The organism is Rhizobium leguminosarum bv. trifolii WSM2297, assembly GCF_000271845.1.
In genome coordinates this window covers 406,823-463,806 of the sequence record NZ_JH719392.1, presented here as the reverse complement: position 1 = coordinate 463,806, position 56,984 = coordinate 406,823, and the positions used below count along the sequence as shown (strand labels likewise).

The window sequence follows — 56,984 nt, the reverse complement described above, 5'->3', positions numbered from 1 at the left end:
ATCGATCCGAACCAGCGCGTTGCTCGTTCCAATGATATGTTCTGCTTCAGCTTTTCTTCCCCGGCGGCCAACGCTTGTTGAGCAACACCATTAAGACCCAAGAGTGCGCCCAAGGCCAGCCCTCCGTCAAGCAAACGAAACGAAGGGTTCCAATCGTCTTGGAGGCCTCGTTTGAAGAAACCGCGTTGACGCCGGTAATTTCCAACTAACCGTCTGAACTGCCTATAGATTTACCCTTGCGAATGAATTGTTCTGCGATCTTGAGAACTATCGTCCGCTGCCCCATAATTGGTCAGTTCTTTCAAGGCGATAGAATAGACGGGATGGCGCGGCCATATCGGCCGGCCGCACGGGGACGCGCCCATGGCGTTGCTTGGCGATCTGGATTAAGCTTGTCCGAGATTTTGGGCTTGGGGCCCCTGTCGATCCGGAGCGAGAACGATGGAAACGATGAGCAGCATTTTGATACTTGGATTGGTCCTCATTCCACTGATGATGTTCTTTCCGACCGCGGTCGAGATGATGGCGACATTGTTCGGCATGAGCACGGTTCTCGTCGGGATGCCGCTCTGATGAAGGCCGTTTCAGACGACGCCGCCGAACAGGCGACCTTCCAGGTCCTGACCCGGGCGCTGGACAAGCTCTTGGGCCCGATCCGCTTCCTTCTCGAGGATCCGAGCGTTTCGGAAATCCTGATCAACGGTACGTCCGACATCTTCGTCGAAAGGCGAGGCAAGCTCGAACGCGCCGATACGCGTTTTGCCAGCCGCGAGGACCTGGAATCGGCCGCGCGCAGCATCGCGCAATTCTCAGGCAAACGGCTGACGCCGGAGGAACCGAGCGTGGAGGCCCGGCTGCCCGATGGTTCGCGCGTGCAGATGATCCAGCCGCCGGCTGCCCGCACCGGGCTTTGCATCTCCATTCGCCGTTTCTTAAAAGAACATCGCAGCATCCGCGATCTCGTCACCCAGGGCAGCCTGACGGAGGAGTCGCTGTCGCTGCTGCAGGCGGCGGTCGGGCTGCAGAAGAACGTCATCATCTCTGGCGGCACCGGCACCGGCAAGACGACGATGCTGAACGCCCTGTCGGAAGCCTTTGCCGACCACGAACGGATCATCGTCATCGAAGACACCTCCGAACTGCAGATCCGCAAGGAGCACGTGGTCTATCTCGAAGTGACCAAGCCCGACCGCTTCGGCCGCGGCGGCGCCAGTATCCGCGACCTATTCCGCTCGTCGCTGCGCATGCGGCCCGACCGCATCATCGTCGGCGAGTGCCGCGGCGGCGAGGCGCTCGACATGATCCAGGCGATGACCTCAGGCCATAGCGGCAGCCTTTCGACGGTGCATGCCAATACGCCCTACGACGCCCTGCACCGGCTGGAAACGCTGGCGCTGATGTCGGATATCGACATGCCGCTTCGGCCGCTGCGCGCCCAGATCGCCTCGGCGGTTGACGTCGTCGTGCAGATCGCCCGTTTCAAACGCACCGGACGACGCCGGGTGATCGAGATTTCCGAGATCAAGGGCCTGAACAATGACGGCCAGTATATCGTCGAGAGCATCTACAAGCTTGAGGGCGACGGCCATTCCAATTCCGATGGCGCACTGCTCTGGACCGGCGTCGTGCCGAGCTTCGCTTCCGATGCGCTGGAAGAGATGTCAGGCGGGGAACAGCCAGAATGGGTGAAGGCCAGTCCCGCCTTGCCGGAAACGGCTTGAAACCTATTGGCCGACGCCCATTGGGAACTACCTAAAGGCCCGGAGGTCGAACTGAGCGTCTATAACCGCACGATCACAACCAATTCCCCAGCCTTGCCATTCGCGGTTTGGCGATCGAGATCCACGGCAGTGGGCTTCGTCCGAAGACACAGGCCATCTCCCGCGCCCCGTTGATATTCAGTGTTGCTGTCGGCCGTGAATGATGCAAGGGCTTCGGGCCAACGAAATGGGGGCCGTTCCGAACTGACGGCCGGATTTGCCGTTTTCCGGTAATGAGGGTAGGATCGGCGTAACAGGAGATCGAGATGCTGCTGCAGAAGCTTCAAGAGAATTACGAGGACCTGATGAAGATCGGTGTCGAGGCTCGTGAAGCTGGCCGGAAGATCGGCCTTGAGCCGAGCTGCGCAGACAGCACCGATCACGAAGAAGCTCCCTCCAAGGCTGAAGAGCCGAAAGTCGTCGTCCGCAAAGTGATGACGCGATAATCCATGCCGACATGCACTATTCTGGCTGGCCCGAACGGCTCTGGTAAGACGTCGGCCTTCGGGAAACTGAATCTCGAAGGCGAGTTCATCAATGCAGACGAGATCGCGAAGAAGCTACCGACTGGCGGCTCGAAGAGCATTGAACGACAGGCAGCCGAACTCGCCCTGGAGTTGATCGCAGAGAAGATCGCGCGGCAGGAATCCTTCGTCTTCGAGACGACGCTGAGCAGCCAGCAGTCTCTCAGGCTGATGAGGGAGGCCAAGGAGGCGGGCTTCAATGTCGATCTGTATTACGTCGCCCTGGATAGCGTCGAACGGAATATCGAGCGGGTGAAGTTCCGGGTCGCCCTTGGTGGTCACGACATCCCCGAGGATGCTATCCGGCGTCGATACAAAGGATCGCTCGAACATCTGGCGCAGGCCTTAGCGCTGGCCGATGAAGCGGTCATCGTCGACAATTCTCAGATCCGTCCACGCATAGTTTTCCAGATCCGGGGCGGCTACGTTCTCAACACGAGCCAAATACGCGGCAATCCTTTCCACGAATTGCTGAGCAACAAGGTGCAGAAGTCTTTGACCCTGCGCAGGTAAAGCAAAGGGTTACCTCCGGTAGACAGCCCTTTTTGTCGTTGAACGTTCCAGCTGATTTCGGTCAATCGTCGATCTGTGCCGGCACGGCCCTCACGCGCTATCCTTTTCGGCGCTCGCCGCCATATGGCTGAGTTCGTCCCACAGGCTTTCGGCGAAGCTTCTCAGGACGGTGAGCTCGAAGTCGTCATTGCCGGTGCGGGCGATCTGCACGGAGATGTGGCCGACCATCGTCATCGCGGAACTGCCTTCCGGAAAGACGGCAGGATCGAGATCGACGGCGGTGCCCTTTGAAAGCAGAAGCCGCGAGGAACGGCCTGAGATGCCGATGCGGACGCGGCCGTGGCTCTGGTCCATAACGAAGGCTTTTCCGGCGAGCGCTGCGGTCAGAGCGGCAAGCGTTGCGGGGGCAAGCGGTTCGTCGCCGGCGACGAACCATTGGCGGAAACCTGCCTTGCGGATCGAAGTTTTTGCGAGGCCGGCTTTTGCCAATTCGCCGGCAAGTGCGGTCGACTCGATCGTGCCGAGCACGTGCAGCAGATGGCCTTCGGGCAGGGCTTGAAGCCGGACGCAGGGTCCTGCCGTGCCGGGATGGGCCGCGCCGGCGAGAACTGGTCTATGCTGGGGAAGATCAGGCATGGAGCTTCTCGTTTTCAGGATCGATAAAGACGGGATGGCAGAGCAGCGCCTCGGTGAATTCATTGCGCAGGCCGTTCCAGACCGTCACCTTTTCACCGATGCGTTCCGGACCGCGCCGGACCAGCGCCAGGCCGATCGTATGGCCGAGCGTCGGCGAAAAGGCGCTTGAGGTGACGTAGCCCTGGTCGTTTTTGAGCGTTGCCGCATCGCCGTCGGCAAGGATATGCGAGCCGGTGCGGAAACCGCTTGCCGGATTGAGTGGCTTGACGCCGACGAGGCGGGCGCGCTCAGGGTCCTGCAGGCCTTCGCGGGCGAGCATCGCCTTGCCGATGAAATCCGGCTTGGTTGATGAAACCATGCGGCCGAAGCCGAGGTCGCCTGGCGTAACCGTGCCGTTGATCTCGGCATGGGTAACATGGCCCTTCTCGATGCGCATGACGCCGAGCGCTTCGGCGCCATAAGCGCAGATGCCGTGTTTCTCGCCCGCTGCCATAATGGCGTCGGCAACGCCTTCGCCGTAGCCGGCCGGCACGGCAAGTTCGTAGGCGAGTTCGCCGGAGAAGGAGATCCGGAAGAGCCGGCCTTCGAGGCGGCCTGCGAATAGCGACACCTTGCGGGCGCTCATGAAGGGGAAGGCGGCATCGGAAAGATCCTCGTCGACGATCTCGGAGAGAATGGCGCGCGACTTCGGCCCGGCCACGGCCATCTGCGCCCACTGATCGGTCGAGGAGGCGAAGCAGACGTCAAGCTCCGGCCAGAGCGTCTGGGCGCAGAATTCGAGATGGGTGAGCACGCCCGCGGCAAGCGCCGTCGTCGTCGTCATGAAGAAATGATCGTCGCTGAAGCGGCTGGTGGTGCCGTCATCATAGATGAAGCCGTCCTCGCGCAGCATGATGCCGTAACGCGCCTTGCCGACGGCAAGCTTGGCAAACCCATTGCAATAGATCCGGTCGAGGAAGGTCGCGGCATCCTTGCCGAAGATTTCGATCTTGCCGAGGGTCGAAACGTCGCAAAGGCCGGCATTTCTACGGATGTTCAGCACTTCGCGGTCGACGCTTTGGCGCCATGTCGTCTCGCCTGTGCGCGGGAACCAGGAGGAACGGTACCAGAGGCCGGTTTCGACGAAGACCGCGCCGTTCTTCTCCGCCCAGCCGTGCAGCGGCGATTTGCGCCCCGGCTGGAAATGTTTGCCGCGCGATCCCCCGGTCAAGGCGCCGAAGGAAACCGGCGTATAGAAGGGCCGGAAGGTCGTCGTTCCCACCTCGGCGGGCGAAACGCCGCGCGCTTCGGCCAGAATGCCGATGGCATTGACGTTGGAAAGCTTGCCCTGGTCGGTCGCCATGCCGCTCGTGGTATAACGCTTGGCGAGCTCGACATGGCCGTAGCCTTCGCGGACGGCGAGGCCGAGGTCCTTCAGATGCACATCGTTCTGATAGTCGACGAAAGCCTTGACCTTCGAGCCCTTGACCGACCAGAGCGGCTTTGTGCGCTGAGCCGTCTCGGTGGCCGATGCAAAGGCTGGTTCCGCCGCTGCGAACCCGATCGCCTGCAAGGCCGCGGCCGCCTTTGCGGCGCCATCGCCAAGGCAGGCTGTGGTTTCGCCAAGGCCGGCAGCCGAGCCGGCGACGGAAAGGCCTTGCTGGGCAGCCGGCGCCAGAAACGCCGAGGCTTCGTCCGACCATTGCGGCTTCGCGCCGCGATGGCAAGCAAGATGAATGATCGGGCTCCAGCCGCCGGACATGGCAAGCGCATCGGCTTCGATCCGACGGAAACCGCCGGTGGTTTCGACGCTGACGCCGCGCAGATGCTTGCCACCGAACGCGTCGATGACTCGGGCGCCCTTCAGCACTTCGGCGCGGCCTTGCCAATTCTCACTCGCATCCTTGCGGCTATCGACGATCGCCGTAACCGCGAGGCCGCCAGCTTCGAGATCGGCGGCGGTGCGATAACCGGTATCATTGGTGGTGAAGATCACCGTGCTTTGGCCAGGTGCCACTGCCTGCCGATTGAGATAGCTACGCATGGCGCCCGCCATCATCACACCGGGGATATCGTTGCCGCCGAAGACGAGCGGCCGCTCTTCGGCGCCGGTCGCCAGGATCGCCTGCCGGGCGACGATGCGCCACAACCGTTCGACCGGGCGTTCCGGATCGGGCGTCGCCACATGTTTCTGCACACGTTCGACGGCGCCGAAGACATTGTCGTCGTACCAGCCGAACACGGTCATGCGCGGCAGGCGGCGCACATTCGCCAATCCCTCCAGCTCGGCCAGCAGTTCGCCGAGAAGGGTGTTCGCGGGCTTGCCGTCGATGGCGCCGCAGGAAAGCAGGCTGCCGCCGAGTTCGGGGCCTTCATCGGCGAGGATGACGCGGGCGCCGGCGCGGCCGGCGGTCAGTGCTGCGGCCAGACCGGCAGGGCCGGCCCCGATCACCAGCAGATCGCAATGCGCCCAACATTTCTCGTAATGATCGGGATCAGCCTCGTAAGAGGCCCTGCCGAGACCTGCCGCCTTGCGGATCACCGGTTCATAGAGCTTTTCCCACAGCGCCGCCGGCCACATGAAGGTCTTGTAGTAGAAGCCGGCGCTGAGGAAAGGCGAAAGCAGCCCGTTGACCGCGCCGACATCGAAGCCGAGCGACGGCCAGCGGTTCTGGCTCTTGGCCGCCAGCCCCTCGTAAAGCTCGATCATCGTCGCGCGGGTGTTCGGTTCGGTGCGCCCGCCGCTGCCGGTCGTCACCAGTGCATTGGGTTCGGCGGCACCCGCCGTTAGAATGCCGCGCGGACGGTGATATTTGAAGCTGCGGCCGACGAGCTGGACGCCGTTGGCAAGCAGCGCCGAAGCGAGCGTATCGCCCGGATGGCCTTCCAGCGGCCTGCCGTCGAAGCTGAAGCCGAGGGTCTTGGCGCGGTCGATGCGGCCGCCGGAGGAAAGGCGAAAGCTCGTCATGCCGGTTCTCCGCCGAGCTTCGAAAGGGCGGCATCCCGGACGCCATGGACCACATGGGTGACGGTATCGCGTTCGACGATCAGCCAGCGGCGGCATCCGGAGGAATGGTGCCAGTATTCGCTGTGGCTGCCGCGCGGATTGTCGCGCAGATAGACATAGTCGTACCAGGCATTCTGCCCGGCATCCGGCGCGGGCCTGGCAAGACCGGCATCACCGCGGATCGAGAATTCTTCCTTCGGCCGCGAGCCGCAATGGGGACAGGAAATCAGGCTTGCCATCGTTAGATGTCCTCAGTGCAGATTGGGCTGGGCGCCGACGCCCTTTTCGTCGATCGGATAGCCGCGCGCGAAACGGTCGAGCCGGAAGGCGCGGGCCGTCTGATGCGGCGTGTTGCGGGCGATCAGATGGGCGTAGCAGAAGCCGGAGGCGGGTGTGGCCTTGAAGCCGCCGTAACACCAGCCGGCATTGAGATAGAGATTGTCGATATGGGTGCGGTCGATGATCGGCGAGCCGTCCATGCTCATGTCCATGACGCCGCCCCAGGAGCGGAGATAACGCACCCGCGACAGCGACGGGATCATCGCTAGCCCGGCTTCAGCGACATGTTCGACGGAGGCCAGATTGCCGCGTTGGGCATAGGAATTGTAGCCGTCGATATCGCCGCCGAAGACCAACCCGCCCTTATCCGACTGGGACACGTAGAAATGCCCGGCGCCGAACGTCACGACATTGTCAATGAAGGGCTTCAACCCTTCGGAGACGAAGGCCTGCAGCACATGGCTTTCGATCGGCAGGCGGAGGCCCGCCATATCGGCGACGACGGTGGAATTGCCGGCCGCCGCCAGCGCCAGCTTGCCGCAGCCGATGAAGCCCCTGCTGGTCTCGACCCCGGTAACCTCACCGTTTTCGGTGCGGATGCCGGTGACTTCGCATTGGGTGATGATGTCGACGCCGCGGCTGTCGGCGCCGCGGGCATAACCCCAGGCGACCGCATCGTGGCGCACCGTGCCGCCGCGTGGATGGAAGAGGCCGCCCATGATGGGAAAACGGGCATTGTCGAAATCGAGGAAGGGTAATTTTTTGCGCACCGCCTGCCGGTCGAGAAGCTCGGCATCGACGCCGTGCAACCGCATGGCGTTGCCCCGGCGCGTATAGGCGTCGCGCTGCGCATCGGAATGGAAGAGGTTGAGGACGCCGCGCTGCGAGACCATGGCATTGAAGTTGAAATCCTGCTCCAATCCCTCCCAGAGCTTCATCGACAGCTCATAAAAGGGATTATTGCCCGGCAGCAGATAGTTCGAGCGGATGATCGTCGTGTTCCGGCCGATATTGCCGGAGCCGAGATAACCCTTTTCGAGGACGGCGACATTGGTGATGCCGAATTCCTTGGCGAGATAATAGGCGGTGGCAAGACCGTGACCGCCGCCGCCGACGATGATGACGTCGTAATGCGGCTTCGGCGCCGGATCGCGCCAGGCAGGCGCCCAGGCCTTGTTGCCGCGAAGGCCGTTCAGGAAAATCGAAAGAGCGGAATAGCGCATGGGTCAACCCGAAATGAACCGGCCCATGATGCCAGAAAGAGAGGGAGGAACTTGCGCTATTGGGACATTAATGACTAGAAAAGAGACATGTCCTCGCTCGATAGCAGAAATGTCCAAGAGATCGGCTTCATCCTGATCCCAGGATTCGCGCTGATGTCCTATGCCTCGGCCACCGAGCCGCTCAGGGCGGCAAACCTTCTGGCCGGACGCGAGATCTATCGCCTATCGATCTTTTCACCCGACGGCACACCGGCGCTTTCCTCCTCCGGCGTGACCGTACCCGCCGACCCACTTCCCGCCAGGGGCTCCGGGCTCGGCACCGCCATCATCTGCGCCGGCGGTTCGCCGCGCGACTGGCGCTATCCCGGCGTGCTTGCCTGCCTCAGGCAATTATCGCGCGAAGGTGTGAGAATCGGCGGCATTTCGGGCGGTCCCTATCTGATGGCCGCCGCCGGCCTGCTGGATGGTCGCGACTTCACCATCCACTGGGAACATGCGGCCGCCCTTCTCGAAGCCTTCCCTGATCTTTCGCCTCGCCAGGCGCGCTTCATGATCGACGGCAACCGCATCACCTGCGGCGGCGGCATCGCGCCGCTCGACATGATGCATGTGCTGATTGCCGAGCGCATGGGGCCGGATTTCGCCCGCCGCGTCAGCGACTGGTATCTTCATACCGAGGTCAACGAGCCGGCGGCTCCGCAGCGCGCCTCGCTGGCCGAGCGCTACGGCGTCCATCATCCCGGCCTGCTCAGTGTTCTCGAACGGATGGAGGAGACGATCGAGATGCCGCTCGACCGCTCTGCCATGGCGCGCATCGCCGGCGTCACAGCCCGCCATCTCGACCGGCTGTTTTCTGCCCATCTCGGCACCACCTTCCTCGATCAATACCACAGGATCAGGCTGCAGCATGCCCATCGCCTCTTGAAGCAGAGCCCGCTTTCCGTCTCGGAGATCGCCGTTGCCACCGGCTTCTCCAGCCTCAGCCATTTTTCCCGGATGTTCCGTAGCGTCTACGGCGTCGCGCCGCGTGAGGCACGACGGGAATAAGTTTCTTCAGGGTTGAGGAAATTTCACTATGGCGATAGGGTTGCCTCTCGAATAACAGCGGGGGCGGCAGCATGAGACCCAAGCGTGAAGCGGCAAATCAACCGGAAGAGCCGCATGGCGGACGCCCTGCCTTTTCCCAGGATCCGCACGCCGTTCGGGAACCAAAGGAAAACAACCTCGAAATGGCGATCGGCCATGAGGTGCGCGCCTACCGCAAGAAACTCGGCATCACCGTCACCGATCTGGCGGCCGCAACCGGGATTTCGCTCGGCATGCTGTCGAAGATCGAAAACGGCAACATCTCGCCGTCGCTGACGACGCTGCAATCGCTGTCGCGGGCGCTCGGCGTGCCGATGACCGCCTTTTTTCGCCGTTATGAGGAACCGCGCAATGCCGTCTTTGTCAAGGCGGGGCAGGGTATCGAGCTCGAGCGGCGCGGAACGCGCGCCGGCCACCAATATAATCTGCTCGGCCATATCGACAACAATACCAGCGGCGTCATCGTCGAGCCCTATCTGATCACCCTGACGGCCGATTCCGATATTTTTCCGACGTTCCAGCACGAGGGCATGGAGTTTCTCTACATGCTCGAAGGCGAGGTGGTCTATCGCCACGGCGACCAGCTTTTCCAGATGCAGCCGGGCGACAGTCTGTTCTTTGATGCCGATGCGCCGCATGGTCCGGAGCAGCTGGTGAAACTGCCGAGCAAATACCTGTCGATCATCAGCTATCCCCAGCAGAATTCCAGAAGCTGACTTGCCTTAAAAGAAAAATTTATTCTTCCTAGTTGAAGTTAGCAATTAGTCCTGCTAGTCCTTTCTCACCATGAACGGAGGCACGCGCTATGTGCGGCATTGTTGGACTGTTCCTCAAGGACAAGAGCCTTGAACCTCAGCTGGGAGATCTGCTCTCGGATATGCTGATAACCATGACGGATCGCGGACCGGATTCAGCCGGCATCGCAATCTATGGCGGCGCCTCCGAGGGCAAGGCAAAAATCACCATCCAGTCCGCCAATCCAAGCGTCGACTTCGCAGGTCTCGCCGGCGACCTCGAGAAGGCCGGCATTAGAACTGAGGTGTCGATCAAGAGCACCCATGCGGTCATCGAGCTGGAAGCGTCCAGGCTTGCAGATGTGCGCAAGGCGCTCGAAGAGATCCGCCCGGCGGTCCGTCTGATGGGATCGGGCGAAAGCGTCGAAATCTACAAGGAAATCGGCCTTCCAAAAGACGTCGTGGCGCGGTTCGGCGTCCGCTCGATGAGCGGAAGCCATGGAATCGGCCATACCCGCATGGCGACCGAATCCGCCGTCACCACGCTCGGCGCCCATCCGTTTTCGACCGGTGCCGACCAGTGCCTCGTCCACAACGGCTCGCTGTCCAACCACAACAACCTGCGCCGCGAACTGGTGCGCGAAGGCATGACCTTCGAGACGCAGAACGATTCCGAGGTCGCCGCCGCCTATCTGACGGCGGAAATGGCCAAGGGGAAGGATCTCGGCCAGGCGCTGACAGGCGCGCTCGACGATCTCGACGGCTTCTTCACCTTTGTCGTCGGCACCAAGTCCGGCTTCGGCGTCGTGCGCGACCCGATCGCCTGCAAGCCCGCCGTCATGGCCGAGACCAAGCAGTATGTCGCCTTCGGCTCGGAATACCGCGCGCTGGTCAACCTTCCCGGCATCGAGAATGCCCGCATCTGGGAGCCGGAGCCGGCAACCGTTTACTTCTGGGATCACGACAAGGCCGCCTGAGGGGCGTCTGAAAGCAGGAGCCGGCTCAGACCGTCTCGCGGACCAACGAGGATTTAATGCCTATATTCGATCTTTCCAACACCCCTCTTCGCGAACTGAACAGCGCGCTGCACGCCCTTTCCGAAGGTGCCAACGACACGGAATTCGAAGTCATCAACCCGCGCGGCAGCCATGCCGTTGCCGTTGGCATCGACAGCCCCGTCACTGTCGCCGTCAAAGGATCGGTCGGTTATTACTGCGCCGGCATGAATGACGGCGGCAGGGTGACGGTTCACGGTTCGGCCGGTCCGGGCGTTGCAGAAAACATGATGTCCGGCACCGTCGTCATCGAGGGCGACGCCAGCCAGTATGCCGGCGCCACCGGCCGCGGCGGTCTGCTCGTCATCAAGGGCAATGCGGCGTCGCGCTGCGGCATTTCGATGAAGGGCATCGACATCGTCGTTCACGGCAGCATCGGCCACATGTCGGCCTTCATGGGCCAGTCCGGCCATCTTGTCGTGCTGGGCGACGCCGGCGACGCACTGGGAGATTCGCTCTACGAAGCCAAGCTTTTCGTCCGCGGCGAGGTCAAGAGCCTCGGCTCCGACTGCATCGAGAAAGAGATGCGGCCGGAACATCTGGAAAAGCTTGCCGAGTTGCTCGAAAGGGCAGGGGTTACCGACGTCAGGCCCGAAGAGTTCAAGCGCTACGGTTCTGCGCGCAAGCTCTACAATTTCAACATCGACAACGCCGACGCGTATTGAGGCGAGGGACACCCATGAGCTATCACAACCCCTATACCCCGCCACGCAAGTCCGCGACCTTCGATGACTATACACTCGCCGAAATCCGTCGTGCGGCCGCAACCGGTATCTACGACATCCGCGGCGCCGGCACCAAGCGCAAGGTTCCGCATTTCGACGATCTCTTGTTTCTCGGCGCCTCCATCTCGCGTTATCCGCTCGAAGGCTACCGAGAGAAGTGCGACACATCAGTGGTGCTCGGCTCACGCTTCGCCAAGAAGCCGATCACGCTCAAGACGCCGATCACCATTGCCGGCATGAGCTTCGGTGCGCTTTCCGGCAATGCCAAGGAAGCGCTCGGCCGCGGGGCGACGATCGCGGGCACCTCGACCACGACAGGCGACGGCGGCATGACCGATGAGGAACGCGGCCATTCGCAAACGCTGGTCTACCAGTACCTGCCCTCCCGCTACGGCATGAATCCCAAGGATCTGCGCCGCGCCGACGCGATCGAAGTCGTGGTTGGCCAGGGCGCCAAGCCAGGCGGCGGCGGCATGCTGCTCGGCCAGAAGATCTCCGACCGCGTCGCCAATATGCGCAACCTGCCGAAGGGCATCGACCAGCGCTCGGCCTGCCGCCATCCGGACTGGACCGGCCCCGATGATCTGGAAATCAAGATCATGGAGCTGCGCGAGATCACCGATTGGGAAAAGCCGATCTACGTCAAGGTCGGCGGCGCGCGACCCTATTACGACACCGCCCTTGCGGTGAAGGCGGGCGCCGACGTCGTCGTGCTCGACGGCATGCAGGGCGGCACGGCGGCGACGCAGGACGTCTTCATCGAGAATGTCGGCATGCCGACGCTTGCCTGTATTCGGCCGGCCGTTCAGGCGCTGCAGGATCTCGGCATGCATCGCAAGGTGCAGCTCATCGTTTCGGGCGGCATCCGTTCGGGCGCCGACGTTGCCAAGGCGCTGGCGCTCGGCGCCGACGCGGTGGCGATCGGCACGGCGGCACTCGTCGCCATCGGCGACAATGATCCGCACTGGGAAGAGGAATATCAGAAGCTCGGCACAACGGCCGGCGCCTATGACGATTGGCATGAAGGCAAGGATCCGGCCGGCATTACCACCCAGGATCCGGAGCTTGCAAAACGCCTCGACCCGATTGCTGCCGGTCGCCGCCTTGCCAATTATCTCAAGGTGATGACCCTCGAGGCGCAGACGATCGCACGCGCCTGCGGCAAGAACCACCTGCACAACCTCGAGCCGGAAGACCTGGTCGCACTGACGATCGAGGCATCGGCCATGGCGCAGGTGCCGCTCGCCGGCACCAGCTGGATTCCCGGCAAGGGAGGTTTCTGATTTCTACCGGCCGGGCAAAAGTCCCGGCCGTCTCATATCCATAACCAAGGTGTCTCCAAGAAATCCAAAGGGGAACGAGAATGACACTGGACCTTGCTGCTTTTGCCAGAGACAAAGGCATCAAATATTTCATGATCAGCTACACCGACCTGTTCGGCGGCCAACGCGCCAAGCTGGTTCCGGCGGAAGCCATTGCCGATATGCAGAGAGATGGCGCGGGCTTCGCAGGCTTCGCAACCTGGCTCGATCTGACGCCCGCCCATCCGGACCTGTTTGCGGTTCCCGATGCTTCCTCCGTTATCCAGCTGCCCTGGAAGAAGGACGTCGCATGGGTCGCGGCCGATTGCGTCATGGAGGATCAGCCTGTCGAACAGGCGCCGCGCGTGGTGCTGAAAAGACTGGTCGCTGAAGCTGCGAAAGCAGGGCTGCGGGTAAAAACCGGCGTCGAGCCCGAGTTCTTTCTGATCTCTTCGGATGGTTCGGTGATTTCGGATCAGTTCGATACCGCCGAGAAGCCCTGCTACGATCAGCAGGCGGTGATGCGTCGCTATGACGTGATCGCCGAGATTTGCGACTACATGCTCGAACTCGGCTGGAAGCCTTATCAGAACGACCACGAGGATGCGAACGGCCAGTTCGAGATGAATTGGGAATATGACGACGCTCTTCAAACGGCGGACAAGCACTCGTTCTTCAAGTTCATGGTCAAGTCGATCGCCGAAAAGCACGGCCTTCGCGCCACCTTCATGCCGAAGCCATTCAAGGGACTGACCGGAAACGGGTGCCATGCCCACATCTCGGTTTGGGACATCGATGGCAAGGTTAACGCCTTCGCCGACAAGGAAATGCCGTTCGGGCTCTCCGCCCAGGGTAAAACCTTCCTCGGCGGCATCATGAAACATGCTTCGGCGCTCGCCGCCGTCACCAACCCGACCGTCAATTCCTACAAGCGCATCAATGCGCCGAGGACGATCTCGGGCGCAACCTGGGCGCCGAATACCGTCACCTGGACCGGCAACAACCGGACACACATGGTGCGTGTGCCGGGCCCCGGCCGCTTCGAACTGCGGTTGCCCGATGGCGCTGTCAATCCCTATCTGCTGCAGGCGATTATTATCGCCGCCGGCCTTTCGGGAATTCGATCGAAAGCCGATCCTGGCCGCCACTACGATATCGATATGTATCGCGACGGGCATACGGTGACCGACGCTCCGAAGCTGCCCCTCAATCTTCTCGATGCACTGCGTGAATACGAGAAGGACGAAGAACTGCGCGCGTCGCTGGGGGCGGAGTTCTCCTCCGCCTACCTCAAACTGAAGCATAGCGAGTGGAACACCTATTGCTCGCATTTCACCGAGTGGGAGCGGAGCACCACTCTGGATATTTGACTTCCCAGCCGCATCCGCGGCCATCTCCCCGTGCCGCGGGCACGGGGTCATCTCCTTCGTTCGGATCGCCCCATGACCCAGTACATTCTTACGGTAACCTGCAAATCGACGCGCGGCATCGTTGCGGCGATTTCCAGCTATCTGGCCGACAAGGGCTGCAACATCATCGACAGCTCGCAGTTCGACGATCTCGATACCGGCAAGTTCTTCATGCGCGTCAGCTTCATTTCGGAAGAGGGGCTTTCCGGCAGCGAGATCGGCGCCGACTTTTCAGCCGTCGCCGCACCCTTCGAGATGGAGTACGAATTCCACGACAGCGAGAAGCGCATGAAGGTGCTGCTGATGGTGTCGCGCTTCGGCCACTGCCTCAACGACCTGCTCTACCGCTGGAAGATCGGCGCATTGCCGATCGATATCGTCGGCGTCGTCTCCAACCATTTCGACTACCAGAAGGTCGTGGTCAATCACGACATTCCCTTCCACCATATTCCGGTCACCAAGGCCAACAAGGTCCAGGCCGAAGCCCGTATTATGGAGGTGGCCGAGCAGACCGGCACCGAGCTGATCGTGCTCGCCCGCTACATGCAGATCCTGTCGGACGAGATGTGCCAGAAGATGTCGGGCAAGATCATCAACATCCACCATTCCTTCCTGCCGAGCTTCAAGGGCGCCAATCCCTACAAGCAGGCCTACGGCCGCGGCGTCAAGCTGATCGGGGCAACCGCCCATTACGTCACCGCCGATCTCGACGAAGGCCCGATCATCGAGCAGGACACGGCACGCATCACCCACGCGCAGTCGCCCGACGATTACGTCTCGATCGGCCGCGATGTCGAAAGCCAGGTGCTGGCGCGGGCCATCCACGCCCATATCCACCACCGCACCTTCATCAACGGCAACCGCACCGTGGTCTTCCCGGCCAGCCCCGGCAGCTACGCCTCCGAACGCATGGGTTAAGCGGCCCATGGGCGGCAAGGCGGTGGATACCACCGAAGTTTGGGGGGAAATGCATGCCGGATGGGCTTGCCACGACGCTAAAGACGAATATACTCAGGAAATAAATATTCCGTACAGGAAATAAGAGGGAACAGAAATGGCTCTATCATGGCGTTTCTCCGCCTTGGCGGATCGGCATCGCGCTCTGGGCTCGAAGCTCGAGGACTGGAGCGGCATGGGTACCGCCTGGACCTACGACAAGGACATGTCGGAAGAACATGTCGCCGTCCGCACCAAGGCCGGCCTCATGGATGTCTCCGGCCTGAAGAAGGTGCATCTGGTTGGTCCGCACGCCATCGCCGTGCTCGATTACATCACCAGCCGCGACCTGACGAAGATCTATCCCGGCCGCTCGGTCTATGCGACCATGCTGAACGATCGCGGCCATTTCACCGATGATTGCATCGTCTATCGTACCGGCCCGAATTCCTGGATGCTGGTGCATGGCTCCGGCTCCGGCCACGAGGAAGTCGTCAGGCAGGCGGCAGGCCGCAATTGCGCCGTGCTCTTCGATGACGACCTGCACGACCTGTCGCTGCAGGGTCCGCTCGCGGTCGATTATCTCGCCAAATATGTGCCCGGCATCCGGGATCTCAAATATTTCCATCACATGCAGACGACGCTCTTCGGCGCCCCGGTGATGATCTCGCGCACCGGTTATACCGGCGAACGCGGCTACGAGATCTTCGTGCGCGGCCAGGATGCCGTCATGGTCTGGGACCGAATCGTCGAGGAAGGCAAGGAGATGGGCATCATCCCCTGCTGCTTCTCCGTTCTCGACATGCTGCGCGTCGAAAGCTACCTGCTCTTCTATCCCTACGACAATTCGCAGATGTATCCTTTCGCCGATCAGCCGCCCGGCGACAGCCTCTGGGAACTCGGCCTCGACTTCACCGTCAGCCCCGGCAAGACCGGTTTCCGCGGCGCCGAGGAACATGCCCGCCTCAAGGGCAAGGAACGTTTCAAGATCTTCGGCATGCTGATCGATGCCGACGGCCCGGCCGATCTCGGCGACGAGGTCTTTGCCGACGGAAAGAAGGTTGGCGTCATTACCTGCCCGAGCTATTCGTCGCTGACGAAGAAATCGATGGCAATTGCCCGTCTCGACGTTGACAAGGCGGTTCATGGGACGAAACTCGAAGTCCGCGGCAAGACCGTGACGGCAAGTGCTACCGCTCACACACTTCCCTTCGACGATCCGGAGAAGAAGAAGAGGACTGCCTTGGGTTAAGGAGCACGCCAATGCTCGTTGCAGGCATCAAGAGCCGACCAGTCTACAAGGGCCTGACCATCCAGCCGCGGGCCCGGCGGCACATTTTCGCACTTGAAGGGGAGGGCGCCAAGGCTCTCCTCGACCAGCGGCCGGCGCTTGATGACGCCGTCCTTTCCCGCAGCGAGATCCTCTATGTCGCCCGCGGTTCGCAAGGGTCCGGCCAAGACGAGGCGCTACGTGGTCTCGGCGCCGACATGTTCTTCACCGCCCCTACCATCGCAACGCTGCTCTTCCGATTGAAAGGCTCGCTCGCCACCGCCCATATGGGGACGCGGCTTTATATAGCCGGCACCGAAGGTTTCATCGGCCAGGCGATGCTCGTGGCGCTTGATCACGGTATGGACCAGGCCTCTGTCATCACCGAGCACCGCGGCTCACTGGCCCGGCGGGTGCAATGCGTCCATTGCAAGGGCACCACCGACGACGTCACCACCAGCCCGTTCAGCTGCAGCCATTGTGGGCTGACGCTTCTGGTACGCGATCATTATTCGCGCCGGCTCGCCGCCTTCCAGGGCGTCAATATCGACGCGGAAGTGCCCGGCAGCGCGCCCGATCCGGAGGAGTTGTTCCTTTGAGCGGTGGTACAGAAATTCCCGTCCGCGTGGCGCGGATCACGCCGATTGCCGAGCGCGTCAAGCGCTTTCGCTTCGAGCGCCTCGACGGCAAGCCGATGCCCTATTTCTCAGGTGGCGCCCACATCATCGTTTCGATGAACGATGGCGGTCACATGCGCCGCAACGCCTATTCGCTGATGTCGCCGCCGCATGATTGCGCGGCCTACGAGATCAGCGTGCTGCACGTCGAAGATTCACGCGGCGGCTCCACTTTCATGCATGAAAAGATGCGGGAAGGCGACGAGCTGAAGGTGAGTTATCCCGTCAACCTGTTCCAGCCGGATTGGCGGGGGCGCAAACATCTTCTGATCGCCGGCGGCATCGGCATTACGCCCTTCATGGCGATGATGGAGCAGTTTTCGCGCGAGGGCGCCAATTTCGAGCTGCATTATGCCATCCGCACGCGCGACCGTGGCGCCTATTGGCGGGAACTGCAGGAGCGCTACGGCCCGCATCGGATCAAGATCCATTGCGACGCCGAAGGCGGCGGCATCCCGCTGACGCGTGTGCTCGACAGCCAGCCGCTCGGAACGCATCTCTATGTCTGTGGCCCGTCCGGCATGATCGACGGCGTGCTGAGGGCGGGGTTGGAGGCCGGCTGGCCGGAGCAGAACCTGCATTCAGAACGGTTTCTCTCATCGCTGCCCGGCAAACCCTTCACGATCGAGCTTATCCGTTCCGGCAAGACTGTGAAGGTCGGCCATCACGAAAGCATGCTGGAGGCGATCGAGGCAGCCGGCGTCGACGCGCCTTTCCTCTGTCGCGGCGGCGCCTGCGGTCAATGCGAAACCGCAGTTGCCGTCTGCGAGGGCAAGCTGCTGCATCATGACGTCTATCTGACGAGCGAAGAAAGAGCATCCGGCCGCAAGGTGATGATCTGCGTTTCCCGTTTCGAGGGAAATACGCTGCATCTTGATCTCTAGCGGCGTCGGAAAGAGCGGAACAAGGAGACCTGATATGGCAATCGCCTTCAAACAGGAAACATTCCGGAACGATTTCAGCTACCGGAACAGTCCTGAGAACATCCGTCGTTTCCCGTTTCCCTTCGATCGCGACGAATACATGTATTCCGTCAACATGGAGCCGCATGTGCGCGGCCGGGCGGGCACCGTCTATGAAAACCTGATCGACGTCGACGAGCATTATGTCGCCGAGATGCACGACCGGGCGCTGGTGCTGAAAGAGGATCCGCTGCGCTATCAGGCGTTGCCGCACATGATGAGCGCGCAATGGGATACGTTGGAACTGCTGATGGAAGAGCAGGCGGCGGGTTACCCCGACCACTTCACCCTGGTCCGCAACGGCGACCAGTGGCGCTGGATCAACCGTCCGCTCGGCATCGATGATAGTTTCACCTTCGGAGATGCCTCGACGCTGCCCTGCGAGCCCTTCGAATACATCACCCGCCAGGCCCAAGGCGATTTCTGCATCGTCGACCAGCGCGACGGCAATCTCTGGATGGATGCCGGCATGGTGACGACGCAGGCCGACTGGTCACTCGATTTCGACATCGGCATGAATTTCATGGAATGGCACGGGCCGGTGCCGCTCGCCCACCAGATCGGCGTCTTCGACCGGGCTTTGAAATTCCTGCTGAACCTGCAGCAGGGCAAGCCGACACGGCGCTTCAACTGGACGATGACGATCAATCCGCGCCTCGACACCAGCCCGGAGAATTACCACAAATGGGGTCCCGATCGCACCACGGTGACGCCGGAGAATGTCGGCGAGAAAGTGCATCTGCGCGTCGAATTGCAGAGCCTCTGGCGGCTGCCGCGCTCCAACGCCATCCTCTTCGTCATCCGCTGCTACATGATGAACATGGGAGAGCTCGTCACGGTGCCGAAATGGGGGCGCCGCTTCCCGCGTGTACTGAAGACACTGCCGCCGGAACTCATCGACTACAAGGGGCTGACCCGTTTCCGCGAGACGACGATCGACTGGCTTTCCAAATATGACGACGGAGCGCCGACCAGCCCCGGCATCTATCCCGACTGACGCCGCGCGTCGGTCCTGACGCGCAAAGCGCGCTGTAACACTTTGAATTGCGATATAATCAAGAGGGGAATGCTTCATGACAAGAGTAGCCGTCATCGGTGCCGGTCCTTCCGGGCTGGCGCAGCTGCGCGCCTTTCAATCGGCGGCCCAGAAGGGCGCCGAGATCCCGGAGATCGTCTGCTTCGAAAAGCAGTCGGACTGGGGCGGGCTCTGGAACTATACCTGGCGCACGGGCCTCGACGAATATGGCGAGCCGGTCCACGGCAGCATGTATCGTTATCTCTGGTCGAACGGCCCGAAGGAATGCCTCGAATTCGCCGACTATTCCTTCGAGGAGCATTTCGGCAAGCCGATCGCCTCCTATCCGCCGCGCGCCGTGCTCTGGGATTATATCAAGGGCCGCGTCGAAAAGGCGAATGTCCGACACTGGGTGCGCTTCAGCACGCCGGTGCGCATGGTCCGCTTCGACGAAGAGACGAAGAAATTCACGGTGACGGCGCATAACCGCGTCGAGGACCGGATGTATGACGAAGAATTCGACTACGTCGTTGTCGCAAGCGGGCATTTCTCGACGCCGAACGTACCCTATTTCGAGGGGGTAAAGACCTTCAACGGCCGGGTGCTGCACGCCCATGATTTCCGCGATGCGCTCGAGTTCAAGGGCAAGGACATCCTGCTCGTCGGCCGCAGCTATTCGGCCGAAGATATCGGCTCGCAATGCTGGAAATACGGGGCCAAATCGGTGACGACGAGCTATCGCTCGAAGCCGATGGGCTTTAAATGGCCGGAGAATTTCGAGGAGCGGCCGCTGCTGACCAGGCTCGAAAACCGCACGGCGCATTTCCTCGACGGTTCGAGCAAGGAGGTCGACGCGCTAATCCTGTGCACCGGCTACCAGCACCATTTCCCCTTCCTGCCCGACGAACTCCGGCTGAAGACCGCCAACCGACTCTGGGCCGACAGTCTTTACAAGGGGGTCATCTTCGACAGAAATCCGCAGCTTTTCTATATCGGCATGCAGGATCAGTTCTACACCTTCAACATGTTCGACGTGCAGGCCTGGTGGGCGCGCGACGTGATGATGGGCCGCATCACTCTGCCGCCGGAAGAGGAGCTGAAAGCCAATTTCGACATGTGGCGCGCCCGCGAGGAGACGCTCGAGGATGCCGAGCAGATGATCTGGTACCAGGGCGACTATGTGAAGGAACTGCTTGCCGAGACCGATTATCCCTCCTTCGACATCGAAGGCACCAACAAGACCTTCATGGAGTGGGAACATCACAAGGCACACAATATCATGGGCTTCCGCGACCATGCTTACCGCTCGCTGATGACCGGCAACATGTCGCCGACGCATCACACACCCTGGGTAGAAGCGCTCGACGATTCCATGGAGGAATATCTGCGCAACTGATGAGGCGGGCCATACGCTGCCGGAAGAGGGTCGCTCGCAGCAACCCTCTTCCGGCGCCGTTTGAAACGAATAAATCCATCTGCAACTCTTTTCTTCGGATGTCGCCTTCATGGATTTTCAAACGAGCATTCTCGGACGCATGAGCGGTTTTCTCTACCGCTGCCGCGCCGATGAAAACTACACCATGCTTGAGATGACCAATGGCATCGAGCGCATCTTCGGTTATCCCACTGATGAGATCATCGGCAACAAGACGCGGACCTTCACCTCGATCATGTACGAGGAAGACGTGCCATTGATGGATGAGATCGTCGGCCGGGCTCTGGAGAAGCGCACGGACTGGACGATGGAGTACCGCATTCGCCATGCGATGGGGCATCTGATCTGGGTGACCGAGACCGGCGGCGGCATATGGGACGAGAAGGGCGAGCTTCTCTATCTCGAAGGCAGCATCATCAATATCGAATCGCTCTATCAGCGAATCGACGAACGAACCGCCGACATGCGCGTCACCGCTTCGAAGACCAACGAGATCCTGCAATCGCTGCGCTACCTGAAGCTGCTCGCCGTCAATGCCGGCATCGAGGCCGCCCGCGCCGGCACTGCCGGATCGGGCTTTGCCGTGCTTGCCGCCGAGATGCGCACACTCGCCAACTCCTCCGAAGAGGCCGCGCGTGCCATTTCCGAGGCGCAACGCAAGGCGGAAGGCTGAGCGTTAGCCCGCTGCCGAAATATTTACGATTCAAGTCAAAAGCTGGATTGTTAACCGTCCGGCGCCTACGACGTTTACGACTTATTTTCAATGACTTGCTTCAATTTCGAAGTTAAAATCCTCCTGTCATTATCGGTAATTCTAAGGCTGCGTTAACTTTTTGTTAACCATAGCAGCGCTAGACATGGTCAACGATTTCTTCACATAGATGACCAAAGTGCTAACAGACGCTCGCTCTATCCGCATCAAGGGCCGCTCTTTCCTGGCGGTCATGTTATCCCCGGATCTTCCCATCGATGATTGGTTGATCAGGCTGGACGATCTGGCTGCACGTTCGGCCGGCTTTTTCCTCGGGCGGCCCGTCGTGCTCGACCTGACGGATCTGTCGATCGACCGGCAGCAACTCAAGGACCTGATTGCCGAACTTGCCAAGCGCAATGTCAGCATCATGGGCATAGAGGGCGCTCGGCCTTCGATCCTCGGCTCGGGCATGCCGCCGGCGCTCAAAGGCGGTCGGTCGGTTTCCGATATCGAGGTTCAGGCAAAGGAGCCTGTCGATCCGCCCGGCAAACCGGCAGTGGCAGAGGCTCGTCCGGCCATGCAATCGATCGTCATCAGGGAGCCCGTGCGCTCGGGGCAATCGGTGATCTTTCCGGAAGGCGACGTCACCGTCATCGGTTCGGTGGCCTCGGGTGCCGAGGTTATCGCCGGCGGGTCCGTCCATATCTATGGCACCTTGCGTGGCCGAGCCATGGCAGGGTCCATCGGAAACGCATCGGCGCGGATCTTTTGCCGCAAGCTCGAGGCCGAGTTGGTTGCAATCGACGGCATCTACAAAATGGCGGAAGACATGGCCCCCAATCTTCGCGGACAGGCTGTTCAGCTGTGGCTCGAAGACGACGCGATCATGGCAGAGAAACTGATCTGACGATAGCGCCGCGTCTCTTCGAGAGCCGCAAAGGACGCTTTAACACTTTGAATTACTGGGGCCACGGCAAAGGAGAGACAATGATGGGGAAAGTGATCGTCGTCACGTCAGGCAAGGGCGGGGTTGGCAAGACGACCTCGACCGCCGCATTGGGAGCGGCGCTGGCGCAACGCAATGAAAAGGTCGTCGTCGTGGATTTCGACGTCGGCTTGCGCAATCTTGACCTCGTGATGGGGGCCGAACGCCGGGTCGTCTACGATCTGATCAATGTCATCCAGGGCGACGCCAAGCTGACCCAGGCGCTGATCCGCGACAAGCGGCTGGAGACGCTGTTCCTGCTGCCGGCTTCGCAGACGCGCGACAAGGACAATCTGACGGCTGAGGGCGTCGAGCGCGTCATCAACGACCTGAAGCGCTATTTCGACTGGATCATCTGCGACAGCCCGGCCGGCATCGAGCGCGGCGCGACGCTTGCCATGCGCCATGCCGATGTTGCCGTCGTCGTGACCAATCCTGAAGTCTCGTCGGTACGCGATTCCGATCGCATCATCGGCCTGCTCGATGCCAAGACCGCCAAGGCCGAACGTGGCGAGCGGATGGAAAAGCACCTGCTGCTCACCCGCTACGACGCCAACCGCGCCGAACGCGGCGACATGCTCAAGGTCGACGACGTACTGGAGATCCTGTCCATCCCGCTGCTCGGCATCGTGCCCGAAAGCATGGATGTCCTGCGGGCATCCAACATCGGTGCGCCGGTGACGCTGGCAGAAAGCCGCAGCCCGGCTGCGATGGCCTATTTCGATGCCGCCCGCCGGCTCGCCGGCGAGTTGGTGCCGATGGCGATCCCTGAGGAAAAGCGGAATATTTTCGGCAAGATCTTCGGACGGAGGGCGGCATGAACATTTTCCGTCTTTTCAACAAGCAGAGAACCGCACCGGCCGCCCGCGAACGCCTGCAGGTGCTTCTTGCCCATGAACGTTCCTCGGCTGGTTCTGACCTGGTCTCGCTGCTGCGCGAGGAAATCCTTGCGGTGATCGCAAAGCACGTGCAGCTCGATCACGATAAGGTACAGGTGACCATCGATCGCAACGAGTACGTTTCGACGCTCGAGATCGATGTCGAAATTCCGCTGAATGCGGCCGTGCAGGCCGCTTGAAGTAAGGCGCTGCCTGTTGTCACAACAGGCAGCGCTTGAAGTCACGACTTCCTGGCTTTGCGATTGGCGTAGCGCAGGTCGCGTGCGGCTTTTCGGGCAGCTTCATCGGCAATGACGCGAGCGATCCGGTCTTTGTCGGCCGCTTCGCGCGCGTCGGCGTCGGCGCGTGCCGCAGCCTCGGCGGCTGCCTGGCGCTCTGCTTCCACGGCCTGAGCCCGCTCCAGTTCCTCACGCTTTACCCGGTCCCGCTCGGCGCGCCGTTCTTCCCTGGCCGCGGCGACAGCCTGACGCTCCGCCTGCTTTGCCAGCCGGGTCGGTTCGGCCGTATCCTTAGCGGTACGATACGCATTGAGGAGAGCTGCCTTGGCTTCGGCAGCGGCGCTGCGACGATCGGAAAGCTCGTTGTTTCTGGCGTGTTTCAAATCTGTTACCTGACTGTTTGACTTCGAGACTAGAGCACGATGCCGAAAGCCGCGCGGTTTTCGGAAGACCCTATGCTCTATCTGTTCGATTTGGATCTAGATGATATTATGCCAATCCGGCGCAAAATCATCCAGACTTAAATCACATTTTCTTTTTTCGCTTCGTGGCCGGGGCATTTTCCGCCATCAAGCGATCCTGCAATTCCTTGGCCTCACGGGCCTCGCGCAATCTCAAGGTCTTTTCATCACGGGCGCGCACGGTCTGGTCGATCTCTTCGACCGCACGGCTGCGCGCCAGAAATTGCGATTGTGCGTTTCCGAAGGCGATCTCCGCCCGCTGGCGTGATTTGCTGTGTGTCTCTGTCATATTCATCCTGGATTTTCTTGGGGCGCGCCGCGCGTCTTTTCCGACGCGCAAAGGGCGCCGCAACAGCTTGAATTGCTGCATAATTCCTTAGATCGATTCCGAGTTAAGAAATGATGCAGTGGGGTGCTCGGCGGGCGCAGCAAAAAGGCCAGGCAACCTGCCTGACCTTGCCGGTATCACGCTTTCAACAGTGCCAGTACATCCGTGGTCAAAGGAAAGCAGATATCAATTTAGGCAGCTTGAAGATTGCAAGCGGACATTTTGCCCGACTTGTTATCGCGCTCAAGCTCGTAGCCGATCTTCTGACCTTCGACGATTTCACGCATGCCGGCGCGCTCGACGGCAGAGATGTGAACGAAGGCGTCAGCGCCGCCGTCATCAGGCTGAATGAAGCCGAAACCCTTGGTGGAATTGAACCATTTAACTGTGCCAGTGGTCATAACAAACCCTTTCATAGCAATTGACAGGCCGACGTGCGAGATGCACGGCGGATGATAATCTCGATTTTGAAGAGGGAAGTTCGTCCAGGGCACGTTGTCGGCGTGCGATAACAAAAGTCAAACAAGCAATATCGACAATCCCGATATAATCATCGAACTCGGATTTGTCAACTTTTAGTTTTTTGAAACTCTCAATTCTCTATGTGGTTGCATACCGGCCGCTCTACACATCGCCGCTCGTCGGCCACGCGTCCCGGTCTCGAATGCATGCGTCACGAGCGCGGCCGCGTCTTTTGCGGGTCATAATGCGAAAGCGGCACGATCGTCGCCGGCAGCCGTTTCTGGTGGCCGTCGAGCTTGCCGAGTTCGACCTCGGTGCCGGGGCTTGCATGCATCACGTCGATGCGGGCGAGCGCGATCGTCTTGCCGAGGATCGGCGAGCGGGTGGCGCTGGTGATGACACCGACCTGGGCCCGTCCGATATGGATGCAATCGCCGTGGCCGACAGCCTCGTTGGCCTTGACGTCGAGGCCGACGAGCAGATGGCGCGGATGTTCCTTACGCCGGATCAGCGCCTCGCGGCCGATGAAATCGTCCTGCTTGGATTTCAGCGGCACGGTGAAGCCGATGCCGGCTTCGAACGGATCCGTCTGGTCGGTGAATTCGTGATGGGCAAAGATCAGGCCCGCCTCGATGCGGACCATATCGAGCGCCTCCAGCCCCATCGGCTTCAACCCGTGCGGCTGCCCTGCCTCCCAGACGGCGTCGAACACCGTCAGCGCATCCTTAGGATGGCAGAATATCTCGTAGCCGAGCTCGCCGGTATATCCCGTGCGCGAGACGACAACAGGCGCCCCTTCGAAGCCGCCGATGCGGCCGACGGTGAAGCGGAACCATTCGAGCTCGCCGATTTGAGGCTGGCGCGGCGCCGTCCAGATGATCTGCTTGAGGATGTCGCGGCTCTTCGGTCCCTGCAGAGCGATATTGTGCATCTGATCGGTCGAGGAGCGGACCCAGGCCTTGAAGCCCTTCTTCTCGGCTTGCTGACGCAGCCATATGCCGCTGAAATCATCGCCGCCGATCCAGCGGAAGTTCTTGTCGCCGAGCCGGAAGAGCGTTCCGTCGTCGATCATGCCGCCGTTTTCGTAGCATATGGCGGAATAGACGACCTGGCCGGTGGAAAGCTTGCGCACGTCGCGTGTCAGGCAATATTGCAGCAGTTCCTCGGCATCCGGCCCGGTCACCTCGAACTTCCGCAAGGGCGTGAGGTCGATGACGGCGGCGCGCTCGCGGCAGGCCCAGTATTCCTCGACCGGCCCTTCGGCGGAAAAGCGGTTCGGCAGCCAATAGCCCCGATATTCGGTGTAATCCCGCGTCAGCGTCGAGAGGCGGGGATGGAAGGCGGTTTCCCGCGTCAGTTCGGCGTCGGCATCTGGGGTCATGCGATAGGCCACCGCTCTTGAGAATTTTTCGTTTCCGGAAAAGGTGCGGACATGGATATCCGTCGGATCCCAGCCGTTTGCCGCGTCGATATCGTCGGGGCAGGACGAGGAGACGCAGACGAGATCGGTCAAGGCCCGCATCAGTACGTAATCACCAGGACGCGACCAGGGCTCGTCGAGATAGAGCTGGTTATTGTGGTCGATATTGGTGTTGTAGAAATAGTTCAGCGCTTCCCAGCCCTTGCGGCCGGCAATGCCGTAGGGCGCCAGCGCAGCGTTGAAATTGTCCGTGCAGTTGATGTGGCCGGGATAGCCCATGTCGTCGTAATAACGCGAATTGCAGGCGGTTGCGAAAGCGTCGTGACGGCCGACCGTATCCTGGACGATCTCGACCAGCGGCTCGAAGTCGCGGTCGAAGGCCTTGGAGGGCAGGCCCGGCATCGGGTAGCTGCGGCCGAGCAGCGTGCGGGTCACCGTCGAATCCAGCGCGAGATCGAGGCCCTTGTCGACCTTGCGGGCGGCGAAAGCCTGGAAATCGGTGCACTGCCGCCCATAGACATCGATGATCTGGATGAACTCGCCGGCGCGCACGAAATAGGCTGCCGCGGTCGCCGCCCGGATGCGGATATCCTCGATCGGGTCGGCGGCCGGTTCCGGCAGGGCGGAGGCATATTCGCGGATCAGCAGGCTGCGCTTGATCCTGACCTCGATCGGCGTCGCCGTATCCTGCGCTTCCGGCGACATGGCGCCGGCGGGTGCCGCGACGATCAGCAGGCCCTTGATGGAAATGGTGAAATCCGCCCGGCTCCCCGGGCTCGATCCCGTCCCGAACAGACGCAGCGCTCCGGCCGCCGCAAGATCGGCGCCGCGCCGCTCAAGTGCTGCACGCGTGCGGGCGGCACTCTCATCCTTTGTCTGAAGTATGGCCTTCAAACCCTCGGCTGAGTTGCTGAATGACGTTCCCAAACCCGCTGCCAGGAACCGTCCCCTTTCGTCGAGGAACGAGATCTCGCAGACCTGTCCGCCCTCGCTGTCGATGACGCTGACGCTGTCTCCCGGCTCGACGCGCACGACGACCGATCCGCCGCCCTTTGCCCTGTAGCGCTCGACGCCCTCCGGCAGGTTGGGAATGCCGGGATAACGCACCAGGCTCGCAGTGGCCGGCCGCAGGCCCGTCATAGCAGGATAAAGTTCTCGCATTCTGCCCTCATGGGAGGATCGGCATGCCCTCGGGCACCCACCCATGCAGGTTACAAAATGCCTGGAGAAAGTAAAGTCATGTTGACTAAAAAGAAAATATCTTCACTATGTATAAAGAGTTCAGACTCGGAAATCCGTCGGGAACACGGATCATCAAAATCATCCGGGCGAGCTTGAGACTGAGGGGAGACACGTTCAGGGAGACGTACAAAGATACGTCCGGAACAAATCGAATGGGGAATTTCACCGATGACAGACGCTGTGGAGGCCGGGATTTCCTCCGGCACCGAAGGTAAGCTTATACGCGCGCTCGATTGGAAGGGCGCATTCTGGGTGGCTGCGGGCGTGCCGCCGCTCGTTCTTTTCTCCATCGGCGGCATTGCGGGCACGACGGGTAAACTCGCCTTCGTCGTCTGGATCATCTCGATGGTGATGGGTTTCCTGCAATCCTTCACCTATGCAGAAATCGCCGGCATGTTCGCCAATAAATCCGGCGGCGCCTCGGTCTATGGTGCCACCGCCTGGCTGCGTTATTCGAAGTTCATCGCGCCGCTGTCGGTCTGGTGCAACTGGTTTGCCTGGTCGCCCGTGCTTTCGCTCGGCTGCGCCATCGCCGCCGGTTATATTCTCAATGCATTTTACCCGATTCCGGCGGCGGATTCGCAGATGGTCCTCGACTGGATCTCTGCGCATGCCGCTTCCATCACCGCCGATAGCCCCCGCGTCGCCGAATATATTGCCGCCCACGCCGGCACGACGCCTGATGACGCCGTCAAGGCGTTGCTGAGCACCGATGGCATCGCTGCGCTGACGCCGGCAATCCGCAGTTGGTCGCTTGTCAGCTTCAGCATACCCTTTCTTGCCACCGCCAACGTCAACGCCACCTTCTTCATCGGCGGCATCTTGATGCTGATCATCTTCGCCATCCAGCATCGCGGCATCTCGGAAACGGCCAGCGTGCAGAAGTGGCTGGCAATCATCGTGCTGGTGCCGCTGCTGATCATCGGCCTTTACCCGATCGTCAGCGGCCACATCGTTGGCGCCAACGTCACCGGCCTGGTGCCGCCGACCGCCGCCTATTCCGGCGCCGACGGCACCTGGAGCAATGGCGGCTGGACGCTCTTCCTCGGTGGGCTCTATATCGCCGCCTGGTCGACATACGGCTTCGAGACCGCCGTCTGCTACACCCGCGAACTCAAAAATCCGAAGACCGACACCTTCAAGGCAATCTTCTATTCCGGCCTTGCCTGCTGCCTGTTCTTCTTCCTGGTGCCTTTCGCCTTCCAGGGTGTTCTCGGCCATGGAGGCATGCTCGCCCCCGGCATCGTCGACGGCACCGGTGTCGCCGAAGCGCTCGGGGGCCTGATCGGCGCCGGCCGGGTGATCACTCAGCTGCTCGTCGTGTTGATGATCATGGCGCTGTTTCTCGCCATCATGACGGCGATGGCCGGTTCTTCGCGCACGCTTTACCAGGGTTCGAAGGACGGCTGGCTGCCGAAATATCTCGACCACGTCAACGAAAACGGCGCGCCGACACGGGCGATGTGGACCGATTTTGCCTTCAACCTCTTCCTGCTGGCCATCGCTTCGGATACCGGCGGCTACTTCTTCGTGCTTGCCGTCTCGAATGTCGGCTACATCATTTTCAACTTCCTGAACCTCAATTCCGGCTGGATCCACCGGATGGATTCCGGCCATATCGAACGGCCGTGGAAGGCGCCGACCTGGCTGATCGGCCTCAACACCGTGCTCGCCTTCGTCAATGCGCTGTTCCTCGGCGCCGGCGCCAAGGTCTGGGGTTATTCCAATGCGCTCTGGGTCGGGTTCATTTTCGCCGCCCTGATCCTGCCGGTCTTCGCCTTTCGCCACTATGTGCGCGACGGCGGCAAATTCCCGGCAGGCGCGATGGAGGATCTCGGCCTCGTCGGCCAGGATCTCGGCGTCAAAAAAGCCGGCATGCTGCCCTATCTCGCGCTCGCTGGCGGTCTGGCGATCGTCCTGATCGCCAACGTGATCTTCCAGCTGCCCGCCTGAATTGCCTCCCAAGCAGAAGAGTCGCCATGGAAACATGGCGGCTTTTTGCGTTGGATGGGGCGGGCCAGACGTCAGACAATGGTCTCGCCGCCGTCGACGACAAGGATCTGCCCCGTCATGTAGGACGAGCGGTCAGAGACGAGAAAGAGAATGGGCTCGGCAATCTCGGAGACATCAGCCCAGCGCCCGAGCGGCACTTTCTCGGCGATATAGGCTTCGATCGCGCTACGCCCGCCCATCTGGGCGATGAACGGGTCGTTGAACGGCGTATCCACCCAGCCCGGGCAGAGCGCGTTCACGCGGACGCCATACCCGGCGTAGTCGCCCGCCATCTGCCGCGTCATCGCGATGACCGCATGTTTCGTCGTGGTATAGGCGATCATCTCGCGGTCGTAGAGCACGCCAGATGAGGAAGACGTATTGAGGATGACACCGCGGCCGGCCTTCTTCATCAGCGGCATGACGAAGCGCGCCGCCATGAAATGCGCTCTGACGTTCAGGCTCCACGACCTGTCAAACCCCTCGACAGCCACCTGTTCCAGATCGCCCGCCACTTGAGCGCCGGCGTGATTGTGAAGGATGTCGATGCGGCCGTGGCGTTCGGCGACCGAGGCGATGCCGGCTTCGAGCGCTGCATCGTCGGTCACGTCGAGAACGAGGCTCTCGGCCCTGCCGCCGGCCGCCTGGATCCGGCCGACGGTTTCGGCGGCATTGGCGGCGCTGAGGTCCGCCACCACCACGACTGCGCCTTCGCCTGCCATGATCAACGCACCGGCCTGGCCAATACCCGATCCCGCCCCGGTGACGATCGCAACGCGATTTTCAAGAATCATGGTGTTTCCCGTTCAGTTTGTTGTTTTCTCGCGCATCAGGAAGCGCGCGATGAGGATAAGTCCCAGCGATGCAATGAGCACCATGGTGGCGACGGCATTGATCTCAGGCGTGACGCCGCGCCGGATCGAGGCAAAGACATAGATCGGCAGCGTCGTGTTCGAGCCCGCGACGAAGAAGGCGATGATGAAATCGTCGAAGGAGAAGGTGAAGGCGAGCAGGAAGCCGGCCAGGATCGACGGCAGGATCTGCGGCAGCACGATCTGGCGGAAGGTGTTGAAGGGCGTGGCGTAGAGATCGCTCGACGCCTCGACGATGTCACGGCCGAGGCCGGCGATACGCGCTTTGACGATCATCGTCACCAGCGCCATGGTGAAAAGCCCGTGAGCGGCGATGATCGAACCGTAGCCCAGCGAAAGCTTCGGCGCTTGTTCGCCTGGCCAGACCGCGGCAATCAGCGGATTGACGACGCCGAAGACCTCGACGAGCGCCACCAGCGTCGCGATGCCGATGACGACGCCAGGCACGACGATCGCCGCAGCGAACATCCCGTCGAAGATCGCCCGCGTGCGGGCGCCGAGCCGCTCCATGCCGATCGCCGCCATCGTGCCGAAAACGGCGGCAAGGCCGGCGCTGGTGAAGGCGATGATCAGGCTGTTCTGCAGGGCCTCCATCAGGAAGGTGTTGGCGAGCGCCTTGCCATACCATTGCGTCGAGAAACCGGTGAACTCGCTGGCATTGCGGCCGGCGTTGAAGGAGAACAGCACGACGAGCGCGATCGGCGTGTAGAGAAACAGATAGACTGCGGTAACCAGCGCGCGCATCAGACGAGATCCACCTGGCGGGTGCCGGCAACGCGCCAGGCGATGCGCATGGCGATCAGTAGCACGATGACGACAACGACGACGAGGGTGACGGCGATTGCCGAGCCGAACGGCCAATTGCGTGACTGCAAGAAGAGATCGACCAGCGCATTGCCGATGAAGAAGACCTTGCCGCCGCCGAGCAGCTGCGGGATCAGATATTCGCCGAGCAACAGGATGGTGACGAGGGCGATGCCGGTCATCACGCCTGGAAGCGACAGCGGTAGCGTGATGCCGAAGAAGGTCGAAAGCGGCCGCGCGCCGAGATCGGCGGAGGCCTCCAGCAGGCGGCGGTCGAGCTTTTCGAGGCTGACATAGATCGGCATGATCATCAGCGGCAGGTAGCCATAGACAATGCCGAGCAGCACGGCGCCCGGCGTGTTCAGCAGCCTGACATTCTCGATGCCGACCATCTCCAGCAGATGCGGAATGCCTCGGGCACCCAAGATATACATCCAGGCATAGGTGCGCACGAGAAGGCTGGTCCAGAACGGCACGACGACGAGGGAGACCAGCAGCAGCCGGTATTTGGCGCTTGCCTTGACGGCCAGATAATAGGCGACCGGATAGGCGACGAGCAGGCAGGCGAAGGCGCCGATCGGCGCAAGGATCAGCGTGTTCTTGAAGGCGGCGGCACGCGAGCCGAGATTGGCGAACTGCGCGAAGGTGAAGGCCGCCTGGTAACCGCCCTCGGGCGCCCGCTCGCCGAAAGCAAAGACGATGATGGCGATGAAGGGCAGTACCAGGAACACGAAGAGCCAGGCGCTGGCCGGCGCGACGAGCGCGGCTGTGACGAGGCGTTTTTTCGTGTTCGGTGCAAAGGGCATATGGCAGTCGTCTCAGGTTGGTTTGGAAGGGTCGGATGAGGGCAGGACGCCAACCAGCCTTCGCCTTCGCTCAGGCTGGCTTCGCTGGCGATCTTCGCATCCCCTCATCGCCTCGCTTGCGCTCCGGCCCTTCTCGCGCTGGGGAGAAGGACAAGAGGCGACGTCAGAGGAAGATCAAGCCGACTTGAAGCGTGCCATCAATTCGGCGCGGCCGGGATCGGTCAGCGTCACCGCAGCGCCGAATTCCAGCGGCGTCAGCGACGCCTCGTCGGGATAGACGATCTTGTTCGAAGTGATCTCCTTCGGCAGCAGCGCGATGACGCGGCTGTCGGTGGTCGGCGCACCGTTGGCGATGTGCTCCTTGACGGCATTGGCCGGGTCCATCAAATAGTTGAGCAGCGCATAACCCGCCGCCTTGTTCGGCGCGTCCTTGGGGATAGCGTAATAGTCGGTCCAGATCTCGCCGCCGTCGGTCCCGAGCACATAGGCGATCTCGGGAATGTCACGGTTGAGCTGCGCGCCGTCATTGGTCCAGCACATGGTAAGCCAGGCGTCGGTGGCGCGCATCGCCGGCTGGTAATCGCTGTTGATCGCGAAGAGGTGCGGCTTGACCTTGATCAGCAGTTCCTCGGCCTTGGCGAGTTCGTCCGGCTTGATCGAGTTGAAGCCGTAGCCGAGTGAAACCAGTGCGCTGCCGATCGTCGTCAGCTGGTAATCATGCACCATGGCGCGGCCATCGGCTTCCGTCTGGGCGATCTCGAAGAAATCCTTCCAGGTCGACAGCTTGGTCTTGATCTTCGCGGTATTGACCGAGAAGCCTGTCGTGCCCCAGTTCTTCGGCACGGCATAGGTCTTGCCGTCGATCATACCTTCCTTGGTGAAGCGCGGATTTTCGGTCGCCTGGCTGAAATTCGAAATCCTGGACAGATCGAGCTCATCGATCAGGCCGAGCTTGTGATGGGTGGAGATCGTGTAGTTGGTCGGCACGAAAAGCGACCAGCCGGAGGCGCCCGCCTGCAGTTTCGCCAGCATCTCCTCGTTGGAACCGAAGACATTGACCTCGACGGCAACGCCGGTTGCCGCCTTGAAATTCTCGAAGGTCGCCGGGTCGTGGTAATTCGGCCAGGTGGCGATCGACATCTGGGTACCGAGATCCTCGGCATAGGCAGGGCTCGACAGCGCGCCCGGGAAACGCGACAGCACGGCAGTCGCAAGCCCGAGGCCTGTCACGCCGAGGAAGTGGCGGCGGCTGACGGAGCCGCGCTTCAGGCGCATGAACTCGTCCATGAAGCCTTCAGGAGTAATGGGCAGATTATCCTTGTAGTCTTTGCTCATGTTGCTGTTCCCTTGTTCTGGTTTATGCACTCGATGCCTGAGCGACCCCGCCTGGAAAGACGTGGGCCATGCGAGGATCGAAGCCGAGGAAGACGGCTTCGCCCGGCTCGACCAGATCGCTCTCGTTCATATTGCGTCGGTCGGCGGTGACGAGGAAATCGCCCAGCCCCGGGACGGTGATGGCGTATTCGGCCGAAGAGCCGAGAAAGATGCGGTGCGTAACCGTGCCGGCAAAGGATGTGCCGCCGACAGCCGCCCGCGTCAGCCGGATCGCCTCCGGGCGGATCGCGACGATGGCCTCGCCCGGCGTGAGACCGGGCCGCGTACCGGCGGCAAACGCCGAGCCATCGGCAAGGCGCAGCGTCACGCCGTCAGCTTCCATCGTCGCGCCGATCCGGTTGGTCTTGCCGACAAAATCGGCGACGAAGAGATCGGCGGGGCGGTCGTAGACCTCCTGCGGCGTGCCGAGCTGGCGAATACGTCCGGCACTCATGACGCAGACGACATCGGCCATCGACAGCGCCTCTTCCTGGTCATGGGTGACGAGCACGAAGGTAATGCCAAGCTCGCGCTGCAGGGTCTGCAATTCGATCTGCATGGCCGAGCGCAATTTCTTGTCGAGTGCTGCCAGCGGCTCATCGAGCAGCAGCACCGAAGGCCTGTTGACGATCGCCCGTGCCAGCGCCACGCGCTGCTGCTGACCTCCGGACATCTCGTGGATACGCCGCTTGGCAAAACCGCCAAGCCGGACCATCTCAAGCGCTTCGGCCACGCGGCGTTCAATCTCGGCGGCCGCGATCCTTGGCCGCATCTGCCTCAGGCCGTAAGCGACGTTCTGTTCGACATTGAAGTGCGGAAACAGCGCGTATTGCTGGAAAACCATGTTGACGGGGCGGCGATAGGCCGGCACGCCGTTCATCTCCAGCCCATCGATCAGCACGGCGCCTTCGCTTGGCTGCTCGAAGCCGCCGATCATGCGAAGACAGGTGGTCTTGCCGCAGCCAGAAGGGCCGAGCAAAGCGAGGAACGCGCCCTTTGGCACATTCAAATTTATGTCGGTCACGGCGGTCACCGCGCCATAATTCTTGGTGACCGAACGGAATTCGATATCGTTCGTCGAAACGGATGTCACGTCTGTTCCCCGCGGTTGGTTGGTACGGGCAGTCTATCGCTGCCTTTTTGCCACCGTCGTTGAGGAAAGACTAAGCCTGAGCTTCCTGCGCGGTATATACCCCGAAAGAGGTATTCTTCCCGATTTCTCTTCGTCGGAGGTGTATATGGATGCTGTACGCGTTTCATGGCAATGGTTGAGGGAGGCTGGCGGTGAGCATTGATCTCGAGGGATTGTTTCAGTCGTTCGACGCCACCGTCGGCAAGTCCGTCATGACCGACGCCGAATTCGGAGAGACCTTCCGCCGGATGATGGCGGCGCTGGTGCGTTTCGATTACGTCGTTGTCTTCGCCTATCGCGGCAAGGAGCTGCCAATCGATCTGTACAGCACTTTCGACCCCGAAGAAAACGTCGTCTTCGTCACCCTCTACCAGATCGGCCCCTATCTGCTCGACCCGTTCTACCAAACCGCCCGCGCACGCCGGTCCGGCGTCTTCCGGATGCGCGAGCTGGCGCCAGATCGCTTTTTCTCCAGCGAATATTATCGAAGCTATTACGTCCAGACCGGGCTTGCCGAAGAGATCGGCTTCTTCGTCACGCTCGACGACGACATCACCGTCGTGCTGTCGCTGATGCGACGGGAAAAGACCGGACCATTTCCACCGGCCGAATTCGCGCTCCTGAAAAAGGCAGAGCCTTTGGTGGCAAGACTCGTCCGGCATTTCTGGCCAGGCCTTGGTGCCCGTTTCGACGCACAGCTTGAGGCCGGCATGCGGGGTAAGAAACGCGGCGCAGCGGCGCAGGTCCTGCAGCCGGCCGACACCGTCTGGCGCGACCTCAAGCTGACGAGCCGCGAAACCGCCATCGTCGATCTCGTGTTGCAGGGACATTCGTCGGAATCGATTGGCCTCAGGCTCAATATCTCGACGGGAACGGTGAAGGTTCACCGCCGAAATGTCTACCGCAAGCTCGGCATCTCCTCACAGACGCAGCTTTTGTCGATCTATCTTAAGACATTCGGCAGCGCTGGCGATCGACCGGCACCCCAAAGTGCCGGTCGATAATCCGAAGCCTTGTCCGCTTCTAGGGTTTCACAGGTTTTGGCCGGAAGGCTCAGCGGCCGCCTTCGATCTTCCGATGGCGCTGGTTGATGCCGCCCTTGCCGTAGGGATAGTCCAAAGGCTGGGGAGCGCTGACCTCGTTAAGCCTTGCCATTTCCTCTCCGGAGAGCTCGACCTTCATGGCGCCGAGATTGTCGGCGAGCTGTTCGGGCGTGCGGGCGCCGAGGATGACCGAGGTGATCGCCGGCCGTGCCGCCGTCCAGGCGAGCGCCACCTGCGCCATGCTGACGCCACGCGCCTTGGCAATCTCCTCAACCGTGCCGATGATTGCCCAGGTGCGTTCCTGCGCATTGCGCGGCGCGTAGGATTCGCCGCCGCGATTGGGGTTTTCCCCGAGGCGGGTGGCGCCGGTCGGCATCTCGTCGCGCTTGTATTTGCCGGTCAGCCAGCCGCCGCCGAGCGGCGACCACGGCAACAGGCCCATGCCGGCATCCTGGCAGGCCGCGACGATCTCGAGTTCGATATCGCGCATCAGCAGATTATATTGCGGCTGCAATGTCACCGGGCGTGTATAGCCGCGCGCCTTGGCGATCTCCGAGGCCTTGGCGATATGCCAGCCGACATAGTTGGAGAAGCCGTAATAGCCGATCTTGCCGGAGGAAACCGCATCGTCGAGGAAGCGCAGCGTCTCCTCGATCGGCGTCAGCGCGTCCCAGGCGTGCATCTGATAGAGGTCGATCTGCTCGAGGCCGAGGCGGCGGAGCGAATCGTCGAGCGCCTGGCTAAGATGCCGGCGCGACAGGCCAATATCGTTGGGGCCATTGCCCATCGGAAAACGCCCCTTGGTGGCGACGATTGCCTGACGGGCTTCGGTCGGGCGCGCCTTCAGCCAGCGTCCGATGATCTCTTCCGATTTGCCGGCGCTATAGACGTCGGCGGTATCGATGAAATTGCCGCCCCAGGCGAAATAGTCGTCGAGCAGCTTGTGCGAGGCCGCCTCGTCGGCCTCCGCCCCGAAGGTCATGGTTCCAAGGCAATAGGCGGTTACGACGGTCCCGCTGGGACCGAGCTTGCGATAATCCATTTCTTCCTCCTCATGCGGATGCCCGCAGCCGACGCGCAAAATCGCCGGGGTAGAAGCCGGGGCTTCCGCAATCAATGACAATATCGAGCTTGAGGCGGCCGCTGCCGCCGGGTGACGTCTGGCGCCCTGGGCACATCCGGCGCAGGGGCGAGGGCAGCATAACCAATCCCGCCCCTGCCACAAGTGGGAAAAAAATATTCCCACCCGCCGCCGCAGCCGGCGACGTTATGGATGGTGCGACAGCGAGCCGGCAATCAGATCGGCTGCGGCAATGCCGGTCTCGTAGGCGCCGTGCGCCGTCGAATAACGCGAGCCCGAACAGGCTTCGCCGGCAAAGAAGATCCGCTGGTCATGCGGGGCTGCGAGAACCGCGCGCAGATCGGAGGCGCCGGGCTCGGCGTAGGAATAGGAGCCGCCGATATGGGGCACGGCGGCCCAGGCCGAGATCGCCGCCACCGACAATTGCTTGCGGATCTCAGCGCCGAATTGTGCCGCCAGTTCATCGGCGGCGAAGGAAAACGCAGCCTCTCCACCCTCCCGCTCCAGATCATGCGCGAGGTCGCCGGCAAAATAGGCCTCGACGACCGGAGCGCCGAACGGCCGAAGCTGATAGGTGCCGGTGGCGCCATGGCTGATCGAGCCGAGCATATGGGTATCGGCCGACAGCGCCTCCGGATATGCGAGCTTGAGGAAAAGCTTGTCGGCGAGCCCGAGCGGCAAACGCGCCGCCGCCTCGGTCTTCTCAGGCAAGGGAGGGTGGAAGGCGATCCTGCCGGCGGCAAGCACGTTGGTCGAGACGGTGACCAGCACCGCGCGGGCGCTGAGCCTGCCCTGGTTGGTCTGAATGTCGATATAGCCGGCATGGCGGTGGTCGATGCGCGTGACCTCGACGCCGAGCCTTGCCCGAACCGGCCTGCCGTAACGGGAGATCAAGGTTCCGTAGCCCTGGCGTACCCGCCAATCGGGGCCGGGGCCGGGGTCATATCTGTTGTAGTCGACGACCGACGCGCGTTCCAGTTCGGTGCCGGTGATATAGGTGCCGATTGCCCGGATCTGGCCGTTCCAGGCATTGCCGGGTTCGAGCATCTCGGCCAGATCGGTGTCATCGCCTTCATGGCTCTCGAGACGTTCGAAGTAGTCGCCGATCGCCTCTTGCGCGGCGTGGGTCTGCGCTTCGTCCCGCTGCAGCCGCTGACCGCCGTTCCAGGGCGCCGGTGTGCGGTCGACCGTCAATCCGACCTCGCCGGCAATCGCCGTCCAGGCGTTGGTCCGCGCCCCATGCAGCCAGCCGCAACCGAGATCGAGCCCGATGTCGCCGGCGTCAGGCAATCCGACGGTCCAGGCACGGCCGCCGAGACGGTCGCCGGCTTCAAGCAGCAGGATGGAAAGATCCGGACGCATTGCCTGCAGGCGACGGGCGGCGGCGATGCCGGCGGCACCGGCGCCGATGATGACGACGTCTTCGTCGGCGCTCTTGCCGTTGTCACCAGCCATGCAGTCTCCTTCGATCGCTCACCACTCAGCTAAGCTTCCATGTCGACGAAACGCAAGGGGATAGCACCCGGGGTGCGATGGATTAAAACGCCTCTCCGTGACATAGAGGTTTGATGAGCGTGAACAGAGATTCGCAACTCGACATGTTTACCAGGCCATCGCCGGCGATCGCCAAGGCGCGTGCTCCGATGGCTCGGTCGCCGTCGCAGCCGTCCGCCCGGTCCGAAGAAGAGATGGCGCGGACGCTTGAGCAGAGCGGCAACTATCGCATCTTGAGAAAATTGACCGCCCGGCCGATTGCATCCATCAGGCGGCCGGAATTTTCGCGGCTCGGTATCATTCTCGACACGGAGACGACGGGTCTCAACCACCGCAACGACGAGATCATCGAAATCGGCGCCGTCGCCTTCACATTCGACGATGACGGCGCGATCGGCGATGTCGTCGGCATCTATGGCGGCCTGCAACAGCCGTCGCGGCCGATCCCGCCCGAGATTACCCGGCTGACCGGCATCACCGATGCGATGGTCGAAGGACAGGTCATCGACATTCAGTCGCTGCGCGATCTGATCGAGCCGGCCGATCTGATCATCGCTCACAATGCCGGATTCGATCGGCCGTTCTGCGAGGCCTTTTCGAAAATGTTCGCCGGCAAGGCCTGGGCATGTTCGAATTCGGAGATCAACTGGAGCGGCCGCGGCTTCGAAGGCACCAAGCTCGGCTATCTCGTCGGCCAGGCCGGTTATTTCCATGACGGCCATCGCGCCGTCGACGACTGCCACGCGCTGCTGGAAATCCTCGATCGAGATCAGCGCGACGGTGAAAGCCCGTTCACTGAGCTTTACCGTGCCAGCCAGCGCTCGCGTATCCGCATCTTTGCCGAACACAGCCCATTCGAGATGAAGGATCATCTGAAGGCGAGGGGCTATCGCTGGTCGGATGGCAGCGACGGCCGTCTGAAGTCCTGGTGGATCGAAGTCGGCGAAGACGATCTCGACGACGAACTCTCTTATCTACGCTCGGACATTTACCGGTGGAAAGAGGCGGAACCGCCGATCGTGCGGCTGACGGCCTTCGACCGTTTCAAATCCTGACCGGGCACCGCTCGGATACTGACCGGAAACAACTCCCCCAAAGAGACGACCCATGCAAGTGTCGCATAGGTGCAGTGATGCATTGGCGCTGCAACATTCGAAGGGCTCGTACTATATACAACTCATCGAAGCGAACGAAGCGCCAAGGACTGGCAGCTAAGCTTCGAAAGCCCACGAAAGGGGATCATCATGAACGTAGCACGCTCTTTTAATAACTGGCGCAAGTACCGTCAGACGGTCGCCGAACTGGGCCGTATGTCCACGCGCGAATTGAACGACCTCGGCATCGGCCGCGGCGACATCCACAGCATCGCTCGCGCTGCCATCGCCCGCTAACGGCCCGCAGACTCAGTACTATCGAAGACTTGGCCAGCGCCTGCTTTCTCCGAGGCGGGCGCTTTGCTTTTGGGCTTGCGGCGGATCGGATCCCGATGATGGAGCCTCCCGCTTTTCGCATAACGCATAGCTGCCTTGCAAAGAAGTGCCTACCAACTGAGCAAGAAATAAGTATGATTATTTCTATCGAAGCGATGCACCTCCTCCCGCATCCCTTCGATATGCAGGCGCCCATCCTCCTCCCAGGGTCGTCTGCGGGAACGGCAGCACTCCTCCTCCCAGCTGTCGTTCGGTTTTTTACGAAAGCCTGCCGCACCTCCTCCCGCGGCAGGCTTTTTTCGTTTTTGACCGATCGCGCCGAACAACGACCGCTGGCGATCCGTCGCCCGGCGATCGTGGCTTTTTCCGCGCCGCCGCGCGTCGCGCGCCGATGACATATTGACTTCGAACTTGTCGTACAACTATGTAACCATTCGGTTCATTGCCGAGCGAACGGGCCTTCGCTGGAGCAAAGACGCGTGACGACAACGAAACTGAAGGAAATTTGACATGCAGATCGACGTGAGGCACGCCTCCCATCCCGAGGCCGTGCGCAATTACGACACCGAGACGCTGCGACGCCACTTTCTGGTGGAAACCGTCTTTGCGGGCGGCGAGATCCGGCTGACATATTCCCATTACGACCGCATGGTCATCGGCGGCGCGACGCCGCTTGGCCCCGGCCTGACGCTGACGGCGCCGACGGCGATCGGCCAGGAAACCTTCCTTGCCGAGCGTGAACTCGGCGCCCTGAACATCGGCGGCGCCGGCCGCATCGTCGTCGACGGCACCAGCTACGACCTTGCCAAATATGATTGCCTCTATATCGGCAAGGGCGCCAAGGACGTCAGCTTCGAGAGCGTCGACGCCGCCAATCCGGCAAAATTCTACCTCGTCTCGACGCCGGCGCATCAAACGCATCCGACCGTGCTGCTCACCCGTGAAAAGGCCCGTCACCTGACGCCGGGCGAAGCTGCGACGGCCAACAAGCGGTCGATCTACCAGTTCATCCACCCGGAGGTTTGCCAGTCCTGCCAGCTCACCCTTGGCTTCACCATGATCGAGGCTGGCAGCGTCTGGAACACCATGCCTGCCCATACGCATGACCGGCGCATGGAAGCCTATCTCTATTTCGATCTAGAAGCCGACCAGCGCGTCTTCCACTTCATGGGCGAGCCGCAGCAGACCCGGCATATGCTGGTCGCCAACGAGCAGGCGGTCATCTCGCCGCCCTGGTCGATCCATTCCGGCGCCGGCACCAAGAACTACAGCTTCATCTGGGCGATGGCCGGCGACAATAAGAGCTTCACCGACATGGACCATATCGCCATTGCGGATCTGAGGTGAGCACCGTGGCCAATCCCTTCGACCTTTCCGGAAAGACCGCCGTCGTCACCGGCGCCAATACCGGCATCGGCCAGGCGATTGCGGCGGCACTGGCAGAGGCCGGTGCGGCGATCGTCGCCGTCGGCCGCTCCTCGATGGACGAAACCGAGGCGCTGGTGAAGGAAGCGGGAAGCCGCTTCCATGTCGTCAAGGCCGATCTCGCCACCATCGAGCCGGTCAAGGGGATCGTCGACGAGACGATCCGCACCTTCGGCGGCCTCGACATCCTCGTCAACAATGCCGGCATCATCCGCCGCGCCGATGCGCTCGATTTCACCGAGGAAGACTGGGACGCGGTGATCGACGTCAACCTGAAGACGGCCTTCTTCCTGTCGCAGGCGGCCGGCCGCCACATGGTCGACAAGGGCAGGGGCAAGATCATCAACATCGCATCGCTGCTCTCCTTCCAGGGCGGCATCCGTATCCCGTCCTATACCGCCTCGAAAAGCGGGCTTGCCGGACTGACCAAGCTGCTTGCCTGCGAATGGGCCGGCAAGGGCGTCAACGTCAACGCCATTGCGCCGGGTTATTTCGTCACCAACAACACCACGGCGCTGCGTGAGGATGCCGACCGCAATGCCGCCATCCTTTCCCGTATTCCAGCCGGACGCTGGGGAACGCCTGCCGAACTCGGCGGCGCCGCCGTGTTCCTGGCATCATCGGCATCCGATTACGTGCATGGAACGGTGCTGCCGGTCGACGGCGGTTGGCTGGCGCGGTGATCCGCCCCACTTGATGACGCCGCCGCGCATCTGAAAAGGCGCGCGGCGCTTTAAGCATGGAGCTGGCGTGACCGACGTCGTTTTGCCTTTGCTGCCGGCATGCGTTAGCAAAAGCATAGCGGCCGGCGCAGCCGCATCGACAGGCGGGATTCGACAGGGATGACGGACAGAGACAACGCGGTCACTACCACCCGGCAGCCGCCGAACCTGCGCAGCGGCCTTGCCGACACGCTGATGGCGCGGATCGAATCCGGCGATCTGAAGCCCGGCCAGCGCCTGCCGACCGAACAGGCGATCATGCGGGCGACCGGCGTCAGCCGGACGATCGTTCGCGAAGCGCTTGCGACGCTGCGCGCCAAGGGGCTGATCACCACGCGGCAAGGTCTTGGGGCTTTCGTCGCCAACGATCCGACGCCGAGATCCTTCTCGATCATTCCGAACGACCTGCAGTCGATCGACGAGGTTCTTCGCGTGCTGGAGCTGCGCATGGGGGTCGAATACGAAGCCGCCGGTCTTGCCGCGCTGCGGCGCAGGCCTGAAGATCTCGACCGCATGCAGGATCGCCTCGATGCCCTCGACAAGGCGCTCGAAGAGGGCGGATACGGGGCGCAGGAGGATTACGCCTTCCACCGGTCCATTTTGGTCGCGACGCAAAATTCCTATTACGGCCGCCTGTTCGACACGTTCGGCGATATCATGGTGCCGCGGCAATGGGCGCGCCTGGATAAGATGACATCAGCCGAGCGCAAGCGCCATGCGGCCCGCATGCGCAGGGAACACCACGCCATATTCACGGCGATCCGCAATAGCGACGAGGCCGCCGCGCGCCGCGCCATCCGAAGCCACCTGTCGAAGAGCGCCGCACGCTTCGAAGAGCTGCGCGACGCCAGTATTTCGTCCTGAACTGTTACGGCTTGATCTTCGGTCGCAGCAGCCGCCGCCAGCCGGCGTGATCCGTCTGCAGATCGACGGAGGCGTGAGCGGCGGGAAGCAGCGGTTTGCGCTGGCGCCGGCCGAAGCGCCGTTTGAAGCCCAGGATATTTTCGACGAAGCTCCTGGTGAAGAGCCCGGGGCCGCTTGAATAGATCCGCCATCCGCCGTCGACGGCGATCTTTCCGGCCTTGACGCGCTTCCATTCGGCTTCGGCCTGATAGCGGTCTGGGAAAGCCGCATCGCTGCTACTGAAATAGGTGTTGCGCTGGCGCAGCGAAGCATGCGGCAGCGCATTGGTGACGGCAATGGGATTGACGACTGATATCGCCTTCCATAGCTCATCTGCCTCGGCATCGAGCGCCAGCGTTTCGCAATAACGCAGATGCGCATGCACATACATCAGCCCGATCTCACGGCCGAAGAAGGAGGAGGATTCGGCGCGGCGAAACAGCGTCTCGGGTCCACCGGCATAGGTCGCCGGCTTTTCCATCAGCCGCACGCCGTCGGGAAAGAGCAGATGCTTCTTGATCAGCTTCATATGATCCTGTCGCTGCGCCGGCGTGAACAGCCGGCCGAGCATCGCCTGCGTCATCGAGATCAGCGAGAAGGAGAGGCCGGTGCGCTTGTCGCTCGGATGCAGCAGCAATTCAACGCCGTCATGGGCGGGATCGAAGATGCCGTAGCCGGCAACGACGCCGTCACGGATGAGATGGCGGTTGAAATCCCGGCGCATCGCCGTTGCAACCTTTCTGAGCGACTTGGCCTTCTCGTCGTGACCGAGGCGGCGCTGGATTGCGGAATAGCGGACAATCTGCTCGTAGAGCAGGGCAACGGTCCAGCTGCTGACCATCCAGTCGCGCAGATGCGGATCGGCCGGCTGCAGGGAATCGTTCCAGTCCCCCTCGCCATAGCGGATCAGATGTGTTCCCGGGATGAAGCGTTCGCGGACCGTATCGAGCAGCTTTTCCACATGGGTGGCGATGGTGCTGGCCTTCTCAGACCTCTGCATGGTCTTTTCATCGCGCCAGGAAACCTTCTCGCCGAGGATGGCGAGATCGCCGGTCGCTTCGATATAGTCGCAGAGCGCCTTCAGCGGCCAGACGACAATATCGCCATGGCTGTCGCCCGCCCGGATATTGGCATAGGGCTCCAGCATGAACCATTGCGGCCAGTCGCCGTCGTTCAGATATTGCTCGCTGAAGACTGTTTTCACCACCTCCTTGGCCTCGCCATCATGCTCATAGGCGAGCAGGAATTCGATCGGGCCCTGGCAGGCGTCGCGTGTGCCCCAGGCGGCACCGGTATACTGCTCGAGGCCGTGCGGCACGCTCAGATGCACGATGGCGTCATGCGCGAGCCAGGGCAGGAGGGTCGTCTGCGCGGCAAGGTCGGGCGAGGGGCTGTCGATCGTCACACCGCGCACGGCGTTGCGCCAGAACGTCGATGCGGGGGCCAGCATGGCTTCACTTGTCACACCGGCCTCATAGCGCTCCGCCAGCCGCTCGGCTTCAGCAGCATCGGTCATCGAGCCGACGACGGCGAAGCAAAGCGCCTGCGTCGGTCGGGAGCGCAACGCGACGAATGCGCCGTCGCGTGCAATCCCGTCGGTATAAAGCAATTCGTCGCCGCCGATCTCTTCGATGGCATCGGGCGTCGAACTCACCAGGCAGTAGCTAGCGTCGGGATACCGCTCGCCCCAAAGCCAGGCTAGATCCGGCCGGAAAAGGATGCGTTTGCCTGATCTGTCGAATTCGATCTGGCCGCCGGCGTCATATTCGCGCTCGCCGAGAATGACATGGCCGAACACCAGGAAGCGGCAGGGCTTACCCTCCACCGAGACGGTCCACTGCATAGCGGCGTCCTCGCCGGAGACGGCCGCCGCAATGGTGATCGTCCGGTCGGCGCACTGATAGATCCAGCGGCAGTCGCTGAGCCCCATTTCGAAAGCCGACGGCACCGCCAGCAGCTGCCAGCCGGCGCCGATATCGACCATGATGCGCAGCCCGCTGGCGCGCGTCAGGTTGTAGGGGTCGCGGGACACGGAAAAGAGCTTGTGAAAGGAGGTATTGCCGATAGTCAGCTGTGCGGCGAAAATGCCCTGCATCCAGCAGGTCGCAGCAAGCGTGGAATCGTCGAGCAGCATGTTCTGACCGCTACGCACGATCGCGCCGTGCCGGCGCGCGACCAAAAGTTCCTTCTCGCGCAGGACGACGTGGCGGTTCAGAGCGCCATCCGGCACGAAAAACGACAGCAGCTTTCCATCGACGCGCTCTTCCAGGCTTCGCTTGGGATAGAGCTGGCCGATCGCCTTCTTGTCCAGCGCCTCGACCTTCAGCAGGGCAGCATCCTGGAGCAGGCTGCGGACCGCCGCCGTCTCTGCGAGATCGCCGGCGGCGCCCTCCAGCGCCGCCAGCCCATCGAGGCGTAAAAGGTCGGCGTCGCCAGACGCCTCGGGATGATCTGCGGAAAATACCGCGAAGAAGGTCGCAGTCGCGCCGCTTGCCGGACCCGAGAGCGGTCTCGACTGGATGGCGGCACAGGCCGTCTCCTGCTGCCGCCGTTCGCTCGGCAGGCTGGTGCCGTATGGGCCGACCAGCAGGTCGCCGAGGCGGCCTTTCGCCTGCACCAGCTGGATCGCATCCGTGGCATAGGCCGCCACCCCATCGAGGCAGCCCTGGACGAGCCAGGGATTGCGGCCGCCACCCTGCTTGAGATTTTGCCGATTCATCAGCACAGGGCCGATTGTCGGATGATTGGCGATGTGGTGATCGACATATTGCGAGGCATAGGCCTCGCTGTTCATCAGGAAGCCGCGATCGCCAAGACCGACATCCTGGATCAGCACCAGATCCACCGGTACCGTTACATCCTTGAGATGCTGGATCGAGACACGCCAGAACCAGGCCGTTTCGGAGGGATGCAGCGCCAGGCGGACGTTGTAGCCGACATCGCCGGCTTTGCCGCTCCAGGAAAAGCTCGTCGCATCATGCCCGAAGCCGCCATCGGCACCCGGCCCGACGATCTCGACGACATCGGGCCTTTTGCCACCGACGCGCAGATAAAGCCGACCGATGCCGCCGAACAAGGGCGAACCCTGGATCTGGTTGATCTGCACCGACCCCTTGTCGTCGGCATATTCGATCGCAAACAGCGTGCCGTTCGGCAGCGCCGATATCGACAGGCCGGAACCGTTGCTGATCGTGAACAGGCCGAGCTGTTCGCGTCGGGGCATTTGAAAACTGCGCTTGAGGTCCGGAGCCATTGATATCTCGTGGATTCGTTTCAAAGGGAACTGGAGGATGACGCAAATGGTTGAGAGAAATCTTAGCGGCGATCTTGAGATCGGCAACCTGTCGCGACGGTTTTCACGTCGGTGCCGGCCGCTTGGCAAAGGGTATGCAAAGCAAGGCGCAGCCGGTCAGGATGGCGACAACCATCCAGGCCTCGTTGATCGCCTCAACGCTTGCCGCGGTCTGGACCAGGGGATCGAGCAGCGCCGTCGCATCGGCATCGAAACTGCCGCTATGTCCTGACACGATCTCCGCCGGCGCGCCGACGAATGTCGCCGCCTTGAGGTCACCGGCTTGAAGGCGCGCCCAGAGGCTCTGTCCGAGCGGTTCCGAGCGGGTGTAGATGATGGTGTCGATCAGAGCGATGCCGATGGCGCCACCGAGATTGCGCATCAGATTGAAAAGGCCGCTGGCGTCGGGAATGCGATCGGGCGGAAGCGTGCCGAGCGCCAGCCGCGTCGGCGGCAGCAGGCAGAACATGATAGCGACGCCGCGCACCACCTGCGGCCAGAACATTGCGTCATAATCCGAACGGGGATCCTGAAATCCGCTCATTCCGACACCGATCGCAAATAGGGCAAAACCGATAGCCGACAGCAGCCGCGCATCCATGCGCTTCTCCAGCGCGACCGCGACCGGCGCTGTGATCAGCTGGGCGATGCCGGTGACCAGCATCGTCATGCCGATTTCCAGCGCGTCGTGGCCTCTGACGAAAGCGAGAAACACCGGCATCAGATAGACCGAGCCGAATAGGCCGATGCCAAGCACGAAACTCAAAACCGAGCCGACGAGAAAATTCCGATCGGCGAAATTGCCGAGATCGACGACCGGCCGGTTTCGGCGGAGCGTTCGCCCAGTGAACGCACCTCCCGACACGACGCAGACCGCCAGCAGGCTCAGCACATAGGCCGAGGTCCAGCCGCTGGTCGGCGCCTCTTTCAGGCTGAGTTCCAGCGTCGTCAACGCGGTTGCCATCAACAGCAGCGACAGGCCGTCGAGATGCCTGAGTTCGGACGGATCGGCCGCCTGCTTCGGCAGGAAGCGTGCCGCCAGGATGGCCGAGGCAATGCCCGGAAGGATGTTGATCAGGAACAGCCAGTGCCAGGAATAGGTTTCGGTCAGCCATCCGCCGACGATCGGTCCGACCGTGGGCGCCAGCACCGCCAATACGCCGGCAATCGTCGTCGCCAGCGCCTGCCGCTCGTTCGGAAACAGGATGAACACGGCTGAAAACACCGAGGGGATCAGGGTTCCGCCGGAAAAGCCCTGCAGCACCCGCCAGACGACCAGCTCACCGAAACTGCTGCTGGCAGCACAGCCGGCGGAAGCTGCGACGAACAGGCTGATGGCGACGACGAACAGCCATCGCATCGAAAGCAGCCGCGTCAGCAGGCCGGTGAGCGGGATCGCCACCACTTCGGCGATCAGATAGGCCGTCTGTATCCAGCTCATCTGATCCGGGCCGATATCCAGCGCCGACTGGATGGTCGGTAGCGACGTCGCCACCACCTGAACGTCGAGGATCGCCATGAACATGCCGATACACATGGCGATGAAGCCGAGCCAGATGATGGCGGGCCTTGCATCGGGATGGGCAGGCTCAACTCGTTCCATGCGATGGCCCCGCGGCGCGCGGCATTTCTGCCCCGGTTGGGAATAGCCATCATGTTTGCGATCGAGACGATCGACATGTCAACCGGCATATCAGGGCAAAGGCATCACCGAATGCGATCGGTGGAAGGGAGCCGGGCGTTTTATGCGCCCGGCTCCCTTGGTATCGGCGATTGCGATTAACCGCGGAACAGCGACAGGATGTTCTGGGACGACGAATTGGCGATCGACAGCGACTGGATCGCCAGCTGCTGCTGTGTCTGCAGGGCAGACAACTTGCTCGATTCCTCCTCCATGTCGGCATCGACCAGCCGGCCGACGCCCGAGTCGATGGAATCGGACAGCGCGCCGACGAAGTCTTCCTGCAGATCGATGCGCGTCGAGATCGAACCCAATTGCGCACCGGCCGAGGTCATTGCCGATAGCGCGGATTCGATGGTCGACAGCGCCGACTGGATCTGACCGGTGGTAAAGTTGGTGATGTCGAGCGAGTAGACGGAATCGCCATTTGCATCCGCCGTTCCGAGGATACCCGTGGAGGTTTCGATCGACCCGCCGCTCATGCCGAACAGCACATTGCCGGCGGAGCTGGTATCGAGGGTGTAATCCGTCATTTTAACGGACACGGCGCCGGAGCCGTCGCGGACGAAGGAGGATACGACGCTCTTCGTGCCGTCAGCGCCGGCGACCCAGTTTTCGCCCGAGAACGAGGCCGACTGGGCAATGCTCATCAGCTGCTCCTGCAGCTGGCTGATTTCTTCCTGGACCTTGGACTTGTCGACACCGTCTTCGGTCGCGGCCACCAGCTTAGCTTTGATCTCGTCGACGACGTCGATCGCACTGTCCATTGCCGTGTAAGCAGTATCGACCTTCGCCGCCCCGAGGCCGAGCGCATCGGACACGGCCGACAGCGCCTTGTTGTCGGAGCGCATCGTGGTGGCGATCGACCAGTAGGCGGCGTTGTCGGATGCAGTGTCGACCCGATAGCCGGTGGAGACACTGTTCTGTGTCGTTTCGAGATTGGAGTTGATGCTGCGCAGCGTCTGAAGGGCAGCCATCGCGGAATTGTTGGTATCGATGCTCGTCATCGGAATTCGCCTGCTTCGGAGGTTGGATATGTTGAAATCCGGGGGAACATCCCGGCCGTGGCGAGCAGCCTGATGCTTATCGACCGGTGGTTCCGATCAATTCGCCAACGTTGGATTAATTATCGTACTTAAAAGTACCTTAATGGTTAACGCGGCCAGCCCGGCCTTTATTTTTTTGTTCATCATGAAATTTGACGTGCCGAAAGCAGCCGAGAACGGCTTCAGAGGCCGCCCGGAAAAATTTGAAATCGGCAATTGACGCACCGGCGGGAAACTGACTATCAATATTAAATCAATTTGATTGACTCCAAAAATACATAATGAGGGGAGCATTGGAATGAGATTGAGCAAAAGCATGTTCTGCAAGATTTCCATGCGCGCCGGCTCGGCGGCGGCGACCGCCCTGACGGCGCTCGTCGCGTTCGGGACCGTCGGTGCCGCCGCTGAATCGGTGCTGACGATGCATATCGAGGAGCAGACCAGCTGGGTGCAGAACTTCAATCCGTTCGACCTTGCCGGCCGCCGGCAGAGCACGATGGATTTCATCTACGAGCCGCTGGTGATCTTCAATGCCGAGGATGGCGGCAAGCCGGTCTTCCGCCTGGCGACCGGCTATAAATTCTCCGAGGATATGAAGTCGGTCACCTATACGCTGCGGCCCGATCTCAAATGGTCCGACGGGCAGCCGCTGACCTCGGCCGACGTGAAATACACGATCGATCTGATGCTGAAGAACGCAGCCCTCGACACCGTCGGCGTCGGCGAGACGGTTGCCTCGGTCGAGACGCCGTCGGCGACCGAGGTCAGGATCGATCTCAAGGCCGTCAACTCCGATTTCCCGGAAACGCTTGCCGATCTCGCCGTCGTTCCCGAGCATATCTGGAAGAATGTCTCCGATCCCGTCGCCTTCAAGAACGAGAAGCCGGTCGGTTCCGGCCCGATGACGGAGCTGCGCCGCTTCACGCCGCAGGTCTACGAGCAGTGCCGAAACCCGAACTACTGGGACGCCGCCTCGCTGCATGTCGATTGCCTGAGGCTGCCGCAAATCTCAGGCAACGACCAGATGCTCGCCATCCTGCCGGAGGGCAACATGGACTGGATCGGCTCCTTCATTCCGCAGATCGACAAGACCTTCGTCGCGCTCGATGCCGACCATAACGGCTATTGGCAGCCGCCGGCCGAAACCGTCGCCTTCCAGATGAACTTCAAGAGCGGCAATGAAGGCAACCTCGAGGCCTATAAGGACCTGAACTTCCGTCACGCCTTCAGCCTGGCCATGGATCGCAAGTCGATGGTCGATATTGCCGGCTTCGGCTATCCCGTCGTCAACGAGCATGCGACCGGCCTGCCGCCGCGCTTCGAGACCTGGCGCAACAAGTCGGCCGAAGGCGACAAGGACGCCTTCATGGGCTTCGACACCGAGAAGGCCAACAAGGTCCTCGACGATGCCGGTTACAAGAAGGGTGCCGACGGCTTCCGCACGACGCCGAGCGGCAAGCCGATCGCCTTCCCGATCATCGTTCCGAACGGCTGGACCGACTGGATCGATGCGGTGCAGATCGCCGTCGAAGGCCTGCGTGCCGCCGGCATCAACGCGTCGGTCGCCACCCCGGAATATGAACAATGGCGCAAGCAGATCATCGACGGCAGTTTCGAGGTTGTCATGAACTCCCGCGCCGATGGGGCAACGCCGTTCCGCGGCTATTACCAGAGCCTGTCGACCGCCTATGGCGGGCGCATCACCGGCGCGCCCTCGCGTTATTCGAACCCGAAGCTGGACGCCATGTTCGACCAGTATCTGAGGGCGACGTCTGAGGATGATCACAAGAAGATCTTCAACGACATCCAACTGCTGATCGCCGACGACTTCCCCGTCGTGCCCGTCTTCAACGGCCCGACCTGGTATCAGTTCTCCAGCAAACGTTTCACCGGCTGGGTCACCGACAAGGATCCCGTCATGAATCCGGAGGATCATGACAACAACCGCATGCGCCTGATGCATCTGCTGCGTCTCAAGCCGGTCAGCTAGAGCAATACCAGCAAGGGAGCGGTCCATGCGCATTTCGAGCCGGCGCCTCGGCGTCTATGCGGTCGCCCTGGCGTTCGCCATCGTCGTCAACTTCATTCTTCCCCGGCTGATGCCGGGGAGCCCGGTCGATGCCATGATCGCCCAACTCGGCCCGCGGGCAACGCCGGCCGCCGTCGAGGCGATCAAGGCGCGGTTCGGTGCGGTCGATCAGCCGATGCTCTGGCAATTCGCCGATTATCTGAAGGGGCTTGCCACCCTCGATCTCGGCGTCTCGGTCAAATATTACCCCCAGACCGTCGTCCAGGTTCTCGCCCGGTCGGCGCTCTGGACCGTCTTCCTGGTGACGACCGCAATCATCTTCTCGCTCTGCGTCGGTGTTGTGCTCGGGGCAGTTTCCGCCTGGCGCCGCGGCGGGCGTTTCGACACGATCGTTTCGCCGCTGTCGGTGATCATGATTTCGGTGCCGCCCGTCATCGTGGCGCTGACGACGCTTTTCGTCTTCGCCGTTTCGCTGCGCTGGTTTCCAGTCGGCTATGCCTATGATCCCAATCTCGACCCCGCCTTCAATTTCACCTTCGTCGGCAGCGTCTTTGCCCATGCGATCCCGCCGGTCCTGACGCTGTCGCCGTTTCTGATCGGCGAATTCCAGACGACGATGCGTTCGTCGATGATCTCGGTGCTTGGCGAGGATTACGTGACCATGGGCCGCGCCAAGGGGCTGAGCCATCTGACCGTGATGTTCGGTTATGGCGCCCGCAATGCCATGCTTCCGGTGCTGACCAATCTGGCGCTGATGCTCGGCGCCGTCTTCGGCGGCTCGATCGTGACCGAGATCGTCTTCAACTATCCCGGCCTGGGCCTGACGCTTTATAACGCCAGCATCGCCCGCGATTACCCCGTCATCCAGGGCCAACTGCTGCTGATGACGCTTGCGACCCTCGGCGCCAACTTCCTGGTCGACATCATTTACGGGCTGGTCGATCCGAGATTGCGGGAGGCTGCGTGATGAGCTTTACCCTGTGGCCACTCCTCAAGCAGAAAAAGGCGCTGGCCGGCCTCATCATCATAGCCATCCTCTGGCTGATGGCGCTGTTTGCGCCGCTTGTCGCACCCGGCGAGCCCGGCGCGCGTGTCGGACGCTCGCATCAGCCGCCCTCGATCGAACATGTGCTCGGCACCACGAAGATGGGCCGCGATGTCTATCGCCAGTTCGTCTGGGGCGCCCGCAGCTCGCTCTCCGTCGGCTTTGCCACGGGCATTGCCATCACGGTTCTCGGCACGGCGATCGGGCTGATCGCCGGTTATGCCGGAGGCCGGACGGATGCATTGCTCGACCTTGCGACCAATGCCGTGCTCGTCATCCCGAACATGCCGCTGCTGATCCTGCTCGCCTCCTTCGCCGGCACGGTGGGACCGATGACGATCATGACCATCATCGCGCTGACCTCCTGGCCGTGGGGCGCCCGCATGACGCGGTCGCAGACGATGGCGCTTCGCAATCGTGATTTCGTCACGGCTTCGAAGATGATCGGCGAGCCGGCCTGGCGCATCATCTTCGTGGAAATCCTGCCGAACCTGACGACGCTGATCGGCATCAACCTCGTCGGCAGCATCATCTACGCAATCGTCGCCCAGACGACGCTCGAATATCTCGGCTTCGGCGATCCGCTGAAAGTCTCCTGGGGCACGATGCTCTACAACGCCCAGAATTCGTCGGCGATCATGGTCGGTGCGTGGTGGGATATCGGCGTGCCGGCGCTCGGCATCGCGCTGACCGGCCTTGGCCTTGCGCTTTTGAATTTCACCTTCGACGAGATCGCCAATCCGCAGCTCCGCTCCGGCCCGGCGCTGACGCGCTGGTTCCGTCTCAACCGCGCCCGCAACAGGGAATTGGAGCTTGGCCGATGAGCGACAATCTTCTGGAAATCGAAAAACTCAACGTCGATTACCTCGTCGACAAGGGAGAATTCCGCGCCGTCAAGGAGGTTTCCTTCAACATCGGCCGCGGCGAGATCTTCGGGCTTGCCGGTGAATCCGGCTGCGGCAAGAGCACGATCGCCTATGCCATCACCCGTCTTTCCAAGGCGCCGGCCTGGATCAGCGGCGGCAGCATCCGGCTTGACGGGCGGGACCTGCTCAAGTTGCCGGAACGCGAACTGCAGACGATCCGCTGGAAGCGCATCGGCATGGTCTTCCAGAGCGCGATGAATTCGCTCAATCCGCTGATGCGGGTCGAGGCGCAATTCCACGACGTGCTGCGCCGGCACACCGGCTGCTCGCATGCGGAATCCCGGGCGCGGGCCGAGGAGATGTTCCGCCTCGTCGGCATTCCCACGCATCGCATCGGCGATTACCCGCACCAATTCTCCGGCGGCATGCGCCAGCGCATCGTCATCGCCATCTGCCTGGCGCTGAGACCCGAGCTGATCATCATGGATGAGCCGACGACGGCGCTCGACGTGGTGGTGCAACGCGAGATCCTCGAACAGGTCGTCGACCTGCAGCGGACCTACGGCTTTTCGGTGCTCTTCATCACCCATGACCTGCATCTGATGGCGCAGCTCTGCCGGCGCATCGGCGTCATGCTGAAGGGCGAACTCGTCGAAGTGGGCGACGTCAGCCAGGTCGCCCATGCGCCGCAGCACGACTATACGCGCAAGCTCTGGAATGCCATTCCGCAGCTTCCTGATCATCGGCACCTATCGGGTGTCGTGGCATGAAAGCGGAGGTTAATCCCGTCGTCGCCGAAGCCGTGATCCGGCTCGAGGACATTCAACGCAATTTTGGTCCGGTGCGGGCGCTGAAAGGCGTGTCCTTCTCGCTCTTTCCCGGCCGGGCATTGGCGCTGGTCGGCGAATCCGGCTGCGGCAAGACGACTTGTGCCCGCATCATCGCACGCCTTGACAGGCCGACCGGCGGCAGGCTGTTTTTCCGAGGGCAGGAGTTGACCGCCCGCGGCGAGGCCGCAGATGAACAGCGTTACCGCCGGGAAGTGCAGATGGTCTTCCAGGATCCGTTCTCGTCGCTCAACCCGGCCTTCACTGTCAGCCATCATCTCTCGCGTCCGCTGCAATTGCATCGGCAGAGCGGCTCGAAGGCTGATCTCCCCGAGGAGATTAGCCGGCTGCTGGCAAGCGTCGGGCTGGAACCCGATCTGACCAGGCAGAAATTCCCACATGAACTTTCGGGCGGGCAGCGGCAGCGCGTCAACATCGCCCGCGCCCTTGCCGTCGCTCCAAGCGTGCTGGTCGCCGACGAGCCGACCTCGATGCTCGATGTCTCCATTCGCAAGGACATTCTCGATCTGCTGGCGACGGTGAAACGGGAAAACGACCTTGCCATGCTCTATATCACCCACGACATTGCAACGGCAGCGCATGTAGCCGAGGAGATCGTCGTCATGTTTGCCGGCCAGATGGTCGAATGGGGTGACACCGATAAGGTTCTCTCCGACCCGCGCCATCCCTATACACGATTGCTGCTTTCCGCCGTTCCGGACGGCAGCAGGCCGTTCGTGACGGGCGGCAGCGCGCGTTTCCTCGAACAGGCGGAAAAAGTGCGTTCGCTGAGCCGCCCTGAATCGACAGTGATCGAACAGGTCGGCCCCAACCATTTCATTCGCGCGCTCGGTGTTTCCAGCGCCGAACCCAAGAGCTGATCTTCAAAAGGTCCGATCTTCGAAAGGAAAGAATGACGATGTCCACACCGCGACCGAAAGCCCTGCGGCTTGAAACCCTTTGGAACCCGCCTGCCGACGGCAAGGAATTTTCCTATGTCCTGCGCCTGAAAAACCTCGGCAGCGAGCCGCTTGCGAATTTCTCGCTCTGCGTCAGCGGCCCCGGCCGCGTCGATCCCGCCGGCCGCGTCGAAGGCGCGACGGTATCGCAGCGGCTTTCCAATTTCACCGAATTCCAGCCGCCGGCCGATTTCGCGCTCGGCGCCGGCGAGACATGGACGATCTCGGTCTATGCGCTGAGCTGGCAGTTTCGCCACTGGACGGACGGCGCGACCAGCGCCTATCTCGCGTTTGCCGACGGCAGCACGATCGTGCTCTCGATCGAGCCGACACGTTCTTCAGTCAGCAACGCGCCGCTGAAGCGCGGCGCCGAGATCTATCCGGTGCCCGCCAATGCGCCGGTTCAGGTGTCGATCATCCCCTGGCCGAACCATGTGGCGGTCACGTCCCGCCGTCCGCTGCCGGCCGGTTTTGCACCAAAGGCGCAAAGCGCCGAAGGGGAGGCGGCCGCGCAAGGTTTCGCGGCGCTGGTGGAGCATCTCTTCGCCGTCGAAGGCATCGTGCGCAGCGAGGCGGAAGGCGCAGTCCCGGTCGTCCTGAAGGATGCCGCCGGCTTCGGTCCCGAGGCCTATAGGCTGAGCTTCGACGAGCAGACACTGACGGTCGAGGCAAGCGGCCGGACCGGCTTTCTTTATGGCCTCGTCACACTCGGGCAGATCTGGCGCGGCGCCAGGCTGCATCCAGGCGTCTTCCAGTTTCCGGCATCCGGCGAGATCGTCGATGAACCGGCAATGGGCTGGCGCGGGCTGCATCTCGATGTCGCCCGCCAGTTCTATGGCGCAGCCGAGGTCAAGAAGCTGATCGCGGTGCTGGCCTGGAACAAGCTCAACCGCTTCCACTGGCACCTTTCCGACGACGAGGCCTGGCGCGTCGAAATCGATGCCTATCCGGCGCTGACCGAGGTCGGCGCCTGGCGCGGTCACGGTCTTGCCGTGCCGCCGCTGCTCGGCTCGAGCCCGGCTCGGACGGGCGGTTATTATCCCAAGGCTGTCATCCGGGAGATCGTTGCTGAGGCAAAAAGCTTCGGCGTCGAGATCGTGCCGGAGATCGACATGCCCGGCCATTGCTACGCCATGCTGAAGGCCATACCGGAACTGCGCGATCCGGCCGAGGTCGGCAGCTATTATTCGGTTCAGGGCTTTCCCGACAATTGCATCAACCCGGCCCGTGAGAAGACCTACGAGATCGTCGAGACCATCCTTACGGAACTGATCGAGCTCTTTCCGTTCAAGATCATCCACCTCGGCGCCGACGAAGTGCCGCTCGGCGCATGGTCCGGCTCGCCGGAGGCGCTTCAGCGCCTGCGCGATGTTGCCGGCGGCGCGGTTGCCGATGCGCATGCCAAGCGGCTGAACGTCGTCACCAATACCCATGGCGCCGACGATATCCACGGCTCGGGTGCCGCCGTCCTGCAGGCTGAGTTCCTGGAGCGCGTCCAGCGTTTCCTGGCGAGCCAGGGCTGCATCACCGGCGGCTGGGAAGAGGCGGCCCACGGCGATGTGATCGACAAATCGAAGAGCTATCTTTGCAGCTGGCGCAATGTCGAGGTCTCGGCCGAACTCGCCGAACGCGGCTACGAGATGGTCGTCTGCCCCGGACAGGTCTATTACCTCGACATGGCGCTGAGGCCGGATTGGGACGAGCCCGGCGCCAGCTGGGCGGGAACGTCGGACGCCGAAAAACTATACAATTTCGATCCGGTCGGCGGCTGGACCGCGGGCCAGAAACAGAAGCTCCTCGGCATCCAGGCCTGCATCTGGTCCGAACCGATGACGGATCGCGCCGTTTTCGACCGTCTCGTCTTTCCGCGTCTTTCCGGACTTGCCGAAACCGGCTGGACGAAGCCGTCGGCGAAGTCATGGGAACGCTTCAAGGCGCTCGCAGGGCTGATGCCACTGCTTTACGGGCTGCAACAGTCGTAAGGCACTGGGACCGTGATAGAACGGTCCCGACCGTCGGGGCACCCGATCGGGCTAGCGTGGTAAGTATTGTAGAATATGCGAATGTACGCATAATTTCTGCGGCCGGCGCTGCCAGGCAAGACCGATCGAGGGCTCTGAGGGATCCCAATGGAAACAACCGTCGAGGACGCCGATGTTGGCGTCGTGTCGCCCGAACTCGTGGTCGATGCACTGTTTGCATGCCGAAAGACGGCAGCGATCAAGGCGGCCATCGAGCTCGATCTCTTTACCCATATCGGCGAGGGCAATACGGCAGAATTGCTGGCATCGGCAACAAGCGCCTCGGAGCGTGGTGTGCGCATCCTCTGCGACTACCTCGTGGTCCATGGTTTCCTGACGAAGGAGAGCGGACAGTACCGAATGACGCCCTCGACCAGGATGTTCCTCGATCGCAATTCGCCGGCCTATATGGGCTCGGCCGTCGAGTTCGTCGCCGCACCCGAAATACTGGATAATTTTCTGCGCGATCCGGCCGCCGTCGTGCGAAACGGCGGTTCGGCCGGGCTTGCCAACATGTCCCCGGACAACCCCGTCTGGTTGAAGTTTGCGCGCGGCATGGGCTCCTTTACCGGGCTCAGCGCCAAAATACTGGCCGGCGAAATCTCCGGCTGGCCGAGGTCTCCCAAAAAGGTTTTGGACATCGCCGCAGGTCCAGGCATTTTCGGGATCGAAATTGCGAAAACCTTTCCATCAGCGGAGGTCGTCGCCGTCGACTGGGCCGCGGTCTTGGAGCTGTCGCGGCAGAATGCGGATAAAGCCGGTGTGACTGCGAGGTACCGGACGATCGCCGGCAGCGCCTTCGATGTCGACTGGGGCACGGATTATGATCTCGTCCTGCTTCCAAATTTCCTGCACCACTTCGATATGCCGACATGTGCCCAGCTGCTGCGAAAGATCATCGCGAG

Annotated in this window: 53 protein-coding genes (1 of these 53 cut by a window edge); 34 read left to right on the top strand and 19 right to left on the bottom strand. The window is 61.8% G+C overall.

Going from position 1 to position 56,984, the window contains the following annotated elements; all coding sequences use genetic code 11:
• The first annotated feature begins 450 nt into the window (after positions 1-450).
• The 4 genes from RLEG4DRAFT_RS47380 (at position 451) to RLEG4DRAFT_RS02095 (ending at position 2,797) form a co-directional block, all read left to right on the top strand.
• On the top strand, positions 451-573 hold the full coding sequence (locus RLEG4DRAFT_RS47380) for a hypothetical protein (protein WP_280803132.1): 123 nt from the start codon (positions 451-453) through the stop codon (positions 571-573).
• The gene (locus tag RLEG4DRAFT_RS02105; RefSeq protein WP_037093080.1) at positions 573-1,721 is read left to right on the top strand and encodes a CpaF family protein; all 1,149 of its coding nucleotides are present in this window, start codon (positions 573-575) and stop codon (positions 1,719-1,721) included. The genes RLEG4DRAFT_RS47380 and RLEG4DRAFT_RS02105 overlap by 1 nt, the downstream gene beginning before the upstream one ends.
• Positions 1,722-2,026: 305 nt before the next feature.
• Complete coding sequence (locus RLEG4DRAFT_RS02100; protein WP_003575027.1) at positions 2,027-2,206, top strand: hypothetical protein; 180 nt, start codon at positions 2,027-2,029, stop codon at positions 2,204-2,206.
• Between the two features lie 3 nt (positions 2,207-2,209).
• Positions 2,210-2,797 carry a zeta toxin family protein gene (locus RLEG4DRAFT_RS02095; RefSeq protein WP_003575025.1) on the top strand — a complete coding sequence of 196 codons (588 nt, stop codon included), beginning with the start codon at positions 2,210-2,212 and terminating at the stop codon, positions 2,795-2,797.
• Positions 2,798-2,887: 90 nt separating this feature from the next.
• Here the strand turns inward: RLEG4DRAFT_RS02095 and RLEG4DRAFT_RS02090 are convergent, their stop codons facing one another.
• From RLEG4DRAFT_RS02090 to RLEG4DRAFT_RS02075, 4 genes are read right to left on the bottom strand one after another with little or no spacing between them, the layout of a single operon-like run.
• The gene (locus RLEG4DRAFT_RS02090; protein WP_003575024.1) at positions 2,888-3,433 is read right to left on the bottom strand and encodes a sarcosine oxidase subunit gamma family protein; all 546 of its coding nucleotides are present in this window, start codon (positions 3,431-3,433) and stop codon (positions 2,888-2,890) included.
• A complete protein-coding gene (locus RLEG4DRAFT_RS02085) occupies positions 3,426-6,380 on the bottom strand; it encodes a sarcosine oxidase subunit alpha family protein (RefSeq protein WP_003575022.1) in 2,955 nt (984 codons plus the stop codon). The genes RLEG4DRAFT_RS02090 and RLEG4DRAFT_RS02085 overlap by 8 nt, the downstream gene beginning before the upstream one ends.
• Entirely contained in the window at positions 6,377-6,658 is a 282-nt protein-coding gene (locus tag RLEG4DRAFT_RS02080; RefSeq protein ID WP_003575021.1) for a sarcosine oxidase subunit delta, read from the bottom strand. The genes RLEG4DRAFT_RS02085 and RLEG4DRAFT_RS02080 overlap by 4 nt, the downstream gene beginning before the upstream one ends.
• Positions 6,659-6,670: 12 nt before the next feature.
• Entirely contained in the window at positions 6,671-7,921 is a 1,251-nt protein-coding gene (locus RLEG4DRAFT_RS02075; RefSeq protein ID WP_003575020.1) for a sarcosine oxidase subunit beta family protein, read from the bottom strand.
• An 87-nt stretch (positions 7,922-8,008) separates the two neighbouring features.
• Between RLEG4DRAFT_RS02075 and RLEG4DRAFT_RS02070 the strand changes: the two genes are divergently transcribed.
• From RLEG4DRAFT_RS02070 to minE, 16 genes are all read left to right on the top strand, one after another.
• Positions 8,009-8,968 (top strand): GlxA family transcriptional regulator, encoded by a 960-nt coding sequence (locus RLEG4DRAFT_RS02070; protein ID WP_003575016.1) that lies wholly within the window; start codon positions 8,009-8,011, stop codon positions 8,966-8,968.
• A 71-nt stretch (positions 8,969-9,039) separates the two neighbouring features.
• On the top strand, positions 9,040-9,723 hold the full coding sequence (locus RLEG4DRAFT_RS02065; protein ID WP_003575015.1) for a helix-turn-helix domain-containing protein: 684 nt from the start codon (positions 9,040-9,042) through the stop codon (positions 9,721-9,723).
• A gap of 89 nt (positions 9,724-9,812) precedes the next feature.
• Positions 9,813-10,718 carry a class II glutamine amidotransferase gene (locus RLEG4DRAFT_RS02060; protein ID WP_003575013.1) on the top strand — a complete coding sequence of 302 codons (906 nt, stop codon included), beginning with the start codon at positions 9,813-9,815 and terminating at the stop codon, positions 10,716-10,718.
• 56 nt (positions 10,719-10,774) lie between these two features.
• Complete coding sequence (locus RLEG4DRAFT_RS02055; RefSeq protein WP_003575010.1) at positions 10,775-11,461, top strand: GXGXG domain-containing protein; 687 nt, start codon at positions 10,775-10,777, stop codon at positions 11,459-11,461.
• A gap of 14 nt (positions 11,462-11,475) precedes the next feature.
• Complete coding sequence (locus tag RLEG4DRAFT_RS02050) at positions 11,476-12,804, top strand: FMN-binding glutamate synthase family protein (RefSeq protein ID WP_003575009.1); 1,329 nt, start codon at positions 11,476-11,478, stop codon at positions 12,802-12,804.
• An 80-nt stretch (positions 12,805-12,884) separates the two neighbouring features.
• Positions 12,885-14,192, top strand: a complete 1,308-nt coding sequence (glnT, locus tag RLEG4DRAFT_RS02045) for a type III glutamate--ammonia ligase (RefSeq protein WP_003575008.1) — start codon at positions 12,885-12,887, stop codon at positions 14,190-14,192.
• Positions 14,193-14,264: 72 nt separating this feature from the next.
• Complete coding sequence (gene purU / locus RLEG4DRAFT_RS02040; protein ID WP_003575006.1) at positions 14,265-15,149, top strand: formyltetrahydrofolate deformylase; 885 nt, start codon at positions 14,265-14,267, stop codon at positions 15,147-15,149.
• 136 nt (positions 15,150-15,285) lie between these two features.
• A complete protein-coding gene (locus RLEG4DRAFT_RS02035) occupies positions 15,286-16,419 on the top strand; it encodes an aminomethyltransferase family protein (protein ID WP_003575005.1) in 1,134 nt (377 codons plus the stop codon).
• Positions 16,420-16,430: 11 nt separating this feature from the next.
• On the top strand, positions 16,431-17,036 hold the full coding sequence (locus RLEG4DRAFT_RS02030; protein WP_003575003.1) for a dimethylamine monooxygenase subunit DmmA family protein: 606 nt from the start codon (positions 16,431-16,433) through the stop codon (positions 17,034-17,036).
• Entirely contained in the window at positions 17,033-17,998 is a 966-nt protein-coding gene (locus tag RLEG4DRAFT_RS02025; protein WP_003575001.1) for a PDR/VanB family oxidoreductase, read from the top strand. The genes RLEG4DRAFT_RS02030 and RLEG4DRAFT_RS02025 overlap by 4 nt, the downstream gene beginning before the upstream one ends.
• Positions 17,999-18,032: 34 nt before the next feature.
• Positions 18,033-19,073: a heme-dependent oxidative N-demethylase family protein gene (locus tag RLEG4DRAFT_RS02020; protein WP_003575000.1), complete on the top strand. Its 1,041-nt coding sequence runs from the start codon at positions 18,033-18,035 to the stop codon at positions 19,071-19,073.
• Positions 19,074-19,149: 76 nt separating this feature from the next.
• On the top strand, positions 19,150-20,487 hold the full coding sequence (locus RLEG4DRAFT_RS02015) for an NAD(P)-binding domain-containing protein (RefSeq protein ID WP_003574998.1): 1,338 nt from the start codon (positions 19,150-19,152) through the stop codon (positions 20,485-20,487).
• 109 nt (positions 20,488-20,596) lie between these two features.
• Complete coding sequence (locus tag RLEG4DRAFT_RS47375; protein ID WP_003574997.1) at positions 20,597-21,199, top strand: methyl-accepting chemotaxis protein; 603 nt, start codon at positions 20,597-20,599, stop codon at positions 21,197-21,199.
• 208 nt (positions 21,200-21,407) lie between these two features.
• Positions 21,408-22,127, top strand: a complete 720-nt coding sequence (gene minC, locus RLEG4DRAFT_RS02005) for a septum site-determining protein MinC (protein WP_003574996.1) — start codon at positions 21,408-21,410, stop codon at positions 22,125-22,127.
• A gap of 83 nt (positions 22,128-22,210) precedes the next feature.
• Positions 22,211-23,026, top strand: a complete 816-nt coding sequence (gene minD, locus RLEG4DRAFT_RS02000; protein ID WP_003594851.1) for a septum site-determining protein MinD — start codon at positions 22,211-22,213, stop codon at positions 23,024-23,026.
• A complete protein-coding gene (gene minE / locus RLEG4DRAFT_RS01995; RefSeq protein WP_003574994.1) occupies positions 23,023-23,283 on the top strand; it encodes a cell division topological specificity factor MinE in 261 nt (86 codons plus the stop codon). Before minD ends, minE begins: the two co-directional genes overlap by 4 nt.
• A 41-nt stretch (positions 23,284-23,324) precedes the next feature.
• Here minE and RLEG4DRAFT_RS01990 read toward each other — a convergent pair whose 3' ends face one another.
• The 4 genes from RLEG4DRAFT_RS01990 to RLEG4DRAFT_RS01975 form a co-directional block, all read right to left on the bottom strand.
• Complete coding sequence (locus tag RLEG4DRAFT_RS01990; protein WP_003574993.1) at positions 23,325-23,705, bottom strand: DUF6481 family protein; 381 nt, start codon at positions 23,703-23,705, stop codon at positions 23,325-23,327.
• Positions 23,706-23,847: 142 nt separating this feature from the next.
• Complete coding sequence (locus RLEG4DRAFT_RS01985; protein WP_003574991.1) at positions 23,848-24,072, bottom strand: hypothetical protein; 225 nt, start codon at positions 24,070-24,072, stop codon at positions 23,848-23,850.
• A gap of 230 nt (positions 24,073-24,302) precedes the next feature.
• Entirely contained in the window at positions 24,303-24,512 is a 210-nt protein-coding gene (locus RLEG4DRAFT_RS01980; RefSeq protein WP_003548109.1) for a cold-shock protein, read from the bottom strand.
• Positions 24,513-24,784: 272 nt separating this feature from the next.
• The gene (locus RLEG4DRAFT_RS01975) at positions 24,785-27,154 is read right to left on the bottom strand and encodes a DUF1989 domain-containing protein (RefSeq protein ID WP_003574990.1); all 2,370 of its coding nucleotides are present in this window, start codon (positions 27,152-27,154) and stop codon (positions 24,785-24,787) included.
• A gap of 249 nt (positions 27,155-27,403) precedes the next feature.
• On the opposite strand from RLEG4DRAFT_RS01975, the gene RLEG4DRAFT_RS01970 reads away from it, so the two are divergent.
• On the top strand, positions 27,404-29,188 hold the full coding sequence (locus RLEG4DRAFT_RS01970) for an APC family permease (protein WP_003574989.1): 1,785 nt from the start codon (positions 27,404-27,406) through the stop codon (positions 29,186-29,188).
• A gap of 71 nt (positions 29,189-29,259) precedes the next feature.
• On the opposite strand, the gene RLEG4DRAFT_RS01965 is transcribed toward RLEG4DRAFT_RS01970, so the two are convergent.
• The 5 genes from RLEG4DRAFT_RS01965 to RLEG4DRAFT_RS01945 form a co-directional block, all read right to left on the bottom strand.
• A complete protein-coding gene (locus RLEG4DRAFT_RS01965) occupies positions 29,260-30,021 on the bottom strand; it encodes an SDR family NAD(P)-dependent oxidoreductase (protein ID WP_003574988.1) in 762 nt (253 codons plus the stop codon).
• Positions 30,022-30,033: 12 nt separating this feature from the next.
• The gene (locus RLEG4DRAFT_RS01960; RefSeq protein ID WP_003574987.1) at positions 30,034-30,843 is read right to left on the bottom strand and encodes an ABC transporter permease; all 810 of its coding nucleotides are present in this window, start codon (positions 30,841-30,843) and stop codon (positions 30,034-30,036) included.
• Positions 30,843-31,709, bottom strand: a complete 867-nt coding sequence (locus RLEG4DRAFT_RS01955; RefSeq protein ID WP_003574985.1) for an ABC transporter permease — start codon at positions 31,707-31,709, stop codon at positions 30,843-30,845. The genes RLEG4DRAFT_RS01960 and RLEG4DRAFT_RS01955 overlap by 1 nt, the downstream gene beginning before the upstream one ends.
• A gap of 174 nt (positions 31,710-31,883) precedes the next feature.
• The gene (locus RLEG4DRAFT_RS01950; protein WP_003574984.1) at positions 31,884-33,044 is read right to left on the bottom strand and encodes an ABC transporter substrate-binding protein; all 1,161 of its coding nucleotides are present in this window, start codon (positions 33,042-33,044) and stop codon (positions 31,884-31,886) included.
• 22 nt (positions 33,045-33,066) lie between these two features.
• A complete protein-coding gene (locus RLEG4DRAFT_RS01945) occupies positions 33,067-34,176 on the bottom strand; it encodes an ABC transporter ATP-binding protein (RefSeq protein ID WP_003574982.1) in 1,110 nt (369 codons plus the stop codon).
• A gap of 191 nt (positions 34,177-34,367) precedes the next feature.
• Between RLEG4DRAFT_RS01945 and RLEG4DRAFT_RS01940 the strand changes: the two genes are divergently transcribed.
• Complete coding sequence (locus tag RLEG4DRAFT_RS01940; RefSeq protein WP_003574979.1) at positions 34,368-35,219, top strand: helix-turn-helix domain-containing protein; 852 nt, start codon at positions 34,368-34,370, stop codon at positions 35,217-35,219.
• Positions 35,220-35,268: 49 nt separating this feature from the next.
• On the opposite strand, the gene RLEG4DRAFT_RS01935 is transcribed toward RLEG4DRAFT_RS01940, so the two are convergent.
• Both RLEG4DRAFT_RS01935 and RLEG4DRAFT_RS01930 read right to left on the bottom strand, forming a co-directional pair.
• The gene (locus RLEG4DRAFT_RS01935) at positions 35,269-36,300 is read right to left on the bottom strand and encodes an aldo/keto reductase (RefSeq protein WP_003574977.1); all 1,032 of its coding nucleotides are present in this window, start codon (positions 36,298-36,300) and stop codon (positions 35,269-35,271) included.
• A gap of 225 nt (positions 36,301-36,525) precedes the next feature.
• Entirely contained in the window at positions 36,526-37,794 is a 1,269-nt protein-coding gene (locus tag RLEG4DRAFT_RS01930; RefSeq protein ID WP_003574976.1) for a flavin monoamine oxidase family protein, read from the bottom strand.
• Positions 37,795-37,907: 113 nt separating this feature from the next.
• Here RLEG4DRAFT_RS01930 and RLEG4DRAFT_RS01925 point away from each other — a divergent pair, with 113 nt between their 5' ends.
• Positions 37,908-38,888 (top strand): 3'-5' exonuclease, encoded by a 981-nt coding sequence (locus RLEG4DRAFT_RS01925; RefSeq protein WP_003574974.1) that lies wholly within the window; start codon positions 37,908-37,910, stop codon positions 38,886-38,888.
• 189 nt (positions 38,889-39,077) lie between these two features.
• The gene (locus RLEG4DRAFT_RS38300) at positions 39,078-39,224 is read left to right on the top strand and encodes a DUF1127 domain-containing protein (protein WP_003563760.1); all 147 of its coding nucleotides are present in this window, start codon (positions 39,078-39,080) and stop codon (positions 39,222-39,224) included.
• Between the two features lie 149 nt (positions 39,225-39,373).
• Here the strand turns inward: RLEG4DRAFT_RS38300 and RLEG4DRAFT_RS40650 are convergent, their stop codons facing one another.
• Positions 39,374-39,685 carry a hypothetical protein gene (locus tag RLEG4DRAFT_RS40650; RefSeq protein WP_171898167.1) on the bottom strand — a complete coding sequence of 104 codons (312 nt, stop codon included), beginning with the start codon at positions 39,683-39,685 and terminating at the stop codon, positions 39,374-39,376.
• An 88-nt stretch (positions 39,686-39,773) separates the two neighbouring features.
• On the opposite strand from RLEG4DRAFT_RS40650, the gene kduI reads away from it, so the two are divergent.
• From kduI to RLEG4DRAFT_RS01910, 3 genes are all read left to right on the top strand, one after another.
• Positions 39,774-40,610, top strand: a complete 837-nt coding sequence (kduI, locus tag RLEG4DRAFT_RS01920; protein ID WP_003574970.1) for a 5-dehydro-4-deoxy-D-glucuronate isomerase — start codon at positions 39,774-39,776, stop codon at positions 40,608-40,610.
• Positions 40,607-41,371: a 2-dehydro-3-deoxy-D-gluconate 5-dehydrogenase KduD gene (kduD, locus tag RLEG4DRAFT_RS01915; RefSeq protein ID WP_280803110.1), complete on the top strand. Its 765-nt coding sequence runs from the start codon at positions 40,607-40,609 to the stop codon at positions 41,369-41,371. Before kduI ends, kduD begins: the two co-directional genes overlap by 4 nt.
• A gap of 159 nt (positions 41,372-41,530) precedes the next feature.
• Entirely contained in the window at positions 41,531-42,274 is a 744-nt protein-coding gene (locus RLEG4DRAFT_RS01910) for a FadR/GntR family transcriptional regulator (protein ID WP_003574966.1), read from the top strand.
• Positions 42,275-42,278: 4 nt separating this feature from the next.
• On the opposite strand, the gene RLEG4DRAFT_RS01905 is transcribed toward RLEG4DRAFT_RS01910, so the two are convergent.
• The 3 genes from RLEG4DRAFT_RS01905 to RLEG4DRAFT_RS01895 form a co-directional block, all read right to left on the bottom strand.
• Positions 42,279-45,566, bottom strand: coding sequence for a GH36-type glycosyl hydrolase domain-containing protein (locus RLEG4DRAFT_RS01905; RefSeq protein WP_003574965.1), 3,288 nt, complete (start codon positions 45,564-45,566; stop codon positions 42,279-42,281).
• A gap of 103 nt (positions 45,567-45,669) precedes the next feature.
• Positions 45,670-47,208 (bottom strand): DHA2 family efflux MFS transporter permease subunit, encoded by a 1,539-nt coding sequence (locus RLEG4DRAFT_RS01900; RefSeq protein ID WP_003574963.1) that lies wholly within the window; start codon positions 47,206-47,208, stop codon positions 45,670-45,672.
• Between the two features lie 176 nt (positions 47,209-47,384).
• On the bottom strand, positions 47,385-48,293 hold the full coding sequence (locus RLEG4DRAFT_RS01895) for a flagellin (RefSeq protein ID WP_003574960.1): 909 nt from the start codon (positions 48,291-48,293) through the stop codon (positions 47,385-47,387).
• 337 nt (positions 48,294-48,630) lie between these two features.
• Between RLEG4DRAFT_RS01895 and RLEG4DRAFT_RS01890 the strand changes: the two genes are divergently transcribed.
• From RLEG4DRAFT_RS01890 to RLEG4DRAFT_RS01860, 7 genes are all read left to right on the top strand, one after another.
• Positions 48,631-50,322 (top strand): ABC transporter substrate-binding protein, encoded by a 1,692-nt coding sequence (locus RLEG4DRAFT_RS01890; RefSeq protein WP_003574959.1) that lies wholly within the window; start codon positions 48,631-48,633, stop codon positions 50,320-50,322.
• Between the two features lie 25 nt (positions 50,323-50,347).
• Positions 50,348-51,328 (top strand): ABC transporter permease, encoded by a 981-nt coding sequence (locus RLEG4DRAFT_RS01885; protein ID WP_003574949.1) that lies wholly within the window; start codon positions 50,348-50,350, stop codon positions 51,326-51,328.
• A complete protein-coding gene (locus RLEG4DRAFT_RS01880) occupies positions 51,328-52,230 on the top strand; it encodes an ABC transporter permease (RefSeq protein WP_003574948.1) in 903 nt (300 codons plus the stop codon). Before RLEG4DRAFT_RS01885 ends, RLEG4DRAFT_RS01880 begins: the two co-directional genes overlap by 1 nt.
• Positions 52,227-53,042, top strand: coding sequence for an ABC transporter ATP-binding protein (locus RLEG4DRAFT_RS01875; RefSeq protein WP_003574947.1), 816 nt, complete (start codon positions 52,227-52,229; stop codon positions 53,040-53,042). The genes RLEG4DRAFT_RS01880 and RLEG4DRAFT_RS01875 overlap by 4 nt, the downstream gene beginning before the upstream one ends.
• Positions 53,039-53,980 (top strand): ABC transporter ATP-binding protein, encoded by a 942-nt coding sequence (locus tag RLEG4DRAFT_RS01870; protein ID WP_003574945.1) that lies wholly within the window; start codon positions 53,039-53,041, stop codon positions 53,978-53,980. The genes RLEG4DRAFT_RS01875 and RLEG4DRAFT_RS01870 overlap by 4 nt, the downstream gene beginning before the upstream one ends.
• Before the next feature lie 32 nt (positions 53,981-54,012).
• Positions 54,013-56,040, top strand: coding sequence for a beta-N-acetylhexosaminidase (locus RLEG4DRAFT_RS01865; protein ID WP_171898165.1), 2,028 nt, complete (start codon positions 54,013-54,015; stop codon positions 56,038-56,040).
• Positions 56,041-56,187: 147 nt separating this feature from the next.
• Positions 56,188-56,984: the 5' portion of a class I SAM-dependent methyltransferase gene (locus RLEG4DRAFT_RS01860; RefSeq protein ID WP_003574941.1), read on the top strand. The gene runs 226 nt beyond the window's last position; only the first 797 of its 1,023 coding nucleotides appear in the window; the start codon lies at positions 56,188-56,190; its stop codon lies off the right edge, out of view.

Coding starts and splice junctions, on each gene's coding strand:
- RLEG4DRAFT_RS47380 (WP_280803132.1), top strand. CDS start 451: ATGAGCAGCATTTTGATACTTGGATTGGTCCTCATTCCACTGATGATG.
- RLEG4DRAFT_RS02105 (WP_037093080.1), top strand. CDS start 573: ATGAAGGCCGTTTCAGACGACGCCGCCGAACAGGCGACCTTCCAGGTC.
- RLEG4DRAFT_RS02100 (WP_003575027.1), top strand. CDS start 2,027: ATGCTGCTGCAGAAGCTTCAAGAGAATTACGAGGACCTGATGAAGATC.
- RLEG4DRAFT_RS02095 (WP_003575025.1), top strand. CDS start 2,210: ATGCCGACATGCACTATTCTGGCTGGCCCGAACGGCTCTGGTAAGACG.
- RLEG4DRAFT_RS02090 (WP_003575024.1), bottom strand. CDS start 3,433: ATGCCTGATCTTCCCCAGCATAGACCAGTTCTCGCCGGCGCGGCCCAT.
- RLEG4DRAFT_RS02085 (WP_003575022.1), bottom strand. CDS start 6,380: ATGACGAGCTTTCGCCTTTCCTCCGGCGGCCGCATCGACCGCGCCAAG.
- RLEG4DRAFT_RS02080 (WP_003575021.1), bottom strand. CDS start 6,658: ATGGCAAGCCTGATTTCCTGTCCCCATTGCGGCTCGCGGCCGAAGGAA.
- RLEG4DRAFT_RS02075 (WP_003575020.1), bottom strand. CDS start 7,921: ATGCGCTATTCCGCTCTTTCGATTTTCCTGAACGGCCTTCGCGGCAAC.
- RLEG4DRAFT_RS02070 (WP_003575016.1), top strand. CDS start 8,009: ATGTCCTCGCTCGATAGCAGAAATGTCCAAGAGATCGGCTTCATCCTG.
- RLEG4DRAFT_RS02065 (WP_003575015.1), top strand. CDS start 9,040: ATGAGACCCAAGCGTGAAGCGGCAAATCAACCGGAAGAGCCGCATGGC.
- RLEG4DRAFT_RS02060 (WP_003575013.1), top strand. CDS start 9,813: ATGTGCGGCATTGTTGGACTGTTCCTCAAGGACAAGAGCCTTGAACCT.
- RLEG4DRAFT_RS02055 (WP_003575010.1), top strand. CDS start 10,775: ATGCCTATATTCGATCTTTCCAACACCCCTCTTCGCGAACTGAACAGC.
- RLEG4DRAFT_RS02050 (WP_003575009.1), top strand. CDS start 11,476: ATGAGCTATCACAACCCCTATACCCCGCCACGCAAGTCCGCGACCTTC.
- glnT (WP_003575008.1), top strand. CDS start 12,885: ATGACACTGGACCTTGCTGCTTTTGCCAGAGACAAAGGCATCAAATAT.
- purU (WP_003575006.1), top strand. CDS start 14,265: ATGACCCAGTACATTCTTACGGTAACCTGCAAATCGACGCGCGGCATC.
- RLEG4DRAFT_RS02035 (WP_003575005.1), top strand. CDS start 15,286: ATGGCTCTATCATGGCGTTTCTCCGCCTTGGCGGATCGGCATCGCGCT.
- RLEG4DRAFT_RS02030 (WP_003575003.1), top strand. CDS start 16,431: ATGCTCGTTGCAGGCATCAAGAGCCGACCAGTCTACAAGGGCCTGACC.
- RLEG4DRAFT_RS02020 (WP_003575000.1), top strand. CDS start 18,033: ATGGCAATCGCCTTCAAACAGGAAACATTCCGGAACGATTTCAGCTAC.
- RLEG4DRAFT_RS02015 (WP_003574998.1), top strand. CDS start 19,150: ATGACAAGAGTAGCCGTCATCGGTGCCGGTCCTTCCGGGCTGGCGCAG.
- RLEG4DRAFT_RS47375 (WP_003574997.1), top strand. CDS start 20,597: ATGGATTTTCAAACGAGCATTCTCGGACGCATGAGCGGTTTTCTCTAC.
- minC (WP_003574996.1), top strand. CDS start 21,408: ATGACCAAAGTGCTAACAGACGCTCGCTCTATCCGCATCAAGGGCCGC.
- minD (WP_003594851.1), top strand. CDS start 22,211: ATGGGGAAAGTGATCGTCGTCACGTCAGGCAAGGGCGGGGTTGGCAAG.
- minE (WP_003574994.1), top strand. CDS start 23,023: ATGAACATTTTCCGTCTTTTCAACAAGCAGAGAACCGCACCGGCCGCC.
- RLEG4DRAFT_RS01985 (WP_003574991.1), bottom strand. CDS start 24,072: ATGACAGAGACACACAGCAAATCACGCCAGCGGGCGGAGATCGCCTTC.
- RLEG4DRAFT_RS01980 (WP_003548109.1), bottom strand. CDS start 24,512: ATGACCACTGGCACAGTTAAATGGTTCAATTCCACCAAGGGTTTCGGC.
- RLEG4DRAFT_RS01975 (WP_003574990.1), bottom strand. CDS start 27,154: ATGCGAGAACTTTATCCTGCTATGACGGGCCTGCGGCCGGCCACTGCG.
- RLEG4DRAFT_RS01970 (WP_003574989.1), top strand. CDS start 27,404: ATGACAGACGCTGTGGAGGCCGGGATTTCCTCCGGCACCGAAGGTAAG.
- RLEG4DRAFT_RS01965 (WP_003574988.1), bottom strand. CDS start 30,021: ATGATTCTTGAAAATCGCGTTGCGATCGTCACCGGGGCGGGATCGGGT.
- RLEG4DRAFT_RS01960 (WP_003574987.1), bottom strand. CDS start 30,843: ATGCGCGCGCTGGTTACCGCAGTCTATCTGTTTCTCTACACGCCGATC.
- RLEG4DRAFT_RS01955 (WP_003574985.1), bottom strand. CDS start 31,709: ATGCCCTTTGCACCGAACACGAAAAAACGCCTCGTCACAGCCGCGCTC.
- RLEG4DRAFT_RS01950 (WP_003574984.1), bottom strand. CDS start 33,044: ATGAGCAAAGACTACAAGGATAATCTGCCCATTACTCCTGAAGGCTTC.
- RLEG4DRAFT_RS01935 (WP_003574977.1), bottom strand. CDS start 36,300: ATGGATTATCGCAAGCTCGGTCCCAGCGGGACCGTCGTAACCGCCTAT.
- RLEG4DRAFT_RS01930 (WP_003574976.1), bottom strand. CDS start 37,794: ATGGCTGGTGACAACGGCAAGAGCGCCGACGAAGACGTCGTCATCATC.
- RLEG4DRAFT_RS01925 (WP_003574974.1), top strand. CDS start 37,908: ATGAGCGTGAACAGAGATTCGCAACTCGACATGTTTACCAGGCCATCG.
- RLEG4DRAFT_RS38300 (WP_003563760.1), top strand. CDS start 39,078: ATGAACGTAGCACGCTCTTTTAATAACTGGCGCAAGTACCGTCAGACG.
- kduI (WP_003574970.1), top strand. CDS start 39,774: ATGCAGATCGACGTGAGGCACGCCTCCCATCCCGAGGCCGTGCGCAAT.
- RLEG4DRAFT_RS01910 (WP_003574966.1), top strand. CDS start 41,531: ATGACGGACAGAGACAACGCGGTCACTACCACCCGGCAGCCGCCGAAC.
- RLEG4DRAFT_RS01905 (WP_003574965.1), bottom strand. CDS start 45,566: ATGGCTCCGGACCTCAAGCGCAGTTTTCAAATGCCCCGACGCGAACAG.
- RLEG4DRAFT_RS01900 (WP_003574963.1), bottom strand. CDS start 47,208: ATGGAACGAGTTGAGCCTGCCCATCCCGATGCAAGGCCCGCCATCATC.
- RLEG4DRAFT_RS01895 (WP_003574960.1), bottom strand. CDS start 48,293: ATGACGAGCATCGATACCAACAATTCCGCGATGGCTGCCCTTCAGACG.
- RLEG4DRAFT_RS01890 (WP_003574959.1), top strand. CDS start 48,631: ATGAGATTGAGCAAAAGCATGTTCTGCAAGATTTCCATGCGCGCCGGC.
- RLEG4DRAFT_RS01885 (WP_003574949.1), top strand. CDS start 50,348: ATGCGCATTTCGAGCCGGCGCCTCGGCGTCTATGCGGTCGCCCTGGCG.
- RLEG4DRAFT_RS01880 (WP_003574948.1), top strand. CDS start 51,328: ATGAGCTTTACCCTGTGGCCACTCCTCAAGCAGAAAAAGGCGCTGGCC.
- RLEG4DRAFT_RS01875 (WP_003574947.1), top strand. CDS start 52,227: ATGAGCGACAATCTTCTGGAAATCGAAAAACTCAACGTCGATTACCTC.
- RLEG4DRAFT_RS01870 (WP_003574945.1), top strand. CDS start 53,039: ATGAAAGCGGAGGTTAATCCCGTCGTCGCCGAAGCCGTGATCCGGCTC.
- RLEG4DRAFT_RS01865 (WP_171898165.1), top strand. CDS start 54,013: ATGACGATGTCCACACCGCGACCGAAAGCCCTGCGGCTTGAAACCCTT.